The 57,671-nt window shown below is 44.8% G+C and carries 52 protein-coding genes and 1 pseudogene (2 of these 53 only partly in view); 9 read left to right on the forward strand and 44 right to left on the reverse strand.

The features are described 5' to 3' along the window. The 14 genes from MHI06_RS17140 to metH form a co-directional block, all read right to left on the reverse strand. A protein-coding gene (locus MHI06_RS17140; RefSeq protein WP_340398549.1) for an ATPase, T2SS/T4P/T4SS family crosses the window boundary here: on the reverse strand, window positions 1-841 show its 5' portion. The gene continues 986 nt to the left of window position 1, outside the view; the window shows 841 of its 1,827 coding nt (coding positions 1-841); its start codon is at window positions 839-841; its stop codon lies beyond the left edge, outside the window. Between the two features lie 7 nt (window positions 842-848). Then, entirely contained in the window at window positions 849-1,679 is an 831-nt protein-coding gene (locus MHI06_RS17145; RefSeq protein ID WP_340398550.1) for a ParA family protein, read from the reverse strand. Next, complete coding sequence (locus tag MHI06_RS17150; protein ID WP_340398551.1) at window positions 1,676-2,389, reverse strand: hypothetical protein; 714 nt, start codon at window positions 2,387-2,389, stop codon at window positions 1,676-1,678. The genes MHI06_RS17145 and MHI06_RS17150 overlap by 4 nt, the downstream gene beginning before the upstream one ends. Window positions 2,390-2,466: 77 nt before the next feature. Continuing rightward, a complete protein-coding gene (locus MHI06_RS17155) occupies window positions 2,467-3,486 on the reverse strand; it encodes an SAF domain-containing protein (protein ID WP_340398552.1) in 1,020 nt (339 codons plus the stop codon). A 26-nt stretch (window positions 3,487-3,512) separates the two neighbouring features. Then, the gene (locus MHI06_RS17160) at window positions 3,513-4,991 is read right to left on the reverse strand and encodes a serine/threonine protein kinase (RefSeq protein WP_340398553.1); all 1,479 of its coding nucleotides are present in this window, start codon (window positions 4,989-4,991) and stop codon (window positions 3,513-3,515) included. A 227-nt stretch (window positions 4,992-5,218) separates the two neighbouring features. Further along, window positions 5,219-6,268, reverse strand: coding sequence for an SAM-dependent methyltransferase (locus MHI06_RS17165; RefSeq protein WP_340398554.1), 1,050 nt, complete (start codon window positions 6,266-6,268; stop codon window positions 5,219-5,221). A gap of 6 nt (window positions 6,269-6,274) precedes the next feature. Beyond that, window positions 6,275-7,048 (reverse strand): ATP-binding cassette domain-containing protein, encoded by a 774-nt coding sequence (locus MHI06_RS17170; protein ID WP_340402140.1) that lies wholly within the window; start codon window positions 7,046-7,048, stop codon window positions 6,275-6,277. A 2-nt stretch (window positions 7,049-7,050) separates the two neighbouring features. Beyond that, complete coding sequence (locus MHI06_RS17175; RefSeq protein ID WP_062834898.1) at window positions 7,051-7,368, reverse strand: thioredoxin family protein; 318 nt, start codon at window positions 7,366-7,368, stop codon at window positions 7,051-7,053. Then, a complete protein-coding gene (locus MHI06_RS17180; RefSeq protein WP_017688046.1) occupies window positions 7,368-7,706 on the reverse strand; it encodes a cyclic-phosphate processing receiver domain-containing protein in 339 nt (112 codons plus the stop codon). The genes MHI06_RS17175 and MHI06_RS17180 overlap by 1 nt, the downstream gene beginning before the upstream one ends. A gap of 19 nt (window positions 7,707-7,725) precedes the next feature. Further along, entirely contained in the window at window positions 7,726-8,574 is an 849-nt protein-coding gene (locus tag MHI06_RS17185) for a deoxyribonuclease IV (protein ID WP_340402141.1), read from the reverse strand. Next, complete coding sequence (locus tag MHI06_RS17190) at window positions 8,564-9,385, reverse strand: DNA-formamidopyrimidine glycosylase family protein (RefSeq protein ID WP_091029323.1); 822 nt, start codon at window positions 9,383-9,385, stop codon at window positions 8,564-8,566. The genes MHI06_RS17185 and MHI06_RS17190 overlap by 11 nt, the downstream gene beginning before the upstream one ends. Window positions 9,386-9,391: 6 nt before the next feature. After that, complete coding sequence (locus MHI06_RS17195; RefSeq protein ID WP_340398555.1) at window positions 9,392-10,201, reverse strand: TIGR01457 family HAD-type hydrolase; 810 nt, start codon at window positions 10,199-10,201, stop codon at window positions 9,392-9,394. Window positions 10,202-10,556: 355 nt separating this feature from the next. Beyond that, window positions 10,557-11,495, reverse strand: coding sequence for a ribonuclease Z (gene rnz, locus MHI06_RS17200; RefSeq protein WP_340398556.1), 939 nt, complete (start codon window positions 11,493-11,495; stop codon window positions 10,557-10,559). Between the two features lie 76 nt (window positions 11,496-11,571). Then, window positions 11,572-15,012 (reverse strand): methionine synthase, encoded by a 3,441-nt coding sequence (gene metH / locus MHI06_RS17205; protein WP_169481053.1) that lies wholly within the window; start codon window positions 15,010-15,012, stop codon window positions 11,572-11,574. A gap of 179 nt (window positions 15,013-15,191) precedes the next feature. Between metH and MHI06_RS17210 the strand changes: the two genes are divergently transcribed. Continuing rightward, entirely contained in the window at window positions 15,192-15,737 is a 546-nt protein-coding gene (locus MHI06_RS17210) for a cupin domain-containing protein (protein ID WP_340398557.1), read from the forward strand. A gap of 96 nt (window positions 15,738-15,833) precedes the next feature. On the opposite strand, the gene MHI06_RS17215 is transcribed toward MHI06_RS17210, so the two are convergent. The 8 genes from MHI06_RS17215 to MHI06_RS17250 all read right to left on the reverse strand — a co-directional run bounded on the left by MHI06_RS17215 (window position 15,834) and on the right by MHI06_RS17250 (window position 22,886). Continuing rightward, a complete protein-coding gene (locus MHI06_RS17215) occupies window positions 15,834-16,508 on the reverse strand; it encodes a GntR family transcriptional regulator (RefSeq protein WP_076331542.1) in 675 nt (224 codons plus the stop codon). 102 nt (window positions 16,509-16,610) lie between these two features. Next, on the reverse strand, window positions 16,611-18,245 hold the full coding sequence (locus MHI06_RS17220; protein WP_169481056.1) for an extracellular solute-binding protein: 1,635 nt from the start codon (window positions 18,243-18,245) through the stop codon (window positions 16,611-16,613). A 99-nt stretch (window positions 18,246-18,344) separates the two neighbouring features. Beyond that, window positions 18,345-19,217: a carbohydrate ABC transporter permease gene (locus MHI06_RS17225; RefSeq protein WP_169481057.1), complete on the reverse strand. Its 873-nt coding sequence runs from the start codon at window positions 19,215-19,217 to the stop codon at window positions 18,345-18,347. Between the two features lie 12 nt (window positions 19,218-19,229). Further along, window positions 19,230-20,192, reverse strand: a complete 963-nt coding sequence (locus tag MHI06_RS17230) for an ABC transporter permease subunit (RefSeq protein WP_340398558.1) — start codon at window positions 20,190-20,192, stop codon at window positions 19,230-19,232. Window positions 20,193-20,748: 556 nt separating this feature from the next. Next, entirely contained in the window at window positions 20,749-21,540 is a 792-nt protein-coding gene (locus tag MHI06_RS17235; protein WP_340398559.1) for an HAD family hydrolase, read from the reverse strand. A 28-nt stretch (window positions 21,541-21,568) separates the two neighbouring features. Continuing rightward, window positions 21,569-22,078: a hypothetical protein gene (locus MHI06_RS17240; RefSeq protein WP_062834910.1), complete on the reverse strand. Its 510-nt coding sequence runs from the start codon at window positions 22,076-22,078 to the stop codon at window positions 21,569-21,571. A 125-nt stretch (window positions 22,079-22,203) separates the two neighbouring features. Next, window positions 22,204-22,413 (reverse strand): DUF896 domain-containing protein, encoded by a 210-nt coding sequence (locus MHI06_RS17245; protein ID WP_017688036.1) that lies wholly within the window; start codon window positions 22,411-22,413, stop codon window positions 22,204-22,206. 95 nt (window positions 22,414-22,508) lie between these two features. After that, entirely contained in the window at window positions 22,509-22,886 is a 378-nt protein-coding gene (locus MHI06_RS17250; RefSeq protein WP_340398560.1) for a LysM peptidoglycan-binding domain-containing protein, read from the reverse strand. A gap of 294 nt (window positions 22,887-23,180) precedes the next feature. Between MHI06_RS17250 and lexA the strand changes: the two genes are divergently transcribed. Then, window positions 23,181-23,807 carry a transcriptional repressor LexA gene (gene lexA, locus MHI06_RS17255; RefSeq protein WP_192267951.1) on the forward strand — a complete coding sequence of 209 codons (627 nt, stop codon included), beginning with the start codon at window positions 23,181-23,183 and terminating at the stop codon, window positions 23,805-23,807. 115 nt (window positions 23,808-23,922) lie between these two features. On the opposite strand, the gene MHI06_RS17260 is transcribed toward lexA, so the two are convergent. Beyond that, window positions 23,923-25,224 (reverse strand): aldehyde dehydrogenase, encoded by a 1,302-nt coding sequence (locus MHI06_RS17260; RefSeq protein ID WP_340398561.1) that lies wholly within the window; start codon window positions 25,222-25,224, stop codon window positions 23,923-23,925. A gap of 1,190 nt (window positions 25,225-26,414) precedes the next feature. After that, a complete protein-coding gene (locus MHI06_RS17265; RefSeq protein WP_340398562.1) occupies window positions 26,415-26,717 on the reverse strand; it encodes a hypothetical protein in 303 nt (100 codons plus the stop codon). Window positions 26,718-26,993: 276 nt separating this feature from the next. Between MHI06_RS17265 and MHI06_RS17270 the strand changes: the two are divergent. Then, a pseudogene (locus MHI06_RS17270) lies at window positions 26,994-27,181 on the forward strand (DNA-entry nuclease); the annotation flags it as partial. A 19-nt stretch (window positions 27,182-27,200) separates the two neighbouring features. After that, entirely contained in the window at window positions 27,201-27,476 is a 276-nt protein-coding gene (locus MHI06_RS17275; RefSeq protein WP_340398563.1) for a hypothetical protein, read from the forward strand. A gap of 175 nt (window positions 27,477-27,651) precedes the next feature. On the opposite strand, the gene MHI06_RS17280 is transcribed toward MHI06_RS17275, so the two are convergent. Further along, entirely contained in the window at window positions 27,652-28,689 is a 1,038-nt protein-coding gene (locus MHI06_RS17280; protein ID WP_340398564.1) for a fibronectin type III domain-containing protein, read from the reverse strand. Between the two features lie 335 nt (window positions 28,690-29,024). Here MHI06_RS17280 and MHI06_RS17285 point away from each other — a divergent pair, with 335 nt between their 5' ends. From MHI06_RS17285 to MHI06_RS17305, 5 genes are all read left to right on the forward strand, one after another. Further along, a complete protein-coding gene (locus MHI06_RS17285) occupies window positions 29,025-29,798 on the forward strand; it encodes a bacterial surface protein (protein WP_340398565.1) in 774 nt (257 codons plus the stop codon). 331 nt (window positions 29,799-30,129) lie between these two features. Continuing rightward, window positions 30,130-30,849, forward strand: a complete 720-nt coding sequence (locus tag MHI06_RS17290; RefSeq protein ID WP_340398566.1) for a hypothetical protein — start codon at window positions 30,130-30,132, stop codon at window positions 30,847-30,849. An 18-nt stretch (window positions 30,850-30,867) separates the two neighbouring features. After that, window positions 30,868-31,419, forward strand: a complete 552-nt coding sequence (locus MHI06_RS17295) for a hypothetical protein (RefSeq protein WP_340398567.1) — start codon at window positions 30,868-30,870, stop codon at window positions 31,417-31,419. Window positions 31,420-31,599: 180 nt separating this feature from the next. Further along, window positions 31,600-32,639 (forward strand): IS630 family transposase gene (locus MHI06_RS17300; protein ID WP_340398568.1). Its coding sequence is split into 2 segments (ribosomal slippage): window positions 31,600-32,097 and window positions 32,100-32,639, totalling 1,038 coding nucleotides; the frame shifts between segments, so codons are not numbered across the junction. 180 nt (window positions 32,640-32,819) lie between these two features. Beyond that, window positions 32,820-33,077, forward strand: coding sequence for a tyrosine-type recombinase/integrase (locus MHI06_RS17305; protein ID WP_340398569.1), 258 nt, complete (start codon window positions 32,820-32,822; stop codon window positions 33,075-33,077). 111 nt (window positions 33,078-33,188) lie between these two features. Here MHI06_RS17305 and glnA read toward each other — a convergent pair whose 3' ends face one another. The 19 genes from glnA to MHI06_RS17400 all read right to left on the reverse strand — a co-directional run. Next, a complete protein-coding gene (gene glnA, locus MHI06_RS17310) occupies window positions 33,189-34,517 on the reverse strand; it encodes a type I glutamate--ammonia ligase (RefSeq protein ID WP_169481064.1) in 1,329 nt (442 codons plus the stop codon). Window positions 34,518-34,646: 129 nt separating this feature from the next. Continuing rightward, the gene (locus MHI06_RS17315) at window positions 34,647-35,060 is read right to left on the reverse strand and encodes a MerR family transcriptional regulator (RefSeq protein ID WP_056689944.1); all 414 of its coding nucleotides are present in this window, start codon (window positions 35,058-35,060) and stop codon (window positions 34,647-34,649) included. 82 nt (window positions 35,061-35,142) lie between these two features. Beyond that, window positions 35,143-36,396 (reverse strand): methionine gamma-lyase family protein, encoded by a 1,254-nt coding sequence (locus MHI06_RS17320; protein ID WP_340398570.1) that lies wholly within the window; start codon window positions 36,394-36,396, stop codon window positions 35,143-35,145. Between the two features lie 84 nt (window positions 36,397-36,480). Then, on the reverse strand, window positions 36,481-37,767 hold the full coding sequence (gene hflX, locus MHI06_RS17325; RefSeq protein WP_169481066.1) for a GTPase HflX: 1,287 nt from the start codon (window positions 37,765-37,767) through the stop codon (window positions 36,481-36,483). A gap of 119 nt (window positions 37,768-37,886) precedes the next feature. Further along, a complete protein-coding gene (locus MHI06_RS17330) occupies window positions 37,887-38,858 on the reverse strand; it encodes an AAA family ATPase (RefSeq protein WP_062834999.1) in 972 nt (323 codons plus the stop codon). A gap of 110 nt (window positions 38,859-38,968) precedes the next feature. Continuing rightward, window positions 38,969-39,532: a DUF402 domain-containing protein gene (locus MHI06_RS17335; protein WP_062835000.1), complete on the reverse strand. Its 564-nt coding sequence runs from the start codon at window positions 39,530-39,532 to the stop codon at window positions 38,969-38,971. Between the two features lie 296 nt (window positions 39,533-39,828). Continuing rightward, window positions 39,829-42,489 carry a PBP1A family penicillin-binding protein gene (locus MHI06_RS17340; RefSeq protein ID WP_340398571.1) on the reverse strand — a complete coding sequence of 887 codons (2,661 nt, stop codon included), beginning with the start codon at window positions 42,487-42,489 and terminating at the stop codon, window positions 39,829-39,831. A gap of 170 nt (window positions 42,490-42,659) precedes the next feature. Beyond that, window positions 42,660-42,902: an RNA chaperone Hfq gene (gene hfq / locus MHI06_RS17345; protein WP_017687918.1), complete on the reverse strand. Its 243-nt coding sequence runs from the start codon at window positions 42,900-42,902 to the stop codon at window positions 42,660-42,662. A 373-nt stretch (window positions 42,903-43,275) separates the two neighbouring features. Beyond that, window positions 43,276-44,232: a tRNA (adenosine(37)-N6)-dimethylallyltransferase MiaA gene (miaA, locus tag MHI06_RS17350; protein ID WP_340398572.1), complete on the reverse strand. Its 957-nt coding sequence runs from the start codon at window positions 44,230-44,232 to the stop codon at window positions 43,276-43,278. Further along, the gene (locus MHI06_RS17355) at window positions 44,213-44,998 is read right to left on the reverse strand and encodes a class I SAM-dependent methyltransferase (protein ID WP_036672760.1); all 786 of its coding nucleotides are present in this window, start codon (window positions 44,996-44,998) and stop codon (window positions 44,213-44,215) included. The genes miaA and MHI06_RS17355 overlap by 20 nt, the downstream gene beginning before the upstream one ends. 17 nt (window positions 44,999-45,015) lie before the next feature. Next, the gene (gene mutL / locus MHI06_RS17360; protein WP_340398573.1) at window positions 45,016-47,232 is read right to left on the reverse strand and encodes a DNA mismatch repair endonuclease MutL; all 2,217 of its coding nucleotides are present in this window, start codon (window positions 47,230-47,232) and stop codon (window positions 45,016-45,018) included. Between the two features lie 21 nt (window positions 47,233-47,253). Further along, window positions 47,254-50,055 (reverse strand): DNA mismatch repair protein MutS, encoded by a 2,802-nt coding sequence (gene mutS, locus MHI06_RS17365; RefSeq protein ID WP_340398574.1) that lies wholly within the window; start codon window positions 50,053-50,055, stop codon window positions 47,254-47,256. 208 nt (window positions 50,056-50,263) lie between these two features. Continuing rightward, window positions 50,264-51,514 carry a hypothetical protein gene (locus MHI06_RS17370; protein ID WP_340398575.1) on the reverse strand — a complete coding sequence of 417 codons (1,251 nt, stop codon included), beginning with the start codon at window positions 51,512-51,514 and terminating at the stop codon, window positions 50,264-50,266. 201 nt (window positions 51,515-51,715) lie between these two features. Further along, window positions 51,716-52,276 (reverse strand): outer spore coat protein CotE, encoded by a 561-nt coding sequence (locus tag MHI06_RS17375; protein ID WP_062835006.1) that lies wholly within the window; start codon window positions 52,274-52,276, stop codon window positions 51,716-51,718. Between the two features lie 75 nt (window positions 52,277-52,351). After that, window positions 52,352-53,329, reverse strand: coding sequence for an aromatic acid exporter family protein (locus MHI06_RS17380; RefSeq protein WP_169481071.1), 978 nt, complete (start codon window positions 53,327-53,329; stop codon window positions 52,352-52,354). Window positions 53,330-53,677: 348 nt separating this feature from the next. After that, on the reverse strand, window positions 53,678-54,469 hold the full coding sequence (locus MHI06_RS17385; protein ID WP_340402142.1) for an ABC transporter permease: 792 nt from the start codon (window positions 54,467-54,469) through the stop codon (window positions 53,678-53,680). 38 nt (window positions 54,470-54,507) lie between these two features. Further along, window positions 54,508-55,302 (reverse strand): ABC transporter ATP-binding protein, encoded by a 795-nt coding sequence (locus MHI06_RS17390; RefSeq protein WP_340398576.1) that lies wholly within the window; start codon window positions 55,300-55,302, stop codon window positions 54,508-54,510. Window positions 55,303-55,330: 28 nt separating this feature from the next. Continuing rightward, window positions 55,331-56,335 carry an ABC transporter substrate-binding protein gene (locus MHI06_RS17395; protein ID WP_340398577.1) on the reverse strand — a complete coding sequence of 335 codons (1,005 nt, stop codon included), beginning with the start codon at window positions 56,333-56,335 and terminating at the stop codon, window positions 55,331-55,333. A 158-nt stretch (window positions 56,336-56,493) separates the two neighbouring features. Next, window positions 56,494-57,671 carry the 3' portion of a carboxypeptidase M32 gene (locus MHI06_RS17400; protein ID WP_340398578.1) on the reverse strand. The gene runs 337 nt beyond the window's last position, so only the last 1,178 of its 1,515 coding nucleotides appear in the window; the start codon falls outside the window, past its right edge; the stop codon is at window positions 56,494-56,496.

Below are 57,671 nucleotides of genomic sequence, written 5' to 3' on the forward strand. Positions count from 1 at the left end.
ACTTACCTTTATAGAAAACCCATACACTTTCCATCCCGCTTAGCGGTTCTTCATGTGCATCATCCTCCAGTCCTTGATCCAGCAGATCATTCCATGATGCCGGTTTTTGAAGTCCCATATTATGAACAGCATCCAGCATACCGCTGACACCACCACTAACACCGTCAATACGTTGGTCCCTTATCTCATCAACAACGGAGAACCCTTTGTAATGCTGATAGATACGTTGCACGATGATATCCGTCTTTTCTCTGAATCCAAGCTCCCGATATTCGCATTCGAACACATACCGAATATCCTCCTCAGAGATATAATAACTCCCTCCGTCCTCCGAACCTTCCTCCATTCTCAGCCTGCCAAGATCGTAGGTATCAATCATTCGGGAAAGAGCATCCACACCGAATTGCTGTCGGTACATATAGAACACAATTTCGAATCGGTCCTGGATCGTCAACAAATCTGGTTCTGCAAACAAAATTACTTCATCTACATTTGATTTGTTCAGGCCTATGCTTCGGGTCAGCAGATCCCCTATCAAGTTTTTGACATATGTTTTGTCGCTGACACTGCCTGAGACACAGCCTTTCAGGGCTTTTCTCATCTCGGCACGTTGATTGATTCTTCGACGATATTCTTCTTCGTGCAGACCCGCATCCGCGAGTTGACTATGACTAAGCTCGTGGAGCGAGTTCTTCACCTTCTCAATCAACATATCAATCGTGAACGATTCCTGTTCAGGAACACGAGCATTTTTTTCACGAAGAAATGTTCTATACTTGAACCAGATATATGTCAGGCACAGAATCAAAATTAAACTTATCCATATGGTATTCCAGAGCATCGGAGGTTCAGGCTCCCCTTTCCAGCCTCTTCAGAACCGTGCGCATACCTGCGCCGTCCATAATCAGGCGAGCGAGTTCGCTCATGCTTGCAGCAAAGCTTCCTTTACGAATATCCTTATTCTCGCTCAAACTTTCCAACTGCAAGTACTTAGCGACATCTCGCCGATTCATTGCATCGAGGTATCCGGTTGTGTATGGTATAGCAGATATCGTGCCTTTGTATCTGAACCGGCGCCGAATATTGGAAAGCGTTGTTCGGGATTGCGGATCGTATTTGTTAATGACAACATGCATATTATATTTGTCCATTCGTTCTGGCAGGATTTCTTCAAAAAACAACTCCAGATTTCGCATATTTTGATCAAGATTAATTACAACATAGTCCGCTTGTTGCAGCTTGAGCTGCGAATCCACACCAGCATGATCCGCATCCAGAAGAACCAGATCATAATACTCGTTAGCTACATTCAGCAGCTTTTTCACAGTCTCACCATGTTCGTGCGGAGAGCTATCCATCTCATTCATGCTTCCGGTCAGGAAATCAAGTCTTTCCTTCAGAAGTGGCTTGGTATAATCCCTGAGATTGTGCTTGTTCAGACTTCCGCTCGAATGCAGCCGTTCAACTGCATCCCAGCCACCCTCCTCGAAGGAGAACACGGAATCTGTGGAATCCGTCTCATTGGATGGCAGAGCAGCTTCTGTACTAGTTCCGACAAGACCTGTATTAACAAGTAACACTCTTGTCCTATAGTGGAGTGCCATTGCATAGGCACTAATTAATGTACTTGAGGTGCAACCTGTTCCTGCAAAAGGGCTCCAAAAGGTAATGGTGCTCATGCTCTCATCCTCTCTGCTTCTTTCATCGCACGGCGACTGCGAACACTTTCCCAACCTGTTAACTGCTCGACCACACGACACAACGATTTTTTGTAATTTCGTGACAAAGGTCCAAGATGAACTCGGCGATGATGCTCATTCTCAAGCTTAACCGCAGCTGTTAACTCATCCCAAGGAAGCACTAAAGATTCTCCGGTCCACACAAAAGGACTGCCCTCCAGATACGCCCACAGATAACGAGCTTCAAGCTTGCAGTCCACCCCGTTAATGAAGAGCCGCTGAAATGAAAGCTCACCAGGCAATGACTGTTCTTCAAGCAACCGCTTCAACCAGCCCTTGACACGTTCCAGATTGTAACGTTCATAATCACTCACCCAGACTCTTACGTCGGCGTTCAGCCAGAGATTACGCGAAGCAAAGTGTGAGGTCTCCATGTCATATAACACATAGTCATAGCTGTCCAATCGCTCTCCATTTACTTCAAGATGATTCTCTACAGCTGCTGAAGTGACAAAATGACAAGCAATATCAAAACCTTCAAATTCCGTAATTCGCAAAGACTGCTGACTGTCCCCTACACCGTGCCCATACTTCTGTTGTAAGGTTCCATCTACGAGCAAGACCTTATTGCCTGTCGAGGCCAATATCTTGCAAAGATACAGCATCAGATCATTCTTCTCACATAAACCTGCAAAGATCCATGTATGCATAGATGTCATAACTCCCTTCTGTTTCTTTAAACCTTTGTTATCTGAATTATATTAATATGAAAACCCCAGATTGATATCTACTCTCCACCCGTTAGCAGGCTCTGTTGTTCTGTTTGTGAAGCTGCAGCAGGATCATTCACGCTTCCAGAATTAGCTCCAGCTCCGTTTCCTGAACCATCATTCCACATCACACCATCCGATGTTGCCGAATTATTCGCTGATGGACGACTGTTATAGGTCACTGAGGATTGTGCCACATCCTGTTCAACCCCTTTTGACGGTGCTGTCATGGAAGCGGCCAGTGAACTTTCAAGCGAACTTCGCACCTGTCTGGATAACTCCTGTTCGGCTCGTCGAACAATATTCGGATCACTCTCCAGCAGTTTTAACACTTCTGAATTGGCAGGATACGTCGCGATTGCAGGTGTCTGAAACTGTGGTTCTACATAGGTTAAGGCATAGATTGAAGCTTTATGTAAATAGGCATCTACAATTGCACTTGAGAGTGACAGAATCTCTTCCTCCGTCATCGTAATCCATAAGGTAGCTGCATTTAGTCGTTCGACTTTCTTCTTCGATAAGAGAACATAATCCTGTCCTGTGGGGAACTGGATACGAACATCAATAATATCTCCCTTTACGAGTGAGGATGGCAGTAGTACAACTTCCAGCTCTCGATTTCTTAAGTCGGGTGGAGCCGGTGTATCCTCGTACACCATTTCGGTGGTAATCGCTGTTCCCTTTTTCAACTCTATTTTAGCCACTTGGCCTTCCATCTGCTTGGTACTGGACCAGAGATTTCGGGGCGCCTGTGCATCCGGGACTGCAATGAGCTTCAGATCCTCAGGCAATATCGGTTCACCTGCTTCTACATCCCGAATGGTAACCCAGCCTTGTGCCCCCGAATTCCATTGTTGCTTTAATTCAGCTTCCTTTTCCTCATATACCGATAAATAACGGGCTTCTACAGCTGACCTGACATCACCCATCGTTTTGACATTGTAAATAACATATCCTCCGAACACCAACCCTACGGCTCCTGCTCCGATAAGCCCAGCATAGATCAGTTGACGGCTTTGTTTTCTTAATTTAGACAAAAGAGGCTCTCCTTCCGTAATCTCCTCTAATCATGTACTTTCCTTCGTGAAAAGAACGAACGTTTCTTGGGTTGCTGTGCCATCATATGCGTTAAAATATGAGAAAACACTTTATCCATCTGTGCATCCTTGTCAAACGGGTCAATATGTAACGGTAGCCCATATACACTCGATGTATCCAGAGCTTTACGAATGCGCTGAACTGCTTCAGTTGCTGCCAGGGGCAGACAATATATCCATTTCTCTCGTGGATACCGATGATGTGATCGAACAAAAGCGCCAATCTCCGCCTGTCTCCATTCTGCACCTGAGCCTATAACAATAGGCAGATCTGCACGTAGAAATTCTTCCAGCCGGTTCTGATCCTGACCACTACCGAGGTCCATCACAATGAATTGATAGCTCCCCCCAAGCAAAGACAAAATATCCGCTCGCCCGGACTGTTTCCAATAATGCACACCATCCACAGCAAACTGTCTGCCTGCCGGCACCGGTTTACCCGCTTGAGCGATTTGTTGAATCCTTGCAAAGGATTGAGAGCGAGGTGACATTTCAATCACAGCTACTTTGAAGTTTTGCCTTTCGAGATAATGACTGATAGCTATAGCCGTGTGGGTAACCCCTACACCTGATGAAGCACCAGTCAGGGCAATAACTCTTGTTCCGCCATTCAGGGTCATCGTAGCGTCTCCACCGGGCATTGTTCCGCCGGGTATTCGGAGCAGTTCCTTCCTTACCTCATCGGCAGATTGGAATCGCTCTTCGGCATTATACCTTAACAGTCTTCTCGCCACAGGGATGTATGTCCGCGGAACATCACTCCGGATAGAGCTTTCCACACCCTGAATCCATTCCGTATACGCACCACTTGTCATAAGATACAGGAGCAATGCTCCGAGTCCATATAGATCTGAACGCGCATCGGTCTGACCCGCGCCATACTGTTCTGGAGCGGCAAAACCAGCGGTTCCCAACTTAACGGTATCTTCAGCACTTTGCGGTTTGTAACTTCTGGCGATGCCAAAATCGATTAATCTTACTTCATGTTCCGGGGTGATCATGATGTTTGATGGTTTCAGATCCCTATAGATAACAGGTGGATTCAGATTATGCAGATAACTCAACACATCCAGTAATTGAAGCACCAGCTCCGTTAACTGCTCCATCGGGATCTTCCCGCGGCACTGCTTGAAATACTCACTGAGCGTTAACCCTTCGATGTATTCCATCACCAAGTACGTGTACCCCTCTTCATCCGGTACAAAAAAATCAACGATCTGCGGTAATCTTGGATGGCGAAGGGATGTCAGTAGAGCCGCCTCCGACTCCATGCTGCCTTCATATGGCATAGCTGTTACGCTTTCTTTGATTGCCCATATCTTGCCCGGCAACTTCAAGTCCTCCGCCTCGTATACATGGCTCATTCCGCCTGTACCCAGAATGGATACGATACGATATCTCCCTCCCAGCAGGCTTCCACGTTCCAGCCTGGCCGGATGTCTCATATCAATTCCTCCTTCAATACACAACAAAAAAGGGAAAGCCTCACCGAAGAAGAACAGACCGGATATCCGGTTTCGTTCACTTCGGGATGCTTTCCCTCAGGTTTGTTATGGTTAATATTGGTATCATTATAGTACAGGCAGGAATAGATTGTAAAGCACAATATTTAATGGGCTTAATCGAATCAATTTCATAATACCTTTAGCTGCTTTAATCAAGGCTAGATCTCTTAATATTTGACCATATAAAGTGTAATCTCTTCCCGGTTATGGAACAACTGCTTGGAACGTTGAATCTGCATCCGAGAACGTTCAAACGTATCAATCACATCTTTAATGAGAGCAAGCGGCTTTTTATGCAATAACTTCACAGTAACGATGGCTGTTCCCCCGGGCTGAAGGCTATATAGAAGATCCGATACAAGTCGGCTCATCAGCTTCGGACTCCAACTCATATCACATACGAGCAGATCGAATTCTCCTTCGCGGAAACGAACATCCCCTGCATTCTTTTTCAAGAAAGTCAGTTTGGGTGATGCCAACAGCGTCGCATCCATCTTCGCCGGATCTACCGCCGTTACTTCAAGCCCGCGTTCAAGCAGGAATGAGGTCCATCCACCTGGTGCTGCACCGATATCGAGTGCTTTATGGAATGAAGTAAAGTCAATACCAAACGTTTGCTCGGCTTCAAGCAATTTGAATTTGGCCCGCGAGATCTGTCCGTCTTCTTTTTGAAAACGTACGGCTCCCCCACTCCAGTCTGACAGATTCTGTTCAGGTCTGGACACGCCAGCATACAACATATCATTTGCAGCAAATACGGAAATGACATAATCAGCATCACGTACAACCCATTCACAGCCTAGCTCAGCCAGCTTTTCTGTCAGCAATTGCTTCAATGAGGCCGCATTTTCTTGCCAAAAAGATCCTTCTGTCTTCCGTACCTGCAGCACGACAGGGGTACCTGTCAGTTCTTTATGATTCAGCACGAATGCAATCAATTTCTCGATAGACTGTTCCGAATCTTCTGTATTCTCCTGAAACTGAACAGGTTGAATATGACGTAAAAACGTTGGATACTCTGCCCACAGCTTACCTGCAACTTCTTCCTCCGCTATAGGCAGACCCGCAAGCAAAATTTCTCCTGGTACGAGTACCGTGCTCTTCACCGCACCAAACGTACGGCGCAATTCTTCCTGAGCATAAGGGGCAAAGCCGTGATTGGCTGTGCAGATAAAACGGGAGAAGTTGCCTTCTTCCCAAGACGATTGTGTACTCAAATTGTGTTACCCTCCAGAACGCACGCGTATCCACGGACGACCGTCATCCCACTGGATATCGACCGGGACATCGTACGTATGCTTAATTGTATCTTGTGTCAAAACTTCATATTTGGGGCCTGCCGCAGCAATACGTCCATCGCGGATCAAGGCCACATGCGTAAATAAAGGTACGATCTCTTCAACATGATGTGTCACATACACAACTGTAATGTTACGCTGGCGCAGACGATCAATCTCAGCCAGCATTTTCTCACGTTCATATAAGTCTAGCCCGGCACAAGGCTCGTCCATAATCAGCAATTTTGGCTCAGCCATTAATGAACGAGCGAGCATGACTTTTTTGCGCTCTCCTTGGGATAACGTACCCAGCGAGTTGTTGGCAAGGTTGGCAAAGCCCATATCATCCAGCAAACTCATTGCCTTTGCTTTTACTTCATCAGGAATCGTCTGATAAAAACGCAAAAAAGCATACGCTCCTGTAGCGACGACTTCCCATACCGGATCTCTGGGTGTTAGTTTCTCAATCAACGTTTGGCTGATATAACCGATTTCCTTACGTACTTCCCTGACGTCACATTGTCCATACAGATTACCCAGTACTTCAATGCGTCCCTGGCTTGGAAACATATATCCGTTCATCATTTCAAGCAACGTTGTTTTGCCAGAACCATTCCGACCCAGAATAACCCAATGTTCGCCTGGTTCGATGCGCAAATGTACATTATCTAAGATTTGATTCTCTTCTCGTCGAAGTGAGACATGTTCCATCGAAATTATACTCATTTCAGCACCGCCTTCCGGATCTCAGAGAGCAAGTGCTCTACAGAGCTCATCCGATAAACCATTTTTGGAACATCTTGCTGACCATCAAACAGCATCACTGCTGGAACGCTTGAAATTTGAAATTGTTGTACAAGTTCAGGAATGTCATGAATGTTCATTTCGGATAAAATACCTTCCGGCAGCATGTGCTCAACGACCTCCAGCATACGCCGCGCTGCTGCACATGTCCCGCATAACGGGGTATATATAAATACAGCCTGTGGCATGCCTTCCCATACGCCGCGCATTAACATTTTGGATGTAATGGGCTTCATTAACTTTCTTCTCCCGCGGCAACACGCAGCATGACCTCACCCGTCATTGGACCATTATGAATGGTTACCGAATCGGGTTTATTGCTATATAACATCTCGTACATCTGGCGTTTCCCAAACATACTGGACGTATGCAAATAGATCTCGCGCGGAAACAGTCCTTCTCGTACAATGGATGCCGCAACCTCACCGCCATTGGGCGAATCCGGACCAAGTTCATAATCTAGCGACAAAATGTCCACGTCACCTTCTCTTAGCAGCATCAGGCACTCTTCTGCATTCGTTGCAAGAACAAATCCTTTCGGACACGCCCGATAGTCATCCAAAAAAACATGCATACAATCGCTCCTCTCCCCATTATAACCAGGAACGCATGAGCGCTATATCATCATGGTGCGTTCCATCTTCGCCCGTTTCTGTCTCGAGCACAACAACCGCTTTTTGGAACTCAGGAGCAGTTAACAATGCTTTCATTGATTCATTTCCGATATACCCCTGTCCGATCCTCGCATGTCTATCCTTACACGATCCGGACGCATATTTGGAATCATTAAAATGTACAGCAGCAACCTCATCCCAGTATCCGAGCACCTTGCCCTTTTTGAGCATCGCCGCTTCGTTGCCTGACGACCACATACCTGAAGCAAAAGCATGGCATGTGTCAAAACAAAAAGCAATATGCTCCGGATATCGGCTTAATTTGCGAATCTGTATCATTTCTTCCATTGTCGTGCCCATGGGGCCATGATCACCTGCCTGATTTTCAAGCAAAACTTTCGAATGACCATCCCAATTCTCCAAGGCGGTATCCAGACAATGAATGAGGTTCTGATAGCCCTCCAGCGGATCGCTCGTTTTGATATGTCCAAAATGGACCACTGTCCCGACAGAACCGCAAGCATTCGAAATTTCAAGATCATTGCGAATAGAAGCTATTGTAGCATGAAAGCCCGCCTCTCCACGGGTCATGCCCAACGCCGGATTCGTGGGATAGGGTGAATGTGCAATGGAAGCAAGTCCCTGCTGTTCACACCATTCCCTGCACTGCTCAGCATCCTTGAGGTCCAGACTTTTCAGACCAAGACTACGCGGGTTCTTCGGAAAATACTGAAACGCCGTTGCCCCCATCTCATACGCTCTCTTGGCTGACTGAAGAAATCCGCCTCTGGTGCTGACATGTGCCCCGATTCCGTTTTTAGGCCTCATGCTGGCATTTCGGACAGAAGAACGCCTTCTTGCCCGTAATTTCCACTCGTTCAATCGTTCCCCCGCAGCGCGGACAAGTCTCGCCTTCCCGGTCATATACGCGACACTGCTCGTCAAAGCTTCCTGTCTTCGTATCCCCCTGCATCAGTGGCATTTCCATATAACCACCCTCAGAAGCTGCTTCACGCAACACGGACTGCATCGAATGGAACAAGCGCTCCGTCAGTTCTGGTGAAGTCGCGATGTTCTGCGTTTTGGAGCTTGGTCTCAGACCGGCAGCAAAGGCAATCTCATCCGAATAACAGTTGCCGATCCCCGCAATAATATGCTGGTTCACCAACGTTGTCTTGAGCGTACCCCGACGACCTTTCAATAGGGAAGCAAACCGTTCCACGTTCATCCGTCGATCCAAAGGTTCAGGTCCAAGATCGGACATCGCCTCTTCGGTTTCTTTCGAAGTAAGCAGATGTAAATAACCCAAGCGCAGTCCAATGAAGAATAAAATGTGATCGCCAAACTGGATTTCCACCTGTGTGGAACGATCAGGACGTTCCTCTTCCGTGCCCCAGAAAATCATACCACCCAACATGAGGTGCAGCACCAGGCGTTTACCATTAGCCAAGTGGAAAATCAGATGCTTCGCTCGGCGCTCAACAAAAATGATGCGATTACCTGTAAGTTCATTGATAAACAGATCAGGCTCCGTATTTATCGTTTTATCGCGGTTAATTACCACACCTGTAATCAGTAGATCAAGTATTTTCTCGGACAGCAAGGTCCGGTAATTTTCCATTTCCGGTAGTTCCGGCATCGTACATTACCCCTTTTTGGAAGCTTGGTCTGCCTCTTGCGACAGCCACTCCATCAATTTATGCAAATCTTCAAACACATGATCAGGTCGAGCCTTCGCTGCTTGAATGTGTCCATCCATATTATCCCGTGTTGTCACACCGGTAAGTACCAACAGCGTCTCACACCCTGCTGCCACTCCAGCTGCAATATCGGTTCGCATATTATCTCCGATCACTGCCACTTCATGAGACGCCAGGTTTAGCCGGCTAATGGCTGACTTCATTATAACACTCGATGGCTTGCCTATAACTGTAGGATGAACTCCGGTCGCGGCTTCAATTGCTGCTCCAATAGTCCCCGCCCCAGGTGTCAGTCCATCATCGGAAGGAAGCTGCAGATCCGGGTTGGTCATGATGAATTTTGATCCAGCATTAATCCACCTTAGCGCCTTAGTCAGTTTATGATAGGAAAATTCACGGTCAATCCCCTGTATCACGTAATCTGGTGCATCGTCTGTCAGCTGCAATCCAGCTTCTTCTATGGCTTGCAGCAGTCCTGCTTCTCCAATACATGCCACTTTTGCACCCGGGGACTCTTCAGCAACGTATTCAGCAGCAGCCACAGCAGAAGTACATACCTGTGACGCGTCCGCAGGTATCCCCATCCCGTTCAGATGATATGCCACGCCTTGTGGTGTACGGGATGAATTATTCGTTACGAATAAATACGGCTTTCCTAGCTCCTGCAGTGTTCGAATAAGCTGATCGGCTCCTTCGATACGATGTCTGCCATGATAGAGCGTACCATCCAAGTCAATCAGATAGGCCTTAATCACACACAGCACTTCCTTTCTTTATTCCATTAACTTTTCATAACCTTAATTATTTACCTTGTACTTAACGCGAACCTATGTATTCAGGCAAAAAATAACGGCTTGCTGACATATGCACACAACAAGTCGAACCGGATCGAACACCGACGGTTTAACTCGCGCGTCTTCTGTACAAGCTTGTCATTTCCTGCGCTTTCCCGGAAAATAATTTGAATCATTTCCCTCTTCATATTGCCCATCCTACACGCTTTCTGACCAGATTGCAAAAGGGACCGCGGGAGTTCCTCTCCCTCAGTCCCGTGCAATTACCCGGTTCTTCATGTGGCGTGTTTAGCCGTGCACTGGTTCGCATTCTTCGTTAAGATTCTTGCTTGCGATGCACAACAGGAATAAGCTGATGTTCGTTTGCAAGTCTGGTATTCGGGAATACGGACTGTGCCTCTTCCAAAAGTGGCTGCAGTTGATCCTCATCCTTATAACGTGAGCTGAAGTGAGTCATAATCAATTGCCCAACATTCGCCGCTCTAGCCGCTTCTGCCGCTTGTTTTGAAGTACTATGATAGTACTCATGCGCTGTCTCGGCCAGATCATGCATGAATGTAGCTTCATGCACAAGCACATCTGCATTGATGGAAAGAGGCTGTACATTGTCACATGGACGTGTATCACCCAATATGGTGATCACCATGCCGCGTTTTGGGACTCCCAATACATCTTCTGGACGAAGCGTCTGACCGTCATCCAGCGTAATGGTTTCTCCACGTTTCAGTCGGCCGAACAATGGGCCGGGTTTCAAACCATATTCCGCCATTTTGGCTGGGTCCAGGCTGCCTGGACGATCTTTTTCCGTGATCCGGTATCCATAGCTGTCAATCCGATGCTCAAGCAAAGCAGCTTCCACGATAAAACTGTCATCCTCGAATAGGACGCCGCCCGTATGTTCCACAATATTTAAATCATAGTTCACTCGGGATTGGCTAAGCTCCATCGTTGTACTAATCATTCGATCCGTACCTGGTGGACCATACACCGTTAATGGTGTGGTGCCACCTTGATAGGCTCTGCTCGAAAGCAGTCCTGGAAGACCAAATACATGATCACCATGCAGGTGAGTAATGAATATTTTCTCCAATTTGCTTAGTTTAAGCGGAGAACTTAAAATCTGGTGCTGCGTTCCTTCCCCGCAGTCAAACAACCACAAAGCTCTGCGCTCATCCAACATGCGTAGCCCAATGGAAGTTACATTCCGTTGAAGCGTAGGTACACCAGCATTAGTTCCCAGGAAATATAGTTCCATTCTGGATCGCACCTCTTTCTGTTGCCAGCAAAAAACCTCCGACAATGCGGAGGGCTTTGCCTGACACTCTACTGATTTATGCCTTTTCTACGTTAAAATACTTGGCTTGCGGATGGCTGAATACCATCGCTGATACGGATGCTTCAGGTTCCATCATGAAACCTTCCGTCAATTCCACACCGATATCCTCAGGCTGTAGCAACTTGAACAACGGCCCTTGATCTTCCAAATCCGGACAAGCCGGATATCCAAAGGATACCCTGATCCCCTGATAGCGTGCACCGTGACGTTGCTTCATGGTCATCTGGGCAGAATCAGGGAATCCCCAGATATCTCTCATCATATGATGCACACGCTCAGCTAATCCCTCTGCTACTTCGAGTGCTACGGATTGCAGAGCATGCGAGCGAAGGTAATCCCCTTGATCTTTCCACGCTGTGGATAGTTCACGCACACCATGTCCGGCAGTAACAACCATGAAACCAACGTAATCCATCTGACCGGATTCAACAGGCTTCAGGAAGTCGGACAGGCATAGGAACGGCTCGACTTTTTGACGTGGGAACGTAAATGTATGCAAAATATTACTGGTATCCTTTGGATCATAAATAATGACGCTGTTACCACTGGACTGAGCCGGGAAGAAACGATATATGGCATGCGCCTGAATTATCCCGTCACGAACAGCTTCTTGCATAATATCATCCACGACTGCTTTTAGGTCGGTAGCCTTCTTGTCTCCTGAAGCAAGCAGTTGTTCTACTGAACCGCGCAACCCCAGATGATGTCCAAGCAACATCTGCATGTTAACGTATGGCAGGATATGTGATAACGGATAGTTGCGCATCGTATGCCGCTCCAGATCAGGCGGGACAAGTACCGGATGATCTACAGCGATATCCGAACGCTCCACTCGCGTAAGCTCAGGAAGAGCCTGAACAGCTACAGCACCTGAAGCATCAGCTTCTTTTTCAGCTTCCATCTCCAGTTGCATCACTTCACGTGTAACAGGATTCATCAATTTGTTCGCCAGATCCAGACCATCCATCGCATCTTTGGCATATACAACCATTCCGTTATATTCAGGACGGATACGATTTTTGGTGAATTTACGTGTCAACGCCGCTCCGCCAACCATAATAGGCACATCAATACCTGCTGTTCGCAAATCCTGAGCGGTAAGAATCATCTGTTGCGCTGATTTTACCAATAGACCCGAGAGGCCGATCGCATCGACTTTTTCTTCTCGGTATGCCTCAATGATACGTTCTGGTGGTACTTTTATACCCAAATTAATGATACGGTAACCGTTATTGGACAGGATTATCTCTACCAGGTTCTTACCGATGTCATGCACATCGCCCTTGACCGTGGCCAGAATGATTTTGCCTTTAACCGAAGTTTCGTTCTTCTCCATGAACTGCTCCAGATATGCTACAGAAGCCTTCATGACTTCCGCACTCTGCAACACCTCAGCTACAATCAACTCATTGTTGTTGAAAAGACGACCTACTTCCTCCATACCCCGCATCAGTGGACCGTTAATCACTTGAAGTGCTGTGTATTTGGCAAGTGCCTGTTCGAGATCCGGCAGCAATCCTTCTTTGCTTCCTTCCACAACATATGAAGCGAGACGCTCTTCTAATGAAAGGTTCGAGATTTTTTCCTTCTTCTCAACCTTCTTGTTACGGAACGCCGCTACGAACGCCGCCAGTGTTTCATCATTCGTGTTATATAAAAGCTCTTCCGAGAGTCTGCGTTCTTCTTCCGGAATGGACGCATAACGCTCCAGTTTCTCTGTGTTTACGATGGCATAGTCGAGACCAGCTTTGGTACATTCATACAAAAATACAGAGTTCAGCACTTCACGGCCTGCTTCAGGCAGTCCGAATGAAATGTTACTGATCCCGAGTATCGTATGACATTCTGGCATCGCTTCCTTGATCACTCTTATACCTTCAATGGTTTCTTTGGCTGAACCGATGTACTGTTCATCTCCCGTACCTACCGGGAACACCAACGTATCGAAAATAAGGTCTTCTGGTTTGAGTCCGTACTTGTTCACCAGCAGATCGTAAGAACGTTTGGCTACGTCCAGCTTGTCCTCCCGGCTAATCGCCTGACCCCGTTCATCAATCGTTCCGACGACAACTGCACCACCGTACTTATGAAGTAACGGCGTGATCAGCTCAAATTTCTCTTCGCCATCCTCAAGGTTAATGGAGTTAATTATCGCCTTACCTTGAGAGTACTGGAGGGCCAGATCGATTACGGAAGCATCTGTCGTATCGATCATAAGTGGTACTTTTACTTTTTTCACAACCAGTTCAAGGAACTTCACCATGTCTTCAGACTCTTCACGGTCCGGGTCTTGTACACACACATCGACAATGTGCGCTCCATTTTTCACTTGAGCACGGGCAATTTCCGAAGCTTCTTCATATTTGCCTTCTACAATAAGCCGCTTGAATTTTCGTGATCCCAGCACGTTCGTACGCTCACCAACCATGTATGGACGATTGTCCTGTTCGATATAGATTGGTTCTATACCAGACAATGCAGGTGGATGTGTTCCGTTCATTTCTCTTGGGGGGTACTGGGCAAGTGTGTCGCGCATAGCCCGAATATGTGCAGGGGTTGTTCCGCAACATCCACCAGCAATATTCAACCAGCCCTGTTCGGCAAAAGCACCAATCTTCTGAGCCAGAGAGTCTGGTGACTCATGGTAATTACCGTTCTCATCCGGTAGACCCGCGTTCGGGTAACAACTAACGGCAACCGATGCCATTCCAGAAAGCGAGCGAATGTGATCACGCATGAACTCCGGACCTGTAGCACAGTTTAGTCCTACCGAAATTGGGTTAAGGTGTTCTAAGGATATATAAAAGGATTCGATGTTCTGACCCGCAAGGGTTGTTCCCATCGGTTCTATCGTTCCTGATATCATCAGGGGCAGTGTAACACCGCTCTGTTCAAAGGCCTGCTGGATTCCGATACTGCCTGCTTTTACATTGAGGGTATCCTGAGAGGTTTCGAGCAGTAGCGCATCAACGCCTCCCTCTATTAAAGCAAGCGCTTGCTCCAAATAACTGTCGATAAGTTCCTGGAACGTTACACCACCAGTAACAGAAAGAGTTTTGGTTGTTGGTCCCATTGCACCTACCACATAACGTGGAGATTCCGGTGTAGAGAAACGATCAACCGCAGCTTTCGCAATTCTGGCTGCTTCCAAGTTGATCTCGCGTGCCCGATCCTGAATATCGTATTCAGCAAGCACGACAGATGTCGCACCAAATGTGTTGGTTTCAATTAAATCGGCGCCGGCCTCCAGATATTCTTCATGAATGCGCTGGATTATCTCTGGACGAGTAAGTACTAACATTTCATTACATCCATCCAGATCTTCGCCGCCAAAATCTTCACCAGTCAGATCAACTTGTTGAATCATGGTCCCCATTGCACCGTCGAGGATTAATATTCGTTGTTTTAATGCATCGTGTAGACTAATCTTATCCAATATCTTCACCCCCGCAAAACGTTAAATCTTAGTTTAACAGAAACTAACTTAATGTGAAAGATCGGGTTTGCTCCCGAAAGATGGCGGGTTTGCTCGAATATGAACGGAATTTGAGAATCGACAAAAACAGAGCAATCCGATATAATTCAATTAAACCAAGTGGAAAAGAGGGAAAGAACATGGCTGAAATTGTAATCCGAAATACGAACGAACGCATCACTGGTGACGAAAACGTTCGAAATTTCTTGAACAAATACGAAGTATTATATGAGAAGTGGGACGCATCCAAACTGAACACGGATCTGCAAAATAACTTTGGATTGACTGATGATCAGAAAACCGAGGTTTTGGAAACTTACGATTATGAAATTAGAGATTTGGCTGCACGTCGTGGATACCAGATCTGGGATGTCATCACGCTGTCCGAACAAACACCAGATATCGAAGAAAAGCTGGCCAAGTTCGAAGAGATCCACACCCACGCTGAAGATGAAATCCGCGCCATTGTCGCTGGTAAAGGAATCTTTGTTATCAAATCTACAGATGATGTGGGCTACTTTAATGTAGAACTGTCTCCTGGGGACGTCATCTCTGTACCTGAGAATACACCGCACTTCTTTACTTTAATGGAAAACAAACAAATTATTGCTGTACGTCTGTTCATCGAAAAAGATGGCTGGATTGCAGATCCATACCCTGATCCTACATTTATCAAACAAGCCTAACACTCTCGTGTGACGACTTGCTTAACCAAAACCCCTGTTCAATTGAACAGGGGTTTTCGCATATGCATATGGAGAGTATCATACAACATCGGTGCATTATATAAAATAATGCGGGTATTTCGCTTTTATCGATTCCTGTTCAATAACAACCAGTCTGAGATGAGCTTCCATCACCTGAACCGCTTGCTCCGTCTTACGCTCTGTGATAAGTCGATAAATCTCTTTGTGTTGTGAGATAATGACCTCCAGGTTGGAGTCTTCCGCTAGACGTAATAAACGCAACCGATTAAACGGGATGTTCAACTGTTGCAACATTTTCCACGTTCGCAGCTTACCTGTGCCCTGAAACAAAATCTGGTGAAACTCTTCATCCAGTTCAAACAGTCGATAGAAATTGTTTTTCCCTATACATACTTCCTGCATTGCAATGTTGGTTTCGAGTCTGAATCTGAACTCTTCAGGAAAAGAAGCGCAAGCCAATGTCACGATTTCCTTCTCCATCTTTTCCCGCATGAACCTGCCTTCTTCCACATGCTCCAGATTGATATGAGAGACTATTGTTCCACTCTGTGGAATAATGTCCAACAGTTCTTCTTCAGCAAGTTTCATGAATGCTTCTCGCACGGGTGTTCTGCTCACCTGCAGTTCATCTGCAATCTCTTTCTCTGAAATCTTGGTACCAGGCTTAAGTTCCAGATGAAGAATTCGTTCTTTTAACAGATTATATGAATATGCTCTGGTCGAGCCTCTTATTTTTTGATTAAGTGACATGCCTAGACCTCTTTCTCTCAGCCGTATTCATTTATCTTAGCACAAATTACCGTTCCACTTAAATATCGGAGTGAAACGGTAATTCGAACAGCGTTAGCTTTGTTATTGCTTATTTTCTTTGTAGGCTTTGTACGTGTCATTTGCCAGCTTCAGATAATTGGATAGACCTTGACTGTCCAGCTCTTTGGCAAACGTATCGAATTCAGACAAGTCCCGCTCACCCAATATAAATTTAAGTGTATTTTGGTCAGAGTAGTCTTTCAGTGGTGTACTCAGAAGTGTTACCCGTTCACGATCCTCGGAAGAGTATGGGATAGGCGGTTCTGCCGGGATAACTTCCTTGGTATCCTTCATGTCTTGCTGGAATTTCAACTCTTCTTCACTAAACATCGATTGCAACAGATCTGTAGTACCGCCGTAGGCAAACACGCCACCAGAGAAGCCAAAGTCAATTCTCAGATCCTTCGTACCTTTCGGATTCAAGCCATTGTAGTTTACGTCTTCTACCAATTTACGTGTTCCACCCTCTTTGGTAAATGTTTCGCCTTCTACACCCCACTTGGCAAACTCTTGACCTTCATCACTGTAATATAACCAATCAACAAATTGCATAATGGCTTTGAAATTTTCGCTTTTTTGAATTTTCCCGGATATCATGACCCCGTTTTCAAGTCTGGACCCGGACATCAGCTGGCCTTTTGGCCCACCAGGTACTGTAATCTTCGCAACAGAGAATTCACCCTCTCCGAGCGTTTTGTTCATATCATTTCTGTGCAATACAACGGTCTGGGAATTACCGTTAATCATGAAAGATTTGCCGGATACAAATTTCTGTACAGCCTGATCATCATCCTGCGTGAAGCTCTCCTTATCGAGCAACCCTTCGGATACCAACTTGTTAAAGTACGTTAGCATTTCCTTATACTCTGGTGTAGTAGCCGTGTAAACGAATTGATCCTGATCTTCCTTATACGTCAATCCGTTACCAAATCCCCATCCACCCTTAGTTCCAAAGCCGGTAGCAGCGATGTTCAACGTACTATTGAATTGGAAACGGTCCGAAAAAGGAACGGAATCCGGATAGATTTCTTTCAATTTCTTCGCTGCATCATACAATTCGTCCCATGTGGTTGGGATGGCAATGTTATTTTCTTCAAAAACATCTGTTCTTACGAGCAATGTGTAATCTGGCCATACTTCTTCATGCAGACCCGGAAGTACATAGTACTTTCCATCTTCCTGTCGAAGTCCTTCAAGTTCATCTTCCAATCCCCATTTTTCCACTTTATCCTTGAAGTTAGGCATCAAATCAATGTAATCGCTAATCGGTAAGATCGCACCGGAAGATACAAATGCAGACTCTTCACCAGGATACGTTTTAGGAATAACCAGTGGTGCATCGCCTGAACTAATTAACAAAGATCTCTTTTGAGAGTAATCGCTCATCGGTACAATCGTTGGCTCAAGTGTTACACCCGTCAGTTCGGTGATTTTATCAAAAAGTAACCAGTCTTTTTTATATGGATAACTAGGTTGATCACTATAGAGTATGGAGAGATTAAATGGCTCTGTCGCTTTAAATGTATCTCCCACATTGTACGTCTCCATCGCTGCATTGGTCTGAACTTCTGTGACGTCACCTCCAGTTCCAGTGCCGCTGCTACATGCTGCCAGAACGACGGTCATCATTGTTGCCAAAACCATTTTACCGACAAACTTACGTGGCTTTTGATTCATTTAGGTTATCCCCCTGAATTTGGTTTAGGTTGACCTTGCCTTTAAACTGTTAAACAACCTCTAAAAGTTAATCACGTGAATTTTTCTAGCTTCTACGTATTACTGCTTAACAGATCCCAACATGATACCGGTTACAAAGTATCTCTGCACAAATGGATAGATGGTGAGTATCGGCAAGATGGTTAATACCATCGTTACTGACTTAATATTGGCAGCAATCTGTGTCAGGTTATCAGCTGAGGTTGCACCGGCAGATGCTCCACTCGTTGCTCCTGCAATCATATTGCGCAAATAAATGGTGACCGGAAACAGTTCTTTTTTGTCCAAATACAGAAAGGCTGGAAACCAGGAATTCCAATGGCCCACTGCGTAGAACAGCACCATGGTTGCCATAACTGCTTTACTAAGTGGCAATATAATGCGTAATAAGATCCCGTAGGTATTCAATCCATCAATGGAGGCAGCTTCCTCCAGTTCTTCAGGCATATTTTCAAAAAATGACTTCATGATCAGCATGTTGTATATGCTTATTGCGCCAGGAACCACAAGTGCCCACATGGTGTTATTGAATCCAAGGGAATTAATCAAGACATAGTTTGGAATCAATCCACCGCTGAAGAACATCGTGAACACGGCGAACATCGTCAGAAACTTTCGGCCCATTAACCTCTTTTTGGATATGGCATAGGCGAAAATAGTCGTCATGAACATGGAGATTAACGTACCTACCACGGTGTAAATAATCGTATTTTTATAATTAGTCCAGAACATGCTATCACGTGAGATGGTCTTGTATGTCTCCACATTAAATCCTCTTGGGAACAAACTTACCTTGCCCGAATTGATATAGGACTCACTACTGAAAGATTGTGCTACGACATTCAAGAATGGATAGAGCGTTATAAATACCACAAACAGCAGAAATATGACATTGAATACTTTAAATACCTTGTAAGATCTGGATTCCTGCATGGTGCTCCTCCTTTACCATAAGCTTCTTTGTGTCAGTCTGCGTGAAATGGCATTTACGGAGAACACCAGAATCAGACCGATTAGCGATTCGAACAAGCCAATTGCGGTAGCATAACTGAAGTTACTGGATTCCAGTCCGACCCGATACAGGTAAGTGGAGATCACATCAGATGTCTCGTAGATAAGTGGATTGTACAAGAGTAAGATTTTTTCAAATCCAACAGCCAGGAAATTACCCATGTTCAATATTAACAACGTAACAATCGTTGGCAAGATACCTGGAATCGTTACGTGAATCGTCTGCTTCCAGCGGTTGGCACCATCAATACGAGCTGCTTCATACAAAGATTCATCAATGGTTGTCAGTGCAGCCAGATACAGAATCGCTCCCCAACCCATACCCTGCCATACTTCTGACGTGATGTAGATTGTTCTGAACCACTCAGCCCGCTGCATAAAAGGAATACTGTCTCCGGTGAAGAAAGCCACCAGTCCATTAATGGAGCCATTCACTGCTGTCAGCTGCAGGATCATGCCCGCAACGATAACGATGGACAGAAAATGAGGCAGATAAGACGCGGTTTGTACAAACTTCTTGAAACGTTTACTCTTCACTTCGTTAAGCATTAAAGCAAAAATGATAGGAACCGGGAATGTAAAGAGCAACGCGAGGCCGCCCAACATCAGCGTATTACCGAATACTCTCCAGAAGGTAGGGTCTTCAATGAACATTTTGAAGTACCTTAATCCAACCCATGTTTCTCCAAATATACTGCCCCCTGGAACAAAACGTCTGAACGCAATCACATTACCAATCATCGGTCCATATTTGAAAATAATGAGGTAGATGATAGGAAGGATTAATAGTGAATACAGTTGCCAGTCTTTGCGGAACAAGGTTGCTGCCATTCGTAATCTGCTCTCTTTACGTAAAGATGTCATGGTTAGTGTTGTTTTAGCGGTTTCCGACTCCATGTGTTTTCACTCCGATCCAGGACTTGATAGGTAAAGACAAATTCATGTACAACTCCCATCGCTTCTTCTTTTGTAGAAGACAACCAATCCTTCAACTTCACCCCCACTACGAAATAGATAATAGCTAAATGTAAGCGATATCATTTTGGTGTGTTATGTAGAATCACACAATCCAAGGTGCTTCACATCATGCATTAGCACTTAATAGGTGGTGTGATCTCCAAATCAAGAGAAGTTGTTAAAAAGAATATAAAGCGCTTACAATACGTCAAAAATTATAAGCAACAACTCCTGCTTCCATTCAAATGAAGTAAGTCAAAAGAAATTGCTTTTGGACAATCTAAATACTAGTCATACTAGTATGTTAGTTATATTCTAATCCAGCTTCCCCCTAATTTCAATAACTTTTAGCAAATAAAATTGATATCTCATTTAACAAGGGAATTAGTCAATATACTCAAATAAAAAAACATTGGTAACTCCAAGAACGACATCATCGTTCATTGAAGCTTCCAATGTTTCAGGGTACTGAGGAAAGATGTTATAGCTGATCTGCTCAGAACTTAGCAATAAGCTGATCTAATTCCGATAAATGCGTTATTTCATGGTCAGGGGCATACGTTTCATTGTTGGTCTTATGCTCACGGTTAATCCATACGGATTGGATGCCAGATGATAAAGCACCACGAATATCAGTCGTTAACTTGTCCCCAACCATCATGCTCTCTTCGGGTTTAACACCCAGTTTACTCAAAGCATGTTCAAATATCGACGGATCTGGTTTTCCTTTTCCGAAGTTACCCGAGATAATAATCTCATCAAAGAAAGGAGTCAATTCAGGTACACCATCCAACTTCTCTTGTTGCAAAGCAGGACAACCATTCGTTAACAGCAACAGTTTGTACTTTCCTTGTAACTGACGCAAGGTATCCATCGTTTCTTCGTATACATGAGGTCTGGATCTCCGTTCTACTCCAAATTGCGAGGCAAGCTGTTCAGCAAGATCTTCCCGATCTATACCCAACTTCAACAAGCCACGACGCCAGGATTCTTTACGGTAAACAGGAGCAAGTTGTTCCAATTGACGGAACTCAGGTTGATCCCCACCGGTAAAGTTAGCCCATAGGCCTTCAAACGGATTGATTCCAATCATTTTGGTAAAAGGAAAGGTCTCATATGATTCATACAGTCCACGTGCCTCGTTACGAACGGCTTCTTCAAGTTCTTCCGGTTTAACCCCAGTCTCTTGCGCTGCGATTAGACAAGTCTCATGAAAAGCTTCTCGAACACTACGCTCATCCCATAATAAAGTATCATCTAGGTCGAACAAAATCGCTTTTAACGCCATTCCGATCATCTACCCCTTTATACAATAATTACTTTTCGACGGTTTCCACAGTGATCTGGTGTGCTTTTGCAAACTTCAACAAACGTTCTGCAATCGCATCTGTATCGTAGCGGTTCAATAACTTGGTAAATACCCATCTTTTACCGCGACTGTTATGTTCGATAACGATTGTGCCTGGTTCAATTCTAAACTTGACGATATCGTCAACCCCGATTGAACGTTCACGATTACCCTTCGTCGTTATAATCCGATTACTGCTAATCTTGATATACGGACGACGAAGCATGAAGATGACTGCCAAAAATACGTAAAGCAGCATAGTCACCCAGTCCCAAGTTGTCATTGGAGCTTGTACAAGGAATGTGCTCATAAACAGATACAAAAAGGCGAGACCGATCAAAAATATGGGGAACAACAGGCTGCGTCCTTTAAATACTTCTTCACCTGGTGTACCTGTGATTGGTTGACCACTTTTTTTGCGTTGCTGATTTAACTGCTTGGAATTTTTCTTAACCGTTCTCTCGAACGAACGCGACATGAGAATCCCCCTTATGTGTCTTTGTATCGGCTTACATAACTGTAAACCAACATTTCCCCCTATAAATTGCACTCTCAAATAACAGGAAGAAACCTAAATATCATAAATGATATCATTAGGTTTCGTTAGTGTTTGAGTTTGCCTTGGTGGCCTTTGTCATTCTCATCATCAACAATCTCAATGGTATCCAGTTGCTGTCTGAAATTGCTGCGAATATTACTCAAATAAATCTCTCTAAGCTCGGCACGTTCAGCAAGTTCTTCCTCCGACAAACCAGTGGACTTTTGCTTACGAGCCAATTCGTTAATACGTGCTACCAGACTATCTATATCCAAGCTTGTCCCCTCCAAAAATACAAAGTCATATTAACTTTGCCATGATAAAGGCTGCTTGTCAAGCTGACACGTGCTAACACTCATTGATGTGCATTTTATTCTGCAAATTGCGGTAGAGTTAATACTTGTCCCACTTGGATCGAAGTCGTATGAAGTTGATTCACTTTCTTAATTGCTTCTATATAAATACGTGTATCCATATTCGTCGGTTTATGTTCCAAAGAAATACTCCATAATGTTTCCCCTTGTGACACGGCTATCTTCCCTCCAGGAAGGACATCATTCTCATTGCCAGCAAATACAGTTAAAACGGTGCTACATCCAATAAATATAATTAAAGAGGTAATCGCCACCTTTAGCATCCATGAAGAAATTTTGAAACGTGCTAAAACCTTCTTGTAGTTCCCTATGTTAGACTTCACCAGCTCCGAATTCATCGGTTCGTAAATGCTTTGATAAGTAGAATATCTCATTAAATACCCGCCTCCAAACGTTTGTTCCTATCTGTTGGAATCAATATAACACGAACACTTGTTTTGTTCAATAGGTTTTTAGAACAATTGTTCGCTTTTTTTGAAGGAGAAATATCTGGATTGAAGTCCTTTTGCAAAGCATTTGCAGTATTATGCTCCGACTTTTGGACAAATTCTGTTCAAAAAGTTAAAAAACACTGATTTAATGCCATTTTATTTAGAACTTATGTTTGTACGAACGGAGGTTCTATGTTATAATTTTCCCAAACGTTACTAAAATGGGGTTGATACGGTATGTCGAAGATATCCAGCAGGCAGCAGGCTATTCTGGAGTTTATACGAAATGAAGTCCGGTTGAAGGGGTATCCTCCTTCCGTACGGGAAATTGGTGAAGCGGTTGGACTGGCTTCCAGCTCAACAGTACATGGACATTTGGATCGTTTGGAGAAAAAAGGTTTGATCCGACGCGACCCTACCAAGCCAAGAGCTATTGAGCTTTTGAGCCAGGAAGAATCTGAGCACTCTCATCAATTTGCTCATAGCGTTGCACGTATTCCTATCGTTGGTAAGGTTACAGCGGGTGTTCCAATCACTGCCACCGAGAACATTGAAGACTACTTCCCTCTTCCTACGCATTATGTAGGCGAACAGAAAGTGTTTATGCTTTCGGTAGTCGGAGATAGTATGGTGGAAGCTGGAATCGTTAACGGAGATTATGTTATTGTCCGTCAACAGCAGACTGCTGATAACGGTGATATCGTCGTTGCAATGACTGAAGACGATGAAGCTACAGTGAAAACGTTCTATAAAGAGAAAGATCATATTCGCCTTCAACCGGAGAATGCGACCTTCGAACCTTTACGTTTGAAACACGTTAGTATTCTGGGTAAAGTCATTGGCCTTTTCCGAGATATTCATTAATATTTAACATGAGTAACAAAACTAGATGTAATGTAATGTAATGAAATACGAAAAGAGGTTGTCCTGTTGAACAGGACAACCTCTTTTTTCATGTTTATGTTGTTTTATCGGCTAATTATTTACTGCGTTTCAGAACACTCTTATGATGCGAGAACACATCAAAGCTCTGTTGTCCGTGATATGAGCCCATACCGCTCTCTCCTACACCACCAAACGGGAGATAGTGTGAAGTCATATGAGAAAGGGTGTCATTAATACATCCCCCACCGAAGGACACTTGATTCAGAACCTGCTCCTGCAGTTGCTCATCTTGTGTGAAGAGATATAACGCCAATGGTTTTGGCCGGCGAACAATCTCCTCTAGCATTGGGTTCAGGTCACTGTACGTAAATACAGGAAGAATCGGACCGAAGATCTCTTCTTGCATGACAGGTGATTCCCAGTTCACATCTCCAAGTACAGTCGGCTCAATAAGCAACTGCTCACGTACAGAACGTCCACCTATGAGCGTTTTACCATCTGTGAGGAATTTCGACAACCGATCAAAGTTACGTGCGTTGACAATATGCGGGAAATCAGCATTCTGTAACACATCATCTCCAAATTTATCTTTGATCTCTGTGCTAATCAGATCGATCAATTCGTCATGAACTTGTTCATGTACAAGCAAATAATCCGGAGCAACGCAAGTTTGCCCTGCATTCAGGAATTTACCACGTACAATACGCTGGGCCACCAGCTTCAGATCTGCATCATTATGGACAATAGCAGGACTCTTACCTCCCAACTCAAGAGTTACAGGAGTCAAGTGCTCTGCAGCTGCCTTCATAACAATGCGACCAACACCCGTACTGCCTGTGAAGAAAATATAATCGGACTTCTCTTTCAACAATGCTGTGCTGGCCTCAACCTCCCCTTCCATAACGGCAATATACTCTTGAGGGAAGATCTCCTGAATCAGATCATACGTCAGACGAGATACGGCTGGTGTTAATTCAGAAGGCTTGATAACTGCACAGTTACCGGCTGCAATTGCTCCAATCAGTGGACCGAAGGCCAGTTGGAAAGGATAGTTCCAAGGTGCAATAATAAGGGCGACTCCGTAAGGTTCAGGATAAATAGTGCTCACCCCATCCGGCATAGCCGAATTGGTTGGAACTTGTCTTGGGGCAGCCCATTCCTGCAGGTGCTCTAATGCGAAATCCAGTTCTCCCAGCACAATGCGAATCTCGGAACCGTAAGCTTCCGCCTCAGATTTGTTCAGATCAGCCCGAAGTGCATCTTGAATCCGTTGCTGATACTTTTCGATTCCTTTTCTAAGCTGTTGAAGAGCATTAATCCGATACTCGATATTTTTAGTTTGACCTGTATAAAAAAATGTACGTTGTTCTGTAACCAGTTGTTTTGCTTGATCCATATTAACATCTCCAATTAATTATTTAAAATTAAATTGCTCAAAATTTAATTAAAGTATACCTCTTCTATATGAAACTTTCAACATACAAATGAAACATTGATTTGAACTTAGTTGGAGTTTTAAAAGAGTGGATTGTTAGTATATCCTTTATTTTCATGGTTATTAGGTTCTCTTAAGAGATCGCTATGTAAGTCTTTCGCTTCCAATTCTCAATAAAGTTTACTCCGCTTTAGAAAGAAATCTGACAGTAGCCTCCCTTTAATAGGAAACAACAAGATAGGTGACAATAGTATTGCTCTATAGCAAACATGCAGTGATACAATTTATCAAATACTGAGCTTAAGTAACATATAAAAAATCTCCCCTTACATTAATGAAAAGAGAGTTTTACGGTTTACGAATATCTAAATAGAAGTACTAATGTACTTTGTTATATAAATGTAAGACTTGGTTACCCACAGAAAATTTATATTGGCTGATGAAGAATAATTCGGGGGACATTTCGGGGGATTTTGTGGGCACTTTGGTATTTCATAAAATATATAGGTACTTGCCCACAAAAAGAAAAACCCCTCAGCGCTAGAGCGCCAAGGGATTGAGCTATTAGTACAAAGTAATATATTGATCGCGTTCCCATTGGTGGACTTGTGTTCTATTTATGTGCGATAGCGTCATATGATTGTTTTCTTCAATATATACGCGCTAAATATGGAATATACTAAAAACATACGTTCGCACATAATCATACCTTTTCACGATCTGGGGGACGTTTGGGCGATGATTTGGGGACGTCCCCCAAGCTTCAAATGAGCTGTCAGTACAGTACTTCCGAAGCATTCTGGAACAATACTATACAATAGAAGAAAAAAACTGAGCCCTTGGGATAATCCCTTGGGCTCGATCAATTATAAACTTGCCTCAGCGATCTCTTCAATCTTGATCCAACTGTAATCCTCTTCACCTCTGACAAGCTTAATTCTTCTATTTGGCCTATCAATTGATGCAACAACACCTCTTATCTCCTCATCGTCAAAAGGATTAAACACCGTCATCGTAACTAACCTGCATTCCTGATAAGATCTGGACTTCCTGATGTCCAAGATAGGTTTGCCACGTCTCTCTTGCACATTCATTTCCGTTGAGATAATCCTTCATAGATACCTTTACCCGACAATTTTACTCACCATAGTTCATTCCTCCTCAATATTCAGTCCAGTAATTAATGTTGCTTGCTCCAGTTGATGCAGCGTTTCTTGAAGCTTTGGCTTTTCAGCTTCACGTTCCCAGCCTTCGGGGATAACTATAATCGACGTGTCAGACCTGTCTTCCCAATGTATGTATTCCGCAGCCACAAGAGCGTCCAGAGCAACCATAACGTCTGGTTTATGCTTACCTATTTTGACAGTCAGTTCATGGATTGTAGGAAACCTGCGCCGTCCACCTTTGTAGTTATATAAGATCCGAAGGACCTTCCTTTGATAATCCGTTAACATGTAACCTCTTCATTATTATATAAGAACATACGTTCTTTTATCAGCAACAAAAATACCCAGTCGTTTGGACTAGGTACATTTATAGAAGCACTCATGGGAGAGAGTAATAATAGCTCACACCATTTTATGTAATTTCATTCTTAGTCATTACACATATTACATACTCATCCTAACAACTTTCACGGAGTTCTACTAAGCTTCTCCAAACAATTTTCTGTCCGATTAATATGTATAAAGGCGTGTTATAATTATCAGATCAAAACCGCAAGCTGCCATTTAAGAGATATTGACTCTAAGAAAGGATACGATCGTGACGAGTTGCCTATGGAAATGTGCGCCGAGGGTGGTGAAGGTGAAGATATCGAATACATAAGTCCATCAGATAATCGTGTGCCGACAGCTGGGTACCGAATCAGTTAGAGGAACATCCAGACGGTACAGTCGTAGTGTTTATATTTAAATAGCAAATGGAGATGAACAATATTGAATCCAATTAGATTACCAAACCAAGTCGAGGACTATAAAGAGAAAATCCTCTCTGAACTCGAACATGACTTTGCTTTGCCTGTGCTGAAAGGCACTGATAAACAAATAAACTGGGCAAGAAACATTAGAATGAATTTCTTTATTAAGGCTAACAAAAAAGAAATCGATTCAGATACGGTGGATTCCTTAAAAGAAAATCACTCTGCTGGATGGTGGATTAAAAATAAAGACATGAGTTTAGATCAAATTATAGTTCTATCAGAGAATAAATAACTTCATTCATCCCATAACTTACCGCCTCAATCCTTTATGGCAAAATGCTATAATTGGGTAGAGGTGTTTTAATTTATATCTTAAATATTCAAGATTACAATGTACAACAGGGTGATATTACACAACACAAAAAGGCTCCGCAACACAAACGCAGTAGCCTTATATATAAATTTATTTAGTATTCGCTTACTTCAAACGTCAGGACTCGATCAAATAGGATGTAGTCCTTGCGGCTCTTGAACGGACCTTTGTTATTGTCATGCTTATCAATTGCGTATGATGCTTTTCCGCTTCCTGCTTGTTTTGTTTCATACCAATCAATGAAACTATTTACTTCTTTCATGCTCAAGTCAAACTCTTTCTCAAGACCGGTAGTCATAGTCACGACAAGGATTGCACGATCACCTGCAGGCTGTTCCGGTGTTGGTATCTCAGTGTTATCATTATTTATAGTTAATGCTACTTCATTCGAAATAACTGTTTCTACTCCATTGAAGATAGCTACGATTTGGAAGTAGTAAGTTTTACCGAATCCCAAATTTGGTACTTTATAAGTTGAGATATCTTTCCCTTCTACTGTAATCGAATCTGTGTATTTTCCTGACTCAGTACCATATTGAAGTTTATATCCTGTAGCATCGTTAATTGTATTCCAATTTAAGGTAGCAGTAGTTCCTGTGATAGAACCATTTAATTTGATATATTCAAAACTGCCTAATGTAATTTCATCGATTGCCAACCAAGAAGAACCACCGTCCCCCTCAATCTTTATGCCCTCATATACTCCTTGCGTAACTTTAACCGGTGGAGGTGTATTAAATCTTTCTGAAAGTGCTTGGGTTTCTTTAGGACTAATAGCAGTCCAGGTGCCATCTTTTAATCCATAGATTTGATATGTAACGGACCTTATCGGTTCTGCTGCAGTGCTAATATGAACAAAGTTAAATTCAATTGCTTCGGAAAATTTTAGTTCAACGGTACCTCTATATGTACCTGCATTCCATTCGTTTTTCAGCTTACCATCAATCACATTTTTCGCAGTGTATATAGAATACTCGCTACTTGCCTTTACTTCAGTTCCAGTGGGTGGAGAAAATCCAAGCATTCCATCTACCTTTTTACTTAACGGAGATGCCGCTCCTGTTGTTGATTGAGAAAACAAGAGAACTATAAGTAGAACAGTCATAAATGCCAAACAATTTTTTTTCATCATTAATCTCCTTATTGTTTATTCTTAACTAACTATAGCGACCGACAGGATTAACGTCTATACATAAACTTGCTGTTCTATAAATATCAGCTAATTTCCTGAATTTGTATTGAACACGAAAAAAGAAGCGAGGATGCCACTTCTACTTTTTTTCGTGTTCAATCATTGCGATAATCTGGGATCTCCAAAACTATAACGATTTTATTTTACTTTATCATAAGTAAAACTATTTTCATGAATTCTAACACTTACTTTCATATATAGTCATATTTGTTTAGACATGGAATACAAGGATCAGTATTATAAATTTTAGAAATTCAATTTGAAGGAGAATACATATGAAGAAAATAGTTATACCAGCTTTATTGTCATTATTATTGTTGTTCAGTTTTGGAACAAGTGCTTTTGCTGCTTCAGTCGGAGAAGCTTTAGCCACACCTGAAGATGGTTGGAAAAGATATGATGATACACATCCAGGTATAACGTATATTGGAACATGGGGAGTAGACTCTTCTAGTGCTCTATACAATAATACTGGGAGAAGCTCAAGCATATCTGGAAGTAGCATTAAATTTACTTTTGAAGGCTCTAAGTTTAGATGGATTGGAGCACAAAATACCAGTGGCACTTATGCCGGCAGCTCTGATATAACAGTAAATATCGATGGAAATTCAGAAAAGGTATCACAGAATAAACCGCTTGGTTTTCAAATATTAACGTATGAAAAAACAGGCCTAACTGATACGGTGCACACTGTTGAAATAATAAATAACCAAAATGCGTTAATTTGGCTGGACGCCATTGATATTGATGGAGAACTTCTCGATCCAACCACGCCTACTCCTGGTCCAGAACCCCAACCAGAGCCCAATGGAGACCGCGCTATCCTTGTAGTAACCCTGACAACAGGTTTGGAAAAAGAATACGATCTTCCGATAAGTGATGTAAATGCATTTTTGAGTTGGTATGATGTTCGAGATACTGGAATCGGCCCATCTAAATTTGCAATAAACAAATACAGCAACAACAAAGGGCCATTTAGCAAGCGCACAGATTACATGATCTTTGATAAGATTTTAACGTTTGAAGTAAGTGAATATACGACCAAATAAAAAGAAAGAGCAGTGAGGTTATCCTCCTGCTCTATTTTTGTACCCTATATTCAAACGTACTACGAAAGTATCTCTTCCCCATGATCTTAATTGATACTGTGCTATACGTTTCTACTTGACCGCCATAGTCAATATTGTACTCCAGATCGCCTAAAACATGCTAGACGGATACCCGAATCTGTATTAAGGCTGCCGTGAGGAAATCCATATCTGTTAGTAGTACTCTATATGTATTCATTCTCCCACATACATACATTTTTATAGAAAATTATACCTAGGTCTGATAGACTATGTTTTGTTGTTAATTATTACTATATCAGGAGGAAGAAGATTGAAAAAGCCTATTCAGAAAAAATGGTGGTTTTGGCTTATTGTTGTGATTATAGTGGGAGGTATCTTCGGCAACAAAGATGAGGATAGAACTGAGAAAGAAGAAGTTGCGACTACCAAAGTATCCACTCTGGCTGAAACCAAGCCAGAAACTGTTGTTGCTGAAAAATCTGCTACTAAGACTGAGGAAGTTAAGGTAGCAAAAGAGAACGTAAAGCAACAAGAGGAAAAGAAAGAGGAAAAGAAAGTAGAAATACTAGGAAGTTTAGATATGACTCCAGAAGAGTTTCGAAAGTCATTCAACAAACGTGCCATGGAAATCGGTAACCCGAAATTAAAAATAGGAAAGAAACTTGAAGTCCAAACAGGAGCTGTTCAAGATGTATTTCAATACATGATTACCGACTACATAGGTATCACTGGTTCGATTAACAAAGCCGATGGTTCTGTGCGAGATGTCACAATGATCGGTCAAGGCGACGGAACAGTGACATCTGGGGCAGACATTGTACTAGCTATGGGATTGGTTATTCTTTCTGTTAATCCCGACCTTCCCGCAAGTTCTGTAGCGAATGTGCTTTCGGATATGAATATTTTGGATGAAGGCGTGGACTGGTCTACAGTTGATGAATCAACAGAAATAGATGGAATACGTTACAGTGTACTCGGTTCAGAAACGATCGGAATCATGTTTAGTGCTAGTGACGCAAAAGATAAGTAATCTACAAAGGAGACTATTATGAAAAGAGTACTAGCTTTACTCTGTGCCGTAGCAATGTTTGGATTCATATTAAATCCATCTTACGTTGATGCTGCTACAGTTAATCCAAAGACATTATTGGAGGAGAAATTCCCCAGGGAGCGTTTAACAGTCAGTAAATCAGTGGACTTAAACGGAGACAATAAGAAAGAACACATGTTGATCACTGACTCAGGCAATTTTTATCTCATTAACTCTAAAGGTGTTATCGTTCTCATAGATACAAATTACTATAGCGATGAAGAACCAACAATTCATATCCTCAATATTTCGGCTAAAGAAAAGCATGTAGCTGTTACTTTGGATTATTTACCATCAAATACAGAACTACTTGTTTACAAGTTTCAGAATGGTACTCTTAAAAAGAAGTTATCTGTTATGGGAGATGTTGGGTTAAACATTTCGAAAACCGGGGAAATAAATCAACTGTGGAAAAGCCACTACCCAGAAGGCGGATGGGAAATTGCTGTTGCAAACTATAAGTGGAATAGTAAGAAGGATAAGTATGTAGGTTCTGGTCAATTACCTTAGTGAGGTTATAAAAATGATCTATCGGCATGATTGGCCGGCAGAGCATTTTTCAGCTCTTCTATAAAAAGATACTACTTCTATATAAATTGAATTAAAGATTTTAGCAAAGCCTTAAAGGGAAAACGCTCCATTTGTCGAATTGAAATTATAATCTAAAAAAACGGACAAGTGGGGATCGCCATGAATAAGCATACCGAACTGGAGAAAGTAAGAGAAGCTATGAAACAAGCCAAAGAGCGACGGATGTACGAACGCTATCAGGCCATCTATTTGCATTTGAGAGGCACATCCATCGTGGCGATTGCTGATATTCTGAATCGAAATCGAATGACAGTGAGTGGTTACATTCATGCATACCAAAACGGTGGAATAGCAGCCTTGCAGCTCAAGCATTCATCGGGTGCTCCTAGTCGGTTGTCGAAGAAACAACAGACTCAACTCAAGCAAATTATCGCCTACTCGGTTCCTCATGAGGTTGGTTTTGCAGCTAGGCACAACTGGACACTTGAGCTTATTGCCTTGTATGTAGAACGAGAATGGGGCCATCGTTACTCGCTCCGCGGTATCTCCAAGCTCATGGAACGCTTAGGACTCAGCTATACAAAACCGACCTACACGCTTGCAGCAGCAGATCCGGAGAAACAGCGTCAGTTCACCGAAACAACCTTTCCTCAATTGAAAAAAAGCTACTAAACGAAGAGATCGATCACTTGCTGTTTGAGGATGAGTCCATGATTCGGGATTACCAAGCCATTCAGAAAACGTGGTTTCTTCGAGGAAAACAGCGCATCATTCCAACCACAGGAAAGCATCGCGGGGTCAAGCTGCTCGCAACGATTGACTATGAGACCGGACAAATCGTTTGGCAAGAAGACGAGCAATATACCGCTGAAACCTTTCTTGCTTTTCTCCGGAAGATCCTTGCGGCGTATCCGACAGGAAAGCTTATGATCGTATTAGATAATGCTCGTATTCATCATGCCAAGCTGCTGCAGCCTTTCCTGCAAGAACAGAAGAACAGGCTTGAGTTTGTATTTCTGCCACCTTATAGCCCGCAGTTCAATATTGTAGAAGGACTTTGGAAATGGCTCAAGTCCAGTATAGTCAATAATGTGTTCTACTCTACTGTCTCTGAAATTCGTCTACGTGTAGGGCAGTTTATGGATGAAATCATGAAGAATCCTCGTGTCATCATTGACCGCCTTTGCATTCGCTTTTAATTGCTAGTTTCTTTCGTTCAACTTATATAGATCTTCAAACCTGCTCTTTTTTCTTTTGCTTATACTATTCTTCGTCTCAACTCTTCTTTAAATAAGAACTTTCAACTCCCAACAAAGGAATACTTGGGGAAGCTACCACCATGACCTTGATCTAGTTCTATGTAGGAAGATGGAAACTTCATGCCTAAATCAACATTATTCAATGCCTTTTCCCGCATCTTACAACGTTGTGATCTCCCATCTCTCCCCATTCACTCTCTCCGACATACCTGCGCAGTTCTTTTACTTGAGTCCGGGGCAGATATGAAATTCGTTCAAGAACAGTTAGGTCACGGAAGTATTCAGATCACATCAGATGTATATGCCCATACCTCAGGCAAGATCCAGAAAAGCAATATAGATAGATTTGAGAAATTCACTGAAGAAATTTTCGAATAGAAAAATATTTTTGGGGCATTCTGTGGGCACTTTGGTATTTCATAAAATACATAGGTACTTGCCCACAAAAAGAAAAATCCCTCAGCGCTAGAGCGCCAAGGGATTAAGCTATTAGTACAAAGTAATATATTGATCGCGTTCCCATTGGTGGACTTGTGTTCTATACATATCCCACTCAATTTCTTTCAGCTCATAGAAGTGAGCCAAGGCGTGGTCGCCGAGAGCATCACAGATGACTTCGCTGCGGATCAATTCATTCAATGCTTCTTTCAGGTCAGCTGGCAAGCTTGGAATGCCTTCTTCCACACGCTCTTCTTCTGACATGATGTAGATGTTACGGTCAATTGGAGTTGGTAAGGAAAGCTCACGTTTGATTCCGTCCAGACCTGCTTTCAACAAAACAGCCAAAGCCAGGTAAGGGTTAGCAGCCGGATCCGGGTTACGAACCTCAACACGTGTACTCAGACCACGGGAAGCTGGAATACGGATCATTGGGCTACGGTTACTAGCAGACCATGCTACATAGCAAGGGGCTTCATAACCTGGTACAAGACGTTTGTATGAGTTCACAGTTGGGTTAGTAATTGCTGCAAACGCACGCGCATGCTTCAGAGTTCCAGCCATGAAGTAACGTGCAGTTTTGCTCAGACCCAGCTCGTCAGATTCGTCAACGAATGCGTTCACATTGCCTTGGAACAAGGATTGGTTACAGTGCATACCTGAACCGTTCATACCAAACAGCGGTTTCGGCATGAAGGTAGCATGTAGACCATGCTGACGTGCAATCGTTTTAACAACGAGTTTGAACGTTTGGATCTGGTCTGCTGCTTTCAGAGCATCAGCATATTTAAAGTCGATCTCATGCTGACCTGGAGCTACCTCATGGTGAGAAGCTTCGATCTCAAAGCCCATTTCTTCAAGTGTGATAACGATGTCACGACGACAGTTTTCACCAAGATCCGTAGGCGCAAGGTCGAAATAACCACCTTGGTCATTCAGTTCGTTAGTCGGGTTTCCTTTTTCGTCTGTTTTGAACAAGAAGAACTCGGGTTCAGGACCAACGTTGAAGGAAGTGAATCCCATTTCTTCGGCTTCTTTCAGATTTCGTTTCAAGATGCCACGTGGATCTCCTGGGAAAGGATTACCATCCGGAAGATATACGTCGCAAATCAGACGAGCAACACGGTTCTCTGCTACCCATGGGAAAATAAGCCAAGAATCTAGATCTGGATAGAGGTACATATCGGACTCTTCAATACGTACATAACCTTCGATGGAAGATCCATCGAACATCATTTTGTTATCCAGAGCCTTAGTCAACTGGCTCACAGGAATCTCAACGTTTTTGATAGCTCCAAGCAAATCAGTAAATTGCAATCGAATGAATCGTACGTTTTCTTCTTTCGAAATGCGGAGAATGTCTTCTTTTGTATAACTCACTATAACCTCTCCCTTTCTTATCTGCGTATTTGGCTTGCCTGTTATATTTGTACATTAGAAAGTTCCACGGGTCAAGGAGTCGGCCATCACAAGTGCATGATTTCCCCTCACTCGCCGAGTTATGCGAACTTACTTTTTATTAAAGAATCGGGAAAGCTCTCCCTGAATGAGAGATACTTGTCCAGGTCTCTTACCTGATACAAGCTGTTGCTTCAGCAAGCGGTGCAACTGCGTATCGGACAGCTCTCTACGTTTGACTTCAGTATCTGGCGTGATCACTGTAGCTTCCTCGGATTCTTTCGAAACAGGATTCATCACTTGTTTGATCCCCGCGATGTTAACTCCTTTTTCAATCAAAGCCTTGATCTCTAGCAATCTCTCTACGTCATTAAAAGAAAACAAACGTTGATTACCTGACGTTCTCGCAGGAACGATCAAGCTGTGCTGCTCATAATAACGAATCTGACGTGCAGACAGATCCGTAAGTTTCATTACAATACCAATCGGGAATAAGGCCATATTTCTGCGAATTTCATCACCCATGTTCATCAACCTTCCAGTCATCTATTCTTCTCCCTATTGTACATTTAGTTGTTACCAAGTGTCAATGACGTGTTAGATAAACTCACAATAATTTACGATCTTTCATGGTCTGTAACGCCATTAAAACGCCATATTTGACATGAGAGTACGTTAATCCGCCTTGCATGTACCCGATATACGGCTCCCGTATAGGCGCATCGGCTGACAATTCCAGACTTCCGCCCTGAATAAACGTACCTGCCGCCATAATGACAGGATGCTCATAACCAGGCATGTCCCATGGTTCAGGAACCACGTGGCTATCTACAGCGGCTGCACGCTGAATTCCTTGAACGAAGGCGATCAGATGCTCAGCAGAGCTAAACTTAACAGCCTGGATCAGATCTGTACGAGCTTCATTCCAGGCGGGTTTGGTTACAAATCCGGATTCAGCAAACATCGCAGCAGCAAACGTACTTCCTTTGATAGCTTGTCCTACAATTGTCGGAGCCATGTAAAGTCCTTGGTAGATGCCACGTGTTGTCCCCAGCATGGCTCCCACCTCTCCCCCGATTCCCGGGGCTGTCAGACGATAAGCTGCCAGCTGTACGTACTGTTCCTTCCCACATATGTATCCACCGGTTTCCGCAATGCCTCCACCAGGATTCTTGATCAGTGACCCGGCCATCAGATCAACTCCGACTTCTGTCGGTTCACGTTCCTCCGTGAATTCACCGTAACAATTATCTACGAATACGATAACATCTTCCTTCAGCGCTTTGACACGCGTAACCATCTCAGCGATCTCAGCAACGCAGAAGGAAGAGCGCCAGTCATAACCACGTGAACGTTGAATTCCAATGACTTTCGTAGCCGGTGTAATGCTTTTCTCAACTGCTTCCCAGTCCACTGCGCCTGCAGCAGTTAAGGCTGTCTCACGGTAGCCGATGCCAAAATCACGTAACGAACCTGTACCATCGCCGGGTTTGCCAATAACTTTATGCAATGTGTCATAAGGCTTACCCGTGATGTACAATAATTCGTCACCTGGGCGCAACACGCCAAAGAGAGCTGTACTAATCGTATGTGTACCCGAAGCAAAATGGGGGCGTACCAACGCAGCTTCAGCACCAAACACATCAGCATATACTTCATCAAGCACTTCACGCCCACGATCGTTATACGCATAACCTGTTGAACCTGCAAAGTGAAAATCGCTTACTTTTCGCTGTTGGAAAGCATTAATGACCTTCCATTGATTGTGATCTGTGATCCGATCAATCTGTTTCAGTTGTCCTTCAATCTGACGCTCCACTTGATGTTGAAGTTCAGATATTTCTGAATCAAAGCTTACCATCTTACTTCATTCCCCTTCATAGCACGAATCTGACGTTGAATATCTATTATCGTGTCAACTTATCACACAAATATGTCATGAATATTACAATTCAATGAAATCTTCAAGCACATAACCAAATTTCTCATATTCACCTTTTTGCAATTCCACTTCATAAATGACATCATTTTCTTCAAAGCTGGTATCCACTACATCACCAATTTTGTAAAGTACCGACGTAAGATCTCCACGTTCTGCCGGAATACGGAAGCGCTTCGTGTCACCAGTCAGCTCTGTCTGAATCAATTCACGAATTTTAAGTAGATCGTCGGAGTCCAATGCACTTACTTTGATATGGTCCTTATCCAATGGAAGCATCTCAAGCTGTTCAGGTGTACATGCATCTTTTTTGTTATACAGGACTAACTGTGGCTTGTCCCCTGAACCAAGTTCTTGCAGAATCGTGTTAACAGTTCGCATCTGATCTTCACGCATAACCGATGAGGCATCCACAACATGCAGGATGAGATCTGCTTCATTCACTTCCTCCAGCGTTGCTCGGAAAGCTGCAATCAGATCATGCGGGAGATTTTGAATAAATCCTACTGTGTCGGTAAGTACGATTTCTTTACCACTTGGAAGTTCCATCGTGCGTGATGTTGGATCCAGGGTAGCGAATAGTTGATCTTGAATATACACATCTGCAGCAGTCAATTGCTTGAGCAAGGTTGATTTGCCAGCATTGGTATAACCAACAAGGGCCACCTGAACAATACCTGTCTTTTTACGCCGTTCACGATGCAGCTTACGATGACGTGTCAGTTCTTCCAGATGACGTTTCAGATCATCGATGCGACCACGGATGTGACGACGGTCCGTCTCCAGCTTGCTTTCACCTGGACCTCTTGTTCCGATTCCGCCACCGAGTCTCGAAAGGTTCTTGCCATGACCCGACAAGCGCGGAAGCAAGTAGCTATGCTGAGCCAATTCCACTTGAATGATACCTTCTCTTGTGTTGGCACGTTGTGCGAAGATGTCCAAGATCAATTGAGTACGGTCAATAATTTTGAGATCGAGGGTTTCTTCCAGATTACGAACCTGTGCACCTGATAATTCCTGATCAAAAATAGCTGTAGTTGCTCCGAGTTCCTCCGCGATTGCCCGGAGTTCTTCCACCTTTCCTTTACCAATAAACCATTTGGTATCACGTTTTTCCCTGTTCTGAGAAAGTACACTTAGCACTTCCACTCCAGCTGTCTCCGCAAGTTTCACCAGTTCTTCTAAAGAATACTCAGGATTGATACCTGTACGTTTTACATCATCCGTAACAAGACTCACCAAAACGGCGCGATCTTTTTTGACCATATCTGTATCATGTGTGCCATTTGTCATGTATATGTTCACTCCCTCTAATTACTAATCCGTTGATATTCGTTGCCACGAATATGCCATGGCATGCCTTAAGCCGAACCGGTTGGCCCGGCCGGCTGGTGTAAAAACTATATTATCGCTTACTTTCGCTCAAAGTTCAAATCCTCTGTACGGATTGTCATCAGCTCCAGTTTTCCTGGACTGCCTTCCGAATATTGTTCCAACAATCGAACCGCCTGATGCCTGATCGAACGCTCAATGGCATTACGAACGTATCTGGCGTTACTGAACGCATGCAGCGAATCATTTTTTTCCTGAAGCAGATGTTGCTTCAACTTGAGTATGGTCTGTGGCATTAGAATATAATCACGCTCTTTGGCCATAATCTCAGAGATTTGAATCAACTGATCAATGCTGTAGTCTGGAAACTCTACTTGAATGGGAAAGCGTGAAGGTAACCCCGGATTCGTCTGGAGAAAAAAATCAATCTCTTCCGAGTATCCAGCCAATATGAGGATAAATTGGTTTTTATTGTCTTCCATTGATTTTACAAGCGTATCGATTGCTTCCTTGCCAAAATCTTTCTCACCACCGCGGGCCAAACTGTATGCTTCATCAATGAACAAGATCCCACCGAGTGCCTTCTTGACCAGATCTCTAGTTTTCTGCGCCGTGTGACCGATATATTCTCCAACCAGATCCGCACGCTCTACTTCAATAAGATGGCCTTTACTCAACACACCCATCTTCTGAAAGAGTTTGGCAACAATTCTGGCTACAGTTGTCTTACCGGTCCCTGGATTGCCTTTAAAGATCATATGATACACGTGCGCGCCACTAAGTAAGCCTGCTTCGGTACGCATCTGAGCAATCTGTAAGAAAGCATAGATTTCAAATACCAAGTCTTTGATATTTTCAAGTCCAACCAATTGCTCCAATTCACCCTGTATCTCCTGAAAATGCGCATGTTTGGTTATACTCTTAGCTGCCTGTACTGCCGCTGCTTCGTCTTTGACCAACATCTGAGGTTCCTGGTTACGCAACACAATATTAATTTGCCTGGATGGTCTACCTCCCGGTTGCTCTCCTGCAGCCATGACCCGTCCGTTCATTCGCCATCACCTCTATTTTATCGGGCTGAACTCTCCTGATTATTAATGTATTCTATCAGGTGCTCCAATATTAGAAGGATCATGAAGAATTCTGCGGATAAGTACATGTCTCAAATCTGAATGTTTTTTCGAAACTCTCCGTTCTCAAACAAACTCTGTCTGTGCTTCAGCGATAACTGAAAGTACGGAAACACATGTGCATCAATGGCATGAAGCAGTTCCTTTGCTGTCTTGTTCGCCAAGTCATAATCACCCGTCGTTATGTGCTTCCGTGACAGTGCATCTTCAAGCTCATCTTCATCCAGCAAAAACACTTCTCCATCTTTCAGTACCACGACATCCAGATACAGGTCATCAAACCAAGGCACACCCTGATCGGTTATCCCCTGACTACGGCATGTATCAATATACCATTCCACAATCCGTTCCTGATCGTCAAACATCGCCGTAACTACAAAGTGTTCTCCCTTCGGATAGTATTGCAGCCAAGAATAACCTTTATCTGCGATACAGAAGGTACTACCTCCATATGTTTTCCACAGAGGTTCTTTCAAATCCTGTATGGTGTACAACGTAATATATCCTGTGAAAATTTTGGATTGAACGAACCGGCATGTGAATTGTCGGTTCGTAATCCGGCGCCAGTTCGCGCGGTCCCCGAATTTCCGTTTCATACGAACCCCTCTTTGCCGACTACAGGCCCGTGACCTGCTCTCATATTGGTGAACAATGTAATAACGTCCGCATGATGGGTTCCAGCGCTCTGGATCCGCCTTGCACAACGTATTACGAATAGTTACAGCTTACCATATTTAAGGTATACACTCAAAATCAAGCTTTGTCCCATCTATTCATGAAATGAGCTTCGATTAAAGATGGTTTCGTATAACACAAAAAAACTGCTTCACCGGTTTTCCGGGAAGCAGTTTTTCAATGTAGCTATAATGTAGCTATTAAGTGTTCAATGGCTTTAGCCGCCAGTTCCAGCTTGAGAATCTGCAGGTACATCTGTTCCTCCAGTATCCCCACTCGTTCCGCTGTCCGGGGGAGTTACAACTTCGCCAGGCGTCGTTACGGACCCATCATCGGTACCTTCATCGGTACCACCTGGATCTGTTGTCCCCTGACCAGGCGGGGTGGTATTTCCTCCCCCAGGTTGACCGTTTCCGCCGTTTCCGCCATTACTTCCGTTACTGCCATTACTGCCGTTATTACCGTTATTTCCATTTTCATTCCCGTTACCGTTATTTCCGTTTGAGTTGCCATTATCCGGTGAACCATTATCCGGATTCTCTGTACCTGGCTGCTCAGGATCTATCTCTGTTCCAGGGTCTATGCCAGGATCAGGTTCCTCCGGTGGCACTTCCTGCGCTTCAATCATCAGAGAGATGGTATTGGAAGGATCCGTTTCAAGTCCTGATGCCAAGTCGTAAGCTGTCACATAGTACTCATAGGTCAGACCAGGCAACGCACTTAAATCTTGTGCATTGGTCGCACCTACTGCATCAATGAGATGAGTAAACTGCGCTTCAGAAGTTTCTTTACGATACACACGATATTGTGTGCTCGCGTCACCCGTTCCAGCCCAACTCAGTGAGACGGTTTGAGCAGATGGATCGTATGATCCACTCAGACCACTAACGGACAGAGCTGGCTGCTCTGGTTCTTCTACTGGTTGAGGTGCCTGCCCTCCAGCCGGTGCTTTGAATTGCTTCACGGGAACGCCTTTCATTGCATCTCCCATGACTTTGGCAAAGAAAGCTGCCGACAGCTTACTACTGTTCTTAAGCATATGATTCGCATCCGGATTGTCATACCCCATCCAGACTGCGGCAGTCCACTCCGGTGTATATCCAACGAACCATACATCACGGTTGGCACTATTGCCTGAGATGCCACTTTGAACAGTTCCTGTTTTACCCGCTACCGGACGATCCAGACGCGCTGAACGTCCCGTACCGTCATTAACAACGTTCTGTAGCATCTGTGTAAGCTGATACGCATTTTGCTCACTCATGACACGCGTTGTGTCCGAGTTATCGTGTTTATACGTGGTTTTGCCTGCGCTATCCTTAATTTCCTTAATGGAATAGGCTGCTCGGTATTCTCCAAGGTTAGCAAATGCACTATAGGCTTGTGCCATTTCCAGTGTATTTGTACCTTTACTTAGACCACCAAGGGCAATCGCCAGGTTTTTGTCTTCATCCGCAAGCTGTATACCTACACTCTTGGCAAAATTAATACCTGTATTAACGCCTATTTTATCAAGTAGCCATACCGCAGGAATATTTTCCGACTTCGTAATGGCTTCCGTCATACTGATGGTTGAAGAATATCCATGCAAGTTACCAGGACAGTAGTTACCAAAACATTGCTTCGCATTACTCAGCGAGGAGTTGGCACTGTAATTCCCTGATTCAAGAGCCGGTGCATAAGACACAATCGGTTTAAAAGCTGAACCGGGTTGTCTCCGACTCTGCGTAACACGGCTATAGCCTTTGGTCTGATAATCACGTCCACCCAGGAGGGCAACGAGGCTACCATTCTCATGGTTCATGATAACCATAGAGCCTTGAACCTGTTGATCATCTTTACTTGCCTCGAACAGACTATCATCTGTGAAAGCAGTTTCCATGGCTGTTTGAGCCTGAGCATCCATCGTTGTATAGATTTTGTATCCGCCGATATTCAGATCATCTTCCGTTTTGCCTGTTACACGTTCAGCTTCACGGAGCACATAATCAATAAAGGCTTGATACTTCTTCTCTTTCTCTGGTCGTTTGTAGTTATAGTTAATCTCTTTTGCTTCATCCATCTCCGCCTTGGTAATGTAGCCTTGTTCATACATCAGCTGTAATACCACACCACGGCGTGCTTTGGAATCGTTTGGATTGCTCACCGGATTGTAGGCAGAAGGGCCTTTAGGCATAGCTGCTAAGGTCGCGATTTGCCATAGCTTCAACTGACTCAAATCTTTTTGTCCAAAATAAAATTCTGATGCTGCTTTAATCCCGTAACGCTGATGACCGAAGAAAATCCGGTTCAGGTACATCGTCAGGATCTCGTCTTTTGTGTACTTGCGCTCTAATGCCATTGCAATCGATACTTCCGTTGCTTTCCGGAAGAACGTCTTGTCACGGGACAAGAACATGTTCTTGGCAAGCTGCTGGGTTAGTGTACTACCACCCTCCACCATAGAACGGGCCATGACGTCCTTAACTGCCGCACGCCCAATGGACCAGATATCCACGCCCTGATGATCGTAGAATCGTTTATCCTCCGTTGCAACAAAGGCTTGCTTCACCAGCTCAGGAATATCATCCTCATTGACAGGTTCCAGCTTCTGAATGGAAAGCTCCCCCATCAATTGGCCGTTGCGATCATATACTTTTGAAGTTTCATTAATTGTGGTTTTGTCCATGTTGGCTTTGAGCAGATTTTCGCCACTCACCATAATAAATAAATATCCGCCAAGTGCACAGAATATGGCGATTGCCATTGTGAAAAACAGTGTCCATCCAACGCGTTTACCCGTAATTTTTTTCTTTTTAGAGGTCTTTGGCTTCGCTTTTTTGGGTGACTTGTTATTGTTGTTGCGATTGTTAGACCTCGACAACGGATCGTTTGGCATGTTACCTCCTGACTCCCTTTCGGTTGCATAATTTCTATTCGTCTGTTGGTTCAGGCTCATATTACACATATTTTGCCCGGAATGAAAAGAACAACCCTTTATTCAGGTTGCTCTGTTTCAATACCTATACTTGTAGACGAAATGGTTGGTGAAAAGGTTTCGTAATTTTTTTAAGCTTCGCCGCTGTTATCTTGCTGCATCAGCGATACGCTGCGTTGCGGCGTGAACGTGGAGATGGCATGCTTGTAGACCATTTGCTGGCGTCCGTCGCTGTCAATGACGATCGTAAAATTGTCAAATGCCTTGATCGTCCCGCGGATTTGGAAGCCATTGGTCAGATAGACCGTAGCAGGAATATTCTCTTTCCGCAGTTGGTTCAAGAACGTATCTTGGATGTTGATGGACTTGTTCATTAGCCGTACCCCCATTGGTTCATTTGAATTCGTGTTCAAGTAATATTCAATATCGCTGAGTAGCTTTCGTGCTATTATATCATGAACAGTTTCATATAATCCACAAAAACCCCTTGTCTGCTATTTTGCACCCAATCTTGGCTTGGAGTACAACTAGAAGACTTATCCATTATACACCGCTTGCCAGATTTGCAAAAGAGGGGCAAAATCTTCGTTTTTCAGCACATTTCTTGCTTGTTTAATGAACCTATACTCACTTCCATCTGTTCTAGTGATAAGCAAAAACCTCTACCTTTTGAAATATCAAAAAGATAGAGGTTCAGATGTCGTGATCTACTCCAAGCATACAGATCAATACTTATGATTATGAAAATTAGTTAAATTTCCGTGTAATCAAGTCACTTACCTGCTTGTAGTTTCCTTCAAAATCTTCGGTATCCGTCATGTCCACCCATTCAATATCCTTCATATGGCGGAACCAGGAAAGCTGACGTTTGGCAAAACGACGTGTATCTCTCTTCAACCACTCAACCGCAGCTTCCCAACTCACTTCTCCTTGAAGGAACGCTGCAATTTCCTTATAACCCAGTCCTTGCATGGAAATATGACCTCTCGCCACTCCACGTTCCAATAGGGATCTCACCTCATCCACCAGACCTTGTTCGATCATCAGGTCAATCCGCTCTTCCACCCGGGCATACAGCTTCTGGCGATCCATTGTCAAACCAACAAGAAGAAGGTCATATGGCGACTCTTTCTTCTGCACTGCCAGCTGATCAGACCACTTCTCGCCTGTGAGGTGATGAATCTCAAGGGCACGTACAATTCGCCGTTGGTCATTCGGATGCAGACGATCCGCACTAACCGGATCAACCTCCCTCAAACGATCATGAAGGGCCTGTGCTCCATTTTGCTCAGCATAGCTGAATTGTTCCTCTCTGAACGCATCATCCGAACCACTATCGGAAAATTGGAAGCCGTAACATACTGATTCCACATATAGACCGGTGCCACCTACAATAAAAGGCATTTTACCGCGTTCATGGATTTCACTAATTAATCGTGTGCAACTCTCCTGAAACTCAGCCACAGAGTACGGATACTCCGGTTCATGGATATCAATGAGATGATGGGGTACACCCTTCATTTCTTCAGTTGTAATCTTGGCTGTTCCGATATCCATTTCACGATATACCTGCATCGAATCCCCTGAGATAATCTCACAATTGAAAGCTTGGGCAAGCTCGATGCTCATTCTTGTTTTGCCTACTGCTGTTGGTCCAACCAACACAAGCAGTTTAGGTTTTGGTTTAACTTCCACTTTCAACATTAATCACTCCGTACAGGGTTTTTGCATTCGCCCGATCAAGTATTTCAAATCCAAGCCTGTCAAACTCCGCGCTGCCGCGCTTTTCTTTCATAACTACACGTTTACGGGCAACCCGTTTCGCTTCCATAATGCTCTGTTCATCCAGCGCGTGAGCATTTGCATAATCTCGCAAGGGCTGTATAGCACTTGAATCCATCATCGGTTCACGGAACATGGGGTCAAAATATACGGTATCACAGCTTCGATCCGGCATGGAACGCAGCAACTCGAGATGATTCGCATGATGCAGCTCAATACGCCGGAAAGCTTCATTTACCGCTGGCTTGATCGTCTCATATTGAGACATCCCCTCCACTAATAGTGTATATAGCGGAAGAGAGCTCTCACATGCAATCACCCGTCCACTTTTGCCCACTGCAACCGAGAACACCAGTGCATCCGTGCCCAGTCCGGCTGTACAATCGATGATGGTATCCCCTTCATTCACCGCCCCCGCCTCCAGCAGTGGATCAGGTTCTCCTCGCAATATACGTTTGGCACGAACAAATCCCATGCTGGGGTGGAACTCCAGCAACGGTGAATCCTTCCGAAATAGACGCACTTTACCCTGGAGTACAACCAGAACCTCCTCCGCCTCATAGTGTTCAATCATCATGGGCAGAGACATTTTATTACGGCGCACGTAAGTACCCCCTGTTGTTTCAGCAAGGTTTCGGGCACGCTCCACAAGTAAAGCCGCTTCCTTTTCACCGGTTGTAATATACATAGATTCCTCCTAAATAGCTACATAACACGTTTGAACAATTTTTCCAGATCATATGTTGAAAATGAAATCACAATCGGCCGCCCATGTGGACAAGTGTAGGGCTGACGACATGAACCCAGACGCTGAATCAGCACTTCTGCCTCCTGATCCGTCAGCTTCTGGTTGGCTTTGATAGACGCCTTGCAGGAGCACATAATGGATGCAGCTTCTCGCATCTTGGCTACATCTATGCTGCGTTCACTCAACACCCACTCGGACATTTCTTCGATAATGTCTTTCTCGTCCCCTTTGGGGAACCAGAACGGATGGGAACGCACGCGGAACGTCTGTCCACCGAAATGCTCCAAATATACACCCGCCTGTTCGAACCAGGCCAGCCTTGTTTTCAGTTTTTCCGTCTCCGAAGGTGTAAACTCCAGCGTAATAGGCAGCAGTAACTCTTGTGAGGCCTGGGCAGGGTTACCAAATTTCTCGTAATAGTACTCATAATTGACACGTTCATGAGCGGCATGCTGATCAATCAAATATAAACCTTGGTCATTTTGCGCGATCAAATACGTACCATGATGCTGTCCGATCAGACTCAGCTCCGGAAATGCAGGCATGGATGCATCTGATTTAATGGCAGCAGCAAGTTTAGTGGCATCAGGCAGACCTGAGGTTTTCCACGTCCGTTCACCTCTTGCAATCGAAGACGGGTTGTAGGTTGTCCGAGCTTCCCTAACCGGTGAATTTACGGATTCGGAGCGATACGTAGCTGGTTTACCTTCAGCCAACGGTTTTTCTGTTGCTCCACGATCCCCACCATCTTGAGAAGAGAGGTCAGATTTGGGAACAGTTTCGGTAAAACTTGTACTTACATCCTTAGTACCTTCTTGCACGTTAACGGATGTCTGCCCCCCGTCATGACTAGCAATTTTCTGCAAAATATCCCCGTTCCAACTTTCTAACTGCTCAGGGGCGTGTGTAATCTCAGGTGGAGCTTCGGGCAGTGGCACCGACTGACCCTGTTCAGATACTGGCTGTCCTGTGGCCACATCCGCCGGAGCATCCAAATCCAGATCATCATCTTCCGTAGTCAACTTCAGGGATGCACTAGCAGGTTTCCCGAGTGGACCTTGTTGTCCATATCCTTCTGCATCAGATGCATCTTTCAGAGGACCCCGTGGAAAGAGGAATTGTTCCTGGATAAAGGAGCTATCGTCTCCGCGTCGAATCTGCTGCTTTTTGACCTGTGGAATCAATACTTCCTGCCGGAGTATCCCCCGTAATGTCGTCTCTATGAATTCATACAGTTCCGGTTCCTTGCTGAAGCGCACCTCCAACTTGGCCGGATGCACGTTCACATCCACAAGGGATGGATGCATCTCCAGTTGCACCACGACAAGAGGGAAGCGATTAATGGGCAGCAAGGTATGGTAGGCTTTGAGAATCGCCTGATTGAGACCGTAATTGCGAACAAATCTCCCATTAACAATCGTTGACATACCATTACGATTCGCTCGTGTCCATTCTGGCAGGCTGATCAGCCCGCTCACCCGGTAATCCAGACTTTCACCCTGAATGGGAAGCATCGCTTTCGCAGCACTTGTCCCATAGATCGCTGCAACCACTTGCAGCAGATCGCCATTACCCAACGTCTGAAGCAACACATTCTCATTATGGCGCAGTCGGAACGAAATGTTTGGATGAGACATCGCCATACGGTAAAGGACATCTGATATATGTCCCAGTTCCGTCTGGATCGTTTTCATATATTTGAGTCTGGCAGGTGTATTGTAAAATAGTTCTCTCACTGCAAAATCTGTACCTTGGGGTGAGGTTGCATCTTCATGAGTACGAAGGTTTCCACCTTCAATTACGATGCGGCGCCCCCGCCCGTCATTACCACTTGCCGATAGAACCTCTACCTTAGATACGGCTGCAATACTCGCCAAGGCTTCTCCGCGGAATCCAAGACTAGTGATCTGGAACAGATCTCGGCCATGGGCTATTTTGCTGGTCGCATGACGATAAAAGGCCGTTTCCATATCCTCTGGCTCAATACCTGAACCATTGTCTTTGACACGAATACTGAGGAGTCCGCCCTCTTCCACCGTCACTTCAATCTTGGTGGCGCCTGCATCCACCGAGTTTTCGAGCAACTCTTTGACGACTGAAGCAGGTCGTTCGACCACCTCACCCGCCGCGATCTGGTTGGCAATATGTTCATCAAGCACATGTATTTTCGCCACAGGTTTTCCCCTCCCTTATACTCAGGATAATTGCTGTGCCTTCAATTTGAGATCATTCAATATCTGCATCGCCTGAAGAGGCGTCATATTCATGACATCGATATCTTTCATCGTACGGATGAATTCTCGCGCTGGTTTATCCACCGCAACTACATCCGCTTTCGTTGCCACACTCGGCTCATCATCTCCAAAGATGGACAGTTGAACAACATCCGAATGGCTCGCATTGGACTGTCCTTTGCCGTTCAGTTTCTTAGCATGCTGCTTCCCGGCTGAATCTTCAATAGAAGGTGTGTAATCTGTACTTTCCACAGTGTCACGCTCCCGAATCAATGGTGCTGAATCCGTGTGCTGGAATTCTACACCTTTGACATTCAGTCCTGCTTCCTGCTTCTCGCTACCGACATACTCACTGCCCACCGCTACCTGCGCAGCTGCATGCTCAAACCCATGCAACAATCCATTAGCCCGCTCAATAATGCTATCAGGAAGACCTGCAAGACGAGCGCAATAGATACCATAACTGCTACTAGCTGCTCCTGCAATCAATTTACGCAGGAAATTAACCTTGTCGCCGCTCTCCTGTACTGCCATCGAGTAGTTGGCCAGCTTGTCCAGACTCTCCTCCAGATGAGCAAGTTCATGGAAGTGAGTCGATACAAGGGCTTTACAGCCGATAATATCATGTACATATTCAATAACAGACTGAGCAATGGCCATACCTTCGCTGGTTGACGTTCCCCGTCCCAATTCATCGATAATAATCAGACTGCGTGGTGTAGCTTTATCCGTCATAACCTGAATGTCGGCCATCTCCACCATGAATGTACTTTGTCCGCCAATGAGATCATCCGCGGCACCAATGCGTGTGAAAATACGATCCATGATCGGCACTTCGGCCTGACCCGCAGGTACAAAACAACCCACTTGCGCCAAAATGGAGATTAAAGCGACCTGTCGCATATACGTACTCTTACCAGCCATATTTGGACCGGTAATCAGCAGAATACGTGCCTCTTCCTTGGTCATTGCCGTGTGATTGGCAATAAATGCGCCGTCTCGCATAACCGCCTCGACGACCGGATGGCGTCCTTCTTCCACAACCAAGTCATAACCGTCGGTCAGCGTAGGCCGTACAAAGTTACGCTCAGCGCTAATCACCGCAAAAGATTGATATACATCAATCTCTGCAACCTGCTCGGCCAGCTTCTGCAGTCTTGCAATTTCTTTGTTCAGCCGCTCGCGCAGTTCCGCAAACAGTCCATATTCAATATCAACCATTTTGTCCTGAGCTTCGAGAATCAGCGTCTCTTTCTCCTTCAACTCTGGCGTAATATATCGTTCTGCATTGGCAAGTGTCTGTTTACGTTCATAACGTCCCTCTGGCAACGCGGACAGATTGGACTTGGTGATCTCGATATAATAACCAAACACTTTGTTATATCCAATCTTCAACGATCGAATGCCTGTCGCCTCACGCTCTCGCGCTTCCAACTCCGCAATCCACTGTTTCCCGTTAACCGAAGCTTCACGCAATTCATCCAGACGTTCATGGTACCCTTCACGAATCAGGCCTCCGTCCCTTACCGATACCGGTGGCTCGTCCACAATGGCTTGCCCGATGGCTTCACGCAGATCATTGCAATCATCCATCGTTTCGGCAATATGCTGCAATGTTGCGGAAGAAGATCCTGCGCAATGTTGACGAAGTCCTGGAATTTTCTCCAGCGATGACTTGAGCGCATTCAGGTCACGACCATTGGCATTACCAAAAGCAATCCGGCCTACCAAGCGCTCCAGATCATAGATGTCTTTGAGTTCTGCCCGCAGGTCCTCACGTAATATAAACTGGTTGTACAGCGTATCCACCGCTTCAAGACGCTCATTAATCTTCCCTTTTTGCAATAATGGCTTATCAACCCAGCGACGCAGCATTCTTGCACCCATGGACGTCTCGGTCCGATCAAGCAACCAGAGCAATGAACCTTTTTTGGAGCGCTCACGCACGGTTTCCACCAATTCCAGGTTTCGGCGGGTAAACGGGTCCAAGATCATGTAATGATCGGGCTCATACGTTGAGATTTGAGTTAATTGCCCCAGAGAACGTTTCTGTGTCTCACTCAGATAGGAGAAAAGTCGTGCAATACACGCTTGACGTTCAGGCTCCAATCTGGCCCACACAGCCTCTCCAAACTGCTGACGGACCAGATCTTCCTTATTCTTTGTCCAGGACGTGTAGACCACAGGGCGACCGATTGGAGATGCCTCGGATTCTACCGTTTCAAGCAGCGCTGCATCCCCCACAAGCTCTGATGGTTCATAGATGCCGATTTCATCTTTGAGCCATTCCTTGGAATAGGGTACGGATGTCACATACAACTCACCCGTTGAAAGATCACAGGCTGCAAGCGCCAGCGTATTTTGATTACCTGTAAGACACACCATGTAGTTGTTGGATTTGTCCCCCAGCGTCTTACCTTCCATCACCGTTCCGGGTGTGACCACACGTACAATTTCACGTCGTACCATGCCTTTGGTTACACTCGCATCTTCCATCTGTTCACATATCGCGACTTTATATCCTTTTTCAATCAGACGCTGTATGTAATTGTCAGCCGAATGATAAGGTACACCGCACATCGGAATTTTGTCATCCGTGCCTCCGTTGCGTGCGGTCAGCGTGATCTCAAGTTCACGGGAAGCATTAATCGCATCCTCGAAGAACAATTCATAGAAGTCACCCAGTCTAAAAAATAGAAAAGCATCTTGTGCTTCGGCCTTCACTTGCAAATATTGTTGAATCATTGGCGTATACTGAGCCATGATGAATATCCTCCATCCCGTTCCTATAATGTCAGGAAGAAACGCGTCCTGGAAGGACAATAAGACGGTCAGGCACTGTGTTTGCGCCTCCGCCTTATGTGTTGGCTATTCGCCACTTCCTTCAAGGGTTGCTGCTCCATATCTTCCGTAGTAGCTTATTACTTAATAAAAGACTTGTTTCTTATTATATCAAAAAAACGTCCGTTCTTCATGAACCTGCCCGAATATTCCAGAGTTTGCGAATATCTCGGCTCTCATCCCAGGTTCTTCCCAGTTTTAATTGAAGGAGTAACGGTGACGCATACCGTTCATAACGTGCATATCCATCCAACCTCTTCAGATCATCTACCAGAGCTGGAATGTGTTCCTTGATCACTTCGCGCTTTCCTTCATAAAAAGCGGTATGAACCTCAGCTTTCTCCAACGGACGCTGCCGTAATTGAGTATACCCGCTCGCGATCAGACCTGCCAAGGCCACAACGCCTTTCGCAACGAGGGGCGACACAAGAAAGCTGGGTAACGTACGATACTCAAACCCACCGTAGGATTTCAGGCGAAAATCACCAAGCGCTCCATAACGTGGCCGTCTCTCCGATCCACGCGGATCTTGAAGAAACGCCAGCGGCAATGCCAGATAATTGTCCAGTCCACGGAGCAGTTCCCCGGTAAGATTCACGCCACTAAAATGAATATGACCCCCAAGAGGTAACCCACGTTGCGGCATCCCGCCTGCCTGCCAGATGAGTGAGTGATCACTGATGCTGCGGGAAGCCGCTGCAAATGCCCTCATGAGATGAGCCAGTAGCTCACGCGGTTCAGAGCTGGGTGCGGGCCGCAATTCAGCAATTGGGTATATGCGCCTGCCACCAATCGTCACGGAATCACAACCTGCCATTCCTGTGCGTTCCAGAAATCTGGAGGCGGGTACGATTTTGGATTCTGGCATCTGTACCAGAAGAAACTCAGGGTCCATACCTAGTATAGGCGTGGGTCTATGATTACGTTCCTCATCCAGCAGTTCCTGCTGCTGCTTCCAGCTTTCCCTGTAGGTAGCAGCAAGATTGGTCACCCCTTTCCAAGGGCACGGATCAATCGAAATCACGGCACAACCGCCGTTCCCAGAGGATTCCATTCGAACAGCCCCATGATCAAGTCCTAGCGTATACAGCGTTTTGATTGCAAGTCGTTCAACACGCTTGAATAAGGTTGAACTCTCCTCACGCTCTAACAAACTTTCTTGCGTCCCTCCCATGCCGCTAGTATCCTTGCGCTTGATCCTGATCGCCTGCAGACAGCTTATCTCTACATCGTAGCGTACACGCAAACCGGGTTCACGCTTGCGCCGATCCTGTAGTGACAATACTTCTATACCTGCCTGTTTCAACCGTTCTCTACGTTGAGCAGAGGTCATATTTTCATATCGGCGTAGCGCTTCCTCCGCTTGTTCCATCACATTCATTACGTCCCCCCTCCCGGATCATGCAACTAAAATAAAAATAACCCCGCAATGCGGAGCCTTCACGTGAAAGGTATTCCAGGCACATTGCGAGGCTCGTTACCACCCATTTTTCAATATTTAAGAAGAAAGAGGGCTCACGCCCTCTTCACCGCGCCTTCCGGCGCATATGATACCTTAGGTTATCAAATAAAGGCGTCAAACTCACAGCTCATCGTCGAGCAGATCGGGATCGAGATCGTCATAATCTCCATCACCACTGCCAAAGTCATAATCCTTGTCTTCGTAATCACCGCAACCATCTGTGCAGACCTTCACGCAAACTTTAGTCTCGGCAACGAGTTCCACAGCGAATTCCCGTTCTACTCGGATAATTACACTGCTTCCACCTGCTGATACTGTGGCTTCCACACAGCTAGGTTCCTGCGTTGCATCCGCAGATACCTCTACTGTGGAAGTCCGGTGTTTCGGATCCAGATAGGACAAAGGCACATGTTCTACATACGACACCGTTTCTTTGGCTACATCCGTCTGCGAATTCTTGTCATAGGAATACCAAATGTTGATATCGTAAGTACCAATAACTTCAATTCCGTCACCCGCTGATACGGCTTCATATTGGTGGTTGATAATCCAAGCCCCCAAAATACTTGTCGGACCATTTGGCGGAGTCACGGTATGTGTTACGGTAGAGAACTTACGACCTTTGCCGCAGATCGCCTTCGTGATAATCTCTCTACATTGATGTTTATGACTCAATGACATCTTTAAACCTCCTCCATACAATCATTCACTACAAGTGTATGCAGGGCATTCGTCTAGGGTGACAACTATTTTCTATTATTCGTTTGTAGATTGGGACCGGTCCGAGATTGGGGACGGCGCTTTGTCCTTCTTTGCGACTTTCAGATACAGCGCGAGTTCACGGCACAGCTGGAGAATTGCGGAGCGAATCTCGAATTCTTCCCTTGTATCCGGCAACTCCATACGTCTGAATTCTTCTTGCACATCCGCAAGAAGTTTTTCAGTTCGTCCGGTGTAGGATTCAGTAAGTACATCCTGACTAAGCTGATCGAACAGTTCCGATACCATTTCCGCATGTGGCATCTTCTCATAAATCTGGGACACCAGATGCATCATGTGCTGGATGGAGTCCAGCTGCGTTTTGCGCATATAGAAGTAGACACTCCATTCCTCATTCGGATGAATCACCTGATTCTCCAGCGAACGCTTGGCTGCATCAATGCCGCCCAGAATTGCTTTATCTGCTTCAATTAATTCTCTCCCCGCCCAAGCTTCATTGGGATTACGTAGCGTGGCCGCGAATTCCTTGAAGATCTTCGAGAAGAGTTCATCGATTCGTTTGCGGATGCGCAGCATTTGTGGATCGGCTGCCGGCATATAAGCCAGGTTAACTGCCATTGCTGAACCAAGACCAATCAGCAGCAAAGCAATTTGCACGAGGATGACATGCACGTCCATCTCTCCGCCGCCAAACACCCGAAACACCACAACTGAACCTGTTACAATGCCTTCCTTGAAGCCTACCCGAACAATAACCGGGAATGCGATCAATATGTATACGGCCAGCACCCAATAATGGAAGCCTAAAAAGTGAAAAAGTACACTTGCAAATAAAAGTCCGACTACTGAAGCAAAGAACCGCGCCGATATGGTGCGAATACTTCGTTTTCTCGTCACATCCACACCAAGAATCGCAAGCAATCCCGCTGATGTTGGTCCCGGCAAGCGACACCAGTCCGCAATCAATACGGCCATTAATGCGGCGATTGCAGTTTTAATTACCCTAAAACCCATTTAACATTCCATCTCCTCTAAGCTGCAAAAAAGTTCTTAGCCAGCTCATCGCCTCATTCATTTATCATGACTAGTATGGCTCATCCAACTGTAAACTAGACGACACCAACCGACATGCGCATGCATGCCGGTCACAGCAACACGCCCCGAATGAGGGACGCTGGCAAGTTAGATCGTTGCGACAGAACCTCAAGGCCCTCTTCTCCAATCATCGCATTCATTCCGGATCTGCGCGGAATATTCATACTAAATATGGTACTTGATTTTACAGTATCGGGCAACGTGACACCCCTTGTGAAATTGTATACATATTATAAACGTTCATAGTACGAATAAAACACGGCCAAATCACCTGCGACCAGCCAACAATTTGCGCTCCGCATAGACGACAAGTTGATACATGGCTGTTGCAACTGCAGCAATAATTAACAGACTCGATAATACGAGCGTGAAGTTGAATACCTGGAATCCGTAAATAATCAGATAACCGAGCCCTTGTTTCGCGACCAGAAACTCACCCACGATGACACCCACCCAGGCCATGCCTACGTTGACTTTCAAGGTCGATACAATCGCCGGAAAAGAAGCAGGCAATACAACTTTCGTAAAAATCTCGGAACGGTCCCCACCAAACGTACGAATGACTTTAACATAATTGGGATCGACTTCATTGAAGCTGTTATACACCACCAGTGTCGTGATGATGACCGTGATGGACAACGTGGTCATGACAATGGCTGTAAAACCCGCGCCGAACATAACAATAAAGATCGGACCAAGCGCTACCTTAGGCATACTGTTGAATACAACCATATAGGGGTCCAGCACTTTGGACAAAAAAGGAGACCACCAAATTAAGACCGCAAGTAAGGTTCCCACCAGTGTACCCAGCAAAAAACCAACTACCGTTTCCCCTACGGTTACCCCAACATGTGCCCACAACTCGCCACTGGCGATGTCCTTACCGATCTGAGCAAAAATCTTGCTCGGATAACTGAACAGAAGCACATCAATCCAACGTAGTCTGCCCGCCAGTTCCCACAGCAAAAACATAGATACTAGCATGGATAACTGTACAGCAAGCACTTGATGTCGCCATCTGGCCACCTGCTGAATATGATTCCGATGCAGCTGTCCCATCCACTCGTCACGCTTTTCCTGCCTCGGATTCGTTTGATTCACGCTTCTTTCTCACCTCCCCCGGACTGGTCCAGTTCACTCCATAACGCCTGAAACAGCTCATTGAATCCTTCTTGCTCCCTAGCATGAAACGGCTGAGATTTGCGAATTCCATCGGGAATGATAAATTCACGACGGATACGGCCCGGATTGCGATCCAGTACAATGACGCGGTCGCTGACCGCAATGGCTTCAGACAAATCATGAGTGACGAGTACAGAGGTTTTGCCAAACTCTTTTAACGTATCCGAAACCAGATCCTCCAGTTGCAGCTTGGTTTGATAATCGAGTGCGGAGAACGGTTCATCCAACAATAAAATTCCCGGATCGGTTGCCAGCGTGCGCACCAGGGCGACCCGCTGTCTCATGCCCCCTGAAAGCTCTGAAGGGTACTGATTCTCTGTTCCGGCCAAGCCCATGCTTATCAGCAATTCCCGTACACGCTCACGGCTCCGTTCATCCAGTCTGCCTGTCAATTCTAGTCCGATCAAAGCATTATCCAGAATGGTCCGCCATGGAAACAGATAGTCCTGTTGCAGCATATAACCAATCTGCGCTGAAGGGCCGCCAACGAGCTTCCCCTTAATCTTAACCTCTCCTTGAGTAGGTGTGAGCAGCCCGGCGATGATCGACAACAATGTCGTTTTACCGCATCCGCTCGGTCCAACCAGGCTGACGAACTCCCCTTTTTGGATCTCAAGACTCAAGTCTTCAATCACCAATGAAGCTTCCCGTTCGCTGACGTAGACTTGAGAGATCCCTTCCAGTCGGATCACACTTTCGGATTCAGGCATTCTGCTCACTTCCTTTCCTGAATACCCATTACTTCGATATCGTGGCTTCTTCCGCATAGGCATTGTCCACAATGACATTCAAATCCACACGTTCTTTCAATTCTCCGGCAGCACTCATGACATCAAGCAGATTGTTCCACTCTTCCTCATCAATGATCGGGTCTGTTGCATAGGTGCCCTGTTCCTTATAACGGTTCACACTGCTGACCAGAATGGCTGGATCGATGTCTTTGAAGAAAGGAGTAATGACTTCTGCAATCTCTTCAGCCGTATGGGAATCTACCCATGCTTGCGCTTTATGCAGACCGTTCGTAAATTTCTGCACGATATCCTTGTTGTCGTTAAGATAGCTCTGTTTCGTCATGAAGACCGTGTAAGGCAGATGACCACCTTCTGCGCCAAACGATGCAACAACCTTGCCCCGACCTTCTTGTTCAAAGATGGATGCCTGGGGTTCAAACAGTTGAACATAATCTCCCGTGCCTGAGGCGAAAGCAGACGCAATATTGGCAAAGTCCACATTTTGAATCAACTCCAGATCACTTTGCGGATCAATGCCATGTTTGTTCAGTGCGAACTCCCCTGCCATTTGCGGCATGCCGCCTTTGCGCTGGCCGAGAAATGTGGAATCCCTCAATTGCTCCCAATCGAAGCTGCCTTCCGGGTTACGTGCGAACAGAAAAGTACCATCCGTCTGGGTGAGTTGGGCAAAGTTAATGACTGGATCTTCTGCTCCCTGCTGATAGACGTATATGGACGTCTCTGCACCTACCAGTGCGATATCCACCGAACCTGCGAGCAATGCCGCCATCGTTTTGTCACCACCAGCAGTCGTCTGAATCTCCACCTCAAGTCCCTGCTCCTCAAAAAAACCTTGAGCCACCGCCACATACTCCGGTGCGTAAAATACCGAACGAGTCACTTCGCCAATCGTAATCTTGGCTTCATTCTCTTCCTTATTACAGCTGGTGAGTGCCACAATGATAATTAGCAGAATAACGATGCCCCGGACGAACCATGGCGTGTATTTCATGTTGTTTCCCTCCTTCACTGGTTTCAGCAGTTTCTCTCTATTATGGATATGCTGATGCCCAACAAAAGGTTAAGAACTTGAATACAAAAAAGAGCCGGGCATTCATGCCCGACTCTCCATTCTTCTAAACATTGTTTAAATATGCTATTTATTGTATGTTACAGCTTGTAAATCTCGGCATATTTGGCTTCCAAATAATCGGCCAGATAATCCGGGTTCAATTCTTCACCCGTTACGGCAACAATCAATTCGGAAGGTGTACGACTTTTGCCATATCGATAGATCTTGTCTGTAAGCCATTCCTTGATTGGAATCAGATTACCTTCTGTAATATGGGTATCAAACTCCGGCATTTCCTTGCGCAATGTATGTAGAATTTGAGCTGCATACATATTACCCAGAGAATACGATGCAAAGTAACCAAAGTCTCCACCAGACCAGTGAACATCCTGAAGAACGCCTTCTCCATCATTCGTTGGCATAATACCGAGGTATTCTTTGTATTTTGCATTCCAGGTTTCCGGCAGGTCCTTCACTTCTAGACCATCGTTAAACAGCATTTTCTCAATTTCATACCGGATAATAATGTGCAGGTTATAGGTCAGTTCATCGGCTTCAATCCGAATGAGTGAACTCTCCACCCGGTTGATTGCACGATAGAAATCTTCCAGTTCAACCTCGCTCAGTTGCGGGAAATGCTGCTGCAAATCTTTGTAATAGCGTGTCCAGAATGGCAGGCTGCGACCAATCATATTTTCCCAAAGACGGGACTGGGACTCATGAATACCCATGGACGTTCCTTCGGCAAGAAGGGTACCCGCCAGACTCTCATCAATATTTTGTTCATACAGGGCATGTCCGCCCTCATGCAGTGAACTGAAGACTGCGCTTGCTACATCATCTTGCAGATAATGTGTCGTGATTCGCACATCACCCGGGTTAAGGCCCGTTGCAAAAGGATGAACACTCTCGTCCAATCGTCCGGCTTCAAAGTCATATCCCATCTGTTCCAGGATGAACAGACTGAACTTTTCCTGCTGCTCGGTGTCAAACAACTGATTCAAGAACTCTGTATTTGGCTTGTTTTCTGAAGCATTGATCTTCTCTTGCAGAGGCACCAAACGTGCTTTGAGGCGAGCGAACACAGCATCCACTTTCTCAACGGTTAGATCAGGCTCATACATATCAAGCAACGTATCATACCGTGTATCCTTCACACCCCAATAATCAATAAACTCCTGTTTGAGCTTAACGATATCTGTCAGATAAGGTGAGAACCCTGCAAAATCACTGTTATGCTTGGCATCTTCCCATGCGGTTTCGGACTTCGCCGTGA

Source organism: Paenibacillus sp. FSL H8-0079 (assembly GCF_037991315.1).
GTDB lineage: Bacteria > Bacillota > Bacilli > Paenibacillales > Paenibacillaceae > Paenibacillus.

What these genes read in the sequence shown, in the direction of transcription:
- MHI06_RS17145 (WP_340398550.1), bottom strand. Translation starts at nt 1,679, where the DNA reads ATGAGCACCATTACCTTTTGGAGCCCTTTTGCAGGAACAGGTTGCACC.
- MHI06_RS17150 (WP_340398551.1), bottom strand. Translation starts at nt 2,389, where the DNA reads ATGCATACATGGATCTTTGCAGGTTTATGTGAGAAGAATGATCTGATG.
- MHI06_RS17160 (WP_340398553.1), bottom strand. Translation starts at nt 4,991, where the DNA reads ATGAGACATCCGGCCAGGCTGGAACGTGGAAGCCTGCTGGGAGGGAGA.
- MHI06_RS17175 (WP_062834898.1), bottom strand. Translation starts at nt 7,368, where the DNA reads ATGAAGCCCATTACATCCAAAATGTTAATGCGCGGCGTATGGGAAGGC.
- MHI06_RS17180 (WP_017688046.1), bottom strand. Translation starts at nt 7,706, where the DNA reads ATGCATGTTTTTTTGGATGACTATCGGGCGTGTCCGAAAGGATTTGTT.
- MHI06_RS17185 (WP_340402141.1), bottom strand. Translation starts at nt 8,574, where the DNA reads ATGAGGCCTAAAAACGGAATCGGGGCACATGTCAGCACCAGAGGCGGA.
- MHI06_RS17190 (WP_091029323.1), bottom strand. Translation starts at nt 9,385, where the DNA reads ATGCCGGAACTACCGGAAATGGAAAATTACCGGACCTTGCTGTCCGAG.
- rnz (WP_340398556.1), bottom strand. Translation starts at nt 11,495, where the DNA reads ATGGAACTATATTTCCTGGGAACTAATGCTGGTGTACCTACGCTTCAA.
- MHI06_RS17210 (WP_340398557.1), top strand. Translation starts at nt 15,192, where the DNA reads ATGGCTGAAATTGTAATCCGAAATACGAACGAACGCATCACTGGTGAC.
- MHI06_RS17215 (WP_076331542.1), bottom strand. Translation starts at nt 16,508, where the DNA reads ATGTCACTTAATCAAAAAATAAGAGGCTCGACCAGAGCATATTCATAT.
- MHI06_RS17220 (WP_169481056.1), bottom strand. Translation starts at nt 18,245, where the DNA reads ATGAATCAAAAGCCACGTAAGTTTGTCGGTAAAATGGTTTTGGCAACA.
- MHI06_RS17225 (WP_169481057.1), bottom strand. Translation starts at nt 19,217, where the DNA reads ATGCAGGAATCCAGATCTTACAAGGTATTTAAAGTATTCAATGTCATA.
- MHI06_RS17230 (WP_340398558.1), bottom strand. Translation starts at nt 20,192, where the DNA reads ATGGAGTCGGAAACCGCTAAAACAACACTAACCATGACATCTTTACGT.
- MHI06_RS17235 (WP_340398559.1), bottom strand. Translation starts at nt 21,540, where the DNA reads ATGGCGTTAAAAGCGATTTTGTTCGACCTAGATGATACTTTATTATGG.
- MHI06_RS17240 (WP_062834910.1), bottom strand. Translation starts at nt 22,078, where the DNA reads ATGTCGCGTTCGTTCGAGAGAACGGTTAAGAAAAATTCCAAGCAGTTA.
- MHI06_RS17250 (WP_340398560.1), bottom strand. Translation starts at nt 22,886, where the DNA reads ATGAGATATTCTACTTATCAAAGCATTTACGAACCGATGAATTCGGAG.
- lexA (WP_192267951.1), top strand. Translation starts at nt 23,181, where the DNA reads ATGTCGAAGATATCCAGCAGGCAGCAGGCTATTCTGGAGTTTATACGA.
- MHI06_RS17260 (WP_340398561.1), bottom strand. Translation starts at nt 25,224, where the DNA reads ATGGATCAAGCAAAACAACTGGTTACAGAACAACGTACATTTTTTTAT.
- MHI06_RS17265 (WP_340398562.1), bottom strand. Translation starts at nt 26,717, where the DNA reads ATGTTAACGGATTATCAAAGGAAGGTCCTTCGGATCTTATATAACTAC.
- MHI06_RS17280 (WP_340398564.1), bottom strand. Translation starts at nt 28,689, where the DNA reads ATGATGAAAAAAAATTGTTTGGCATTTATGACTGTTCTACTTATAGTT.
- MHI06_RS17285 (WP_340398565.1), top strand. Translation starts at nt 29,025, where the DNA reads ATGAAGAAAATAGTTATACCAGCTTTATTGTCATTATTATTGTTGTTC.
- MHI06_RS17295 (WP_340398567.1), top strand. Translation starts at nt 30,868, where the DNA reads ATGAAAAGAGTACTAGCTTTACTCTGTGCCGTAGCAATGTTTGGATTC.
- MHI06_RS17305 (WP_340398569.1), top strand. Translation starts at nt 32,820, where the DNA reads ATGCCTAAATCAACATTATTCAATGCCTTTTCCCGCATCTTACAACGT.
- MHI06_RS17315 (WP_056689944.1), bottom strand. Translation starts at nt 35,060, where the DNA reads ATGGGTGATGAAATTCGCAGAAATATGGCCTTATTCCCGATTGGTATT.
- MHI06_RS17320 (WP_340398570.1), bottom strand. Translation starts at nt 36,396, where the DNA reads ATGGTAAGCTTTGATTCAGAAATATCTGAACTTCAACATCAAGTGGAG.
- hflX (WP_169481066.1), bottom strand. Translation starts at nt 37,767, where the DNA reads ATGACAAATGGCACACATGATACAGATATGGTCAAAAAAGATCGCGCC.
- MHI06_RS17330 (WP_062834999.1), bottom strand. Translation starts at nt 38,858, where the DNA reads ATGAACGGACGGGTCATGGCTGCAGGAGAGCAACCGGGAGGTAGACCA.
- MHI06_RS17335 (WP_062835000.1), bottom strand. Translation starts at nt 39,532, where the DNA reads ATGAAACGGAAATTCGGGGACCGCGCGAACTGGCGCCGGATTACGAAC.
- MHI06_RS17340 (WP_340398571.1), bottom strand. Translation starts at nt 42,489, where the DNA reads ATGCCAAACGATCCGTTGTCGAGGTCTAACAATCGCAACAACAATAAC.
- hfq (WP_017687918.1), bottom strand. Translation starts at nt 42,902, where the DNA reads ATGAACAAGTCCATCAACATCCAAGATACGTTCTTGAACCAACTGCGG.
- miaA (WP_340398572.1), bottom strand. Translation starts at nt 44,232, where the DNA reads ATGTTGAAAGTGGAAGTTAAACCAAAACCTAAACTGCTTGTGTTGGTT.
- MHI06_RS17355 (WP_036672760.1), bottom strand. Translation starts at nt 44,998, where the DNA reads ATGTATATTACAACCGGTGAAAAGGAAGCGGCTTTACTTGTGGAGCGT.
- mutS (WP_340398574.1), bottom strand. Translation starts at nt 50,055, where the DNA reads ATGGCTCAGTATACGCCAATGATTCAACAATATTTGCAAGTGAAGGCC.
- MHI06_RS17370 (WP_340398575.1), bottom strand. Translation starts at nt 51,514, where the DNA reads ATGAATGTGATGGAACAAGCGGAGGAAGCGCTACGCCGATATGAAAAT.
- MHI06_RS17375 (WP_062835006.1), bottom strand. Translation starts at nt 52,276, where the DNA reads ATGTCATTGAGTCATAAACATCAATGTAGAGAGATTATCACGAAGGCG.
- MHI06_RS17380 (WP_169481071.1), bottom strand. Translation starts at nt 53,329, where the DNA reads ATGGGTTTTAGGGTAATTAAAACTGCAATCGCCGCATTAATGGCCGTA.
- MHI06_RS17385 (WP_340402142.1), bottom strand. Translation starts at nt 54,469, where the DNA reads ATGGGACAGCTGCATCGGAATCATATTCAGCAGGTGGCCAGATGGCGA.
- MHI06_RS17390 (WP_340398576.1), bottom strand. Translation starts at nt 55,302, where the DNA reads ATGCCTGAATCCGAAAGTGTGATCCGACTGGAAGGGATCTCTCAAGTC.
- MHI06_RS17395 (WP_340398577.1), bottom strand. Translation starts at nt 56,335, where the DNA reads ATGAAATACACGCCATGGTTCGTCCGGGGCATCGTTATTCTGCTAATT.